The sequence below is a fragment of the Weissella hellenica genome, from assembly GCF_005405545.1.
Taxonomy (GTDB): domain Bacteria; phylum Bacillota; class Bacilli; order Lactobacillales; family Lactobacillaceae; genus Weissella; species Weissella hellenica.
Genome location: NZ_BJEG01000013.1, coordinates 1 through 57,671, shown reverse-complemented (window position 1 = coordinate 57,671; position 57,671 = coordinate 1). Strand labels below are relative to the sequence as shown.

Sequence of the window (57,671 nt, the reverse complement as noted above, 5' to 3'; positions counted from 1 at the left end):
ATACCAGCTGTGATAATCACCATGGTAGTCCTTCTTCCTTCAGGATTATATTTTCTCTAAATACTCATCTAATAAAAAGTACATGAGTGAGCTTATCAGCTGTTAACTATATTAGCCAATATTAGAAATAAATTCAACGGCTTGACAAAATAAAAAGAACGTACCTATCCGCATAAATGCTGATATAAGGGCGTTCTTTTTCAATAAATATTAAAAATAAATATTAATCTTTCTTTTCTGCTAGAGCATCACGGATTTCTTGTAACACAACTAATTCAGTTTCAGGAACAGCTTCTTCTTCAGAATTCTTGCTTGCAATTGCTTGCGCTTTGCGAATCGCTTTTAGAATTAAGAAGACAGCAAAACTAGTTAACAAGAAAGTGATTAGAGTTCCAATGAACGAACCGACTTTAATATTAGCTGCTCCGACATGCCAAACAATATTTGAAAATGAAATTGATCCGGTAATAATACCAATTAATGGCATGATTAGGTCATCAACAACAGATTTAATAACAGTTTGAAAAGCAGCCCCCATAATGAAAGCAACGGCAAGATCCATTACATTACCACGCATGATAAAATCACGGAATTCACCTATAAAATTACGCATAAAAATTTCTCCTTTATTAAACTTGTCTTATATATTGCCATAGCAGGCGCGCTAAGTCAAAAGAACATATAACATATAATAAAAAAATTAATCTAATATGATTAGAAGTAAATCAAAATTTTCTGTTAGAATAAAGACAAGCACGCATATTTAAAGGGGAAAACCAATGACTTATAAAATGTTGGTGTCAGATTTAGATGAAACATTTCTAAATGATGATGGCACAATTCATGAAGAAAATGTACAAACGGTCAAAAGAGCAGTGGCACAGGGCTTTAAATTTGTTCCCAATACAGGACGTTCATTTGAATCCGTGCAAAAAATGTTAAAACAACTTGATTTATATGATCAAGTTGGTGAATATGTCATTTCATTTAATGGTTCGGCAATTGTGGAAAATAAAAATAATCAGATTATTGCGACTCAAGATATGCCGTTTACGATGGCCAAACAAATTTTTAAAGCAGGCTTGATTGATGCATCAGTCGATGTTCATATTTATACTCTTAATAAATTATTTATTTATAATATAAGTGATTCAGATAAACAATATTTAGCGACACGTGGTGTGGCATATGTAGCATTAAAGACGACTGATTTATCATTTTTAAATATGCAACAACCGATTATGAAAGTTATTTTTGAACACCCAGACATTCAAGTTCGTCACAAAATTCATGATGCTGTGGTTGCTAGTGTTGGGATTGATCAAGTTGAAGTAACATATTCTTCTGATCGCTATGTTGAATTTAATCTTAAAGGCGTGGATAAAGGTTCAGCATCACTATTATTAGGCGAAAAGCTCGGTATCACAAAAGATGAAATTATGGCTATCGGTGATAATAATAATGATTTGAAAATGATTAAGGCGGCTGGACTTGGTATTAGCGTTGCAAATGGTATTAATGTTGTAAAAGAAGCAGCCGACATCGTCACAAAACGCACAAATAATGAAGGGGCAATTGCAGAAGTATTAAACCAATTTGTGTTGATCGGTGAACAATAAAATGCGAGTTGTAATTCAAATTGGCGCAAGTATCATTGTTATGGCAGTATTTGTAGGATTTACCTGGTCTGCTAATTTTTTTAATTGGCCAACATGGTTGATTTTCAGTCTGCTTTTGATATTATTTATTTTGGCAACTGGCTCGATGACTCGTTTATCCTTAGCCTTACAAAAGAAAAAGCAGGAGGATAATGATGAAAAAAATTGAAGGATTAAGCACCCTAATAATGGGGGTTATTTGGTTAGTTGTAGGTATAGTTTTAGACTTTATTATCCAAATAGGGAGTACTTATAGTAAACTAGGAGTTGTAAGTTGGTTACGTGTTGATCGCAATAATCCAATTGCTATTATTACAATGGTGGTTGTTGCAGCAATATTGACGTTTATTACGGTGAAAATTTTAGTTTATGCTGTTAGAAAAAAATCACCAAAAACAGGTTTGCATCCATTCCGAGCTGATAAATTAGCGTGGGTGGGGTATGGCTATATTATGATCTTAGGTGCAGGGATGGTTACCTTGCTCTTACAGACACTAATATCACATAAACCAATTACTGCTAGTAATCAAGCAACATTAGAAAGTATGGCCGGAAAAGGTGGTGCAGCATTAATTTTTGTTGTGATACTAGCAGTGTTTGTTGCACCATTAGTCGAGGAATTAATTTTTAGAGGCATTGTCCTTAATTATTTTTTTAAGGCGGGCCCTTGGTGGCTAAATGTCGCTTTGTCTGGTATTTTATTCGGTTACTTTCATGTATTCCAAGATTTTCAATGGTTTGCGTTATTACAGTATTCATTGATGGGAGTTGCGTTGGCAATTGTTTATAAAAAGACTAAGCAAATTCAGTATTCTATGGCTGTACATATGTTAAATAATGCTATTGCAGCAATTAGTTTGATTAACATTGCCTTGAACGCCTAATCAATTAACTTTTAGATGCTCATTTTATAAATGTAATATCATAAATGATAACGGGGGGATTTATTATGACTGAGTACTTACATGAAACATTCGGATCACGTGCAGTGTTGCAAAACATTAGGAATCAAAATTTGCAACGAGAGCTTTTGTTAATGCGTGATGATGCCGATGCACAACGTTACGAACTGTTAGAGAAAACAGAGAGTGAAAAATCAATATTTGCAATGCCAACGACTTATAAAGTGCTTTCAAGTCATGGTCAAACAGATGAATTACGTGGTTGGATGAGTTTTGTTTCAATTACTTTAAACGATTTGGAGCGAGATAACTTCTTACGTCGTTATAATAATGAAACGTTTGCGATTAGTACGGCAGGTTTTATTAGCTCATATGTATTACAGCGCATTGATAATAATCATGAAATTGTGATTTTATCTACATGGCAACTAAAAAAGAACTTTACTGATTGGCGTATGACGGCGAATTTCCCACTTGATCGTTATAAGCATAGCCAATATAATTTACGATCAAAACAATTGAGTTTCGCAGCTTTCTCAAAACAAAATATTTAATGCAATCGTTCACAGATATTTTCTGGTATAATAAAAACAATTAGCAGTTGATATGAGATTAGTATCAGCCGAGTTTGATTGTTGTAAATGACTGCTTGATAACTCTAGTACCCTAATTAAAAGGACACTAGAGTTTTTATTTGGACAAATTATGATAACAAGTTGCACGTTTTTGATAGAATAATAAGTAACGGAGGCATTAGAATGAATAATAAACATCTTGAAAAAAGTTACAATGTCGTATTAGGGATTGGTATGTTAGTACTTGGAATCATTATGTTTGGTTTCTTTTTGAAGGACGTCTGGCAATTAGCACAGTTACTTTGGCAGGTTAATTTAACGGACAATTTTTATAATATAACACGTTTAATTTTAGAAACATTTTTGTTCTTTGAATTTGTCGTTTTGACACAAGAATATTTTTTGAAAAATCATATTTCATTAGAAAATTTTATGTACATTGGTATTACAGCTATGTTGCGTAATTTGTTGGTTTATCATGATGATACGCTTGGTATTCTGATTCAATCAGTTGCAATTGGTTTGATGATTTTAGTCTTAATTGTTTATCGTTGGTCACTTCGTTATCTAGCTGATTTAGAACATCAAGAAGAACGTACTGAATTTATTTTTGCTGAAGAACATCCTAATACAGAATCAATAAAAAATAACCATTCTGTAATTGATACGCCAAATGAAAAAAAATAGTAATTAAATAATATCAGGTGTGGGGGCAAAACATGTTGGACAAACATACCTTACCAATTAGTGATGAGGTTACTAATTATAAAAAATTAACCCCAAAAGAACGAGTTAAAGCGTTACAATTAGCACAGAGTTTAGACGCAAATGATAATAAATCGATCTTGATATATGGGGTAGCAACCCAAAAAAATTTGTTGGATTTCTATCAAAAAATTCTAATGGCTAGTCATACAAAGGATATTCGATATGGGATTAGTGATGCGTTAAATACGCTTAAACCAGTGCTAGACCAGGTTGATTCTAATCAATTAATGCCAATTCAACAAAGCTTTTTGGCTCATGTTTTTAATAATATGCAGACGACGGTTGATGCATTAATAGCGCGGTATCAACAGATAGGTGCAGATGTTTCAGAAATTGTTAATCAGTTAGATGCATGCCAACAGGAATTAATTAATGAAAATAATTGGTTGAATAGTGTATATCAAAAAAATGAATTATTTTCTAAAAGAATAAGTATCTATCAGGCTGGTGCGGCTATGAAATTGACAGATATTGAAAAAAGGGAATTACCAACTGCTATTAAGGTAACGGAAGTTACGCAAATTCAACACCTAGATCAATTTAAGCAATTATTGCTAGCGCGAATTAAAAATTTGTATTTAACAAGTCGTATTATTGCGGATCAATCAATTCAAATTCAGACACTAAAATCAAATAATCAAAATTTAATTGACCAAATTAGTATTGATTTTTATACTGTATTGGCTTCGTGGCAGAACCAATTTATTTTAACGCTTACATTGTTTGGTCAAAAACAAGAAGGTTATAGACATAAAAAAAATGGTTCTTTGCAAGCAACCGAAAATGCAGAAAATGTTAAGCAGCTACAGCAAGTACAACAACATTTGATTGCCATTACGACAGCAGTTACTCTTGACCAAAGAAACAATCATAAAAAAATAGAAGTACTTGAACAAAAAATCCAAAATTTAAATGAACAGTTAAATCAGTTGGTAGACTACGCTATGAATCAGGAGTAAGTTCGGTTTTATAATGAGATTTTTTTAATTTATTACAGGAATTTAACAAAAAAGGGTTACATGTTTGACACAATACCGTTATAATGGAGTCTATAAAGAATAGTCGAATCATTGTAGTGCCGAGAGGAGGCCATTATGGTAACGTTATATACATCACCTAGTTGTACCTCATGCCGAAAGGCCCGTGCCTGGCTAAAAGAAAATGGAATTTCTTATCAAGAACGAAACATATTCAAAGAGCCATTAACACGAGATGAGATTAAAAATATTTTACGAATGACTGAAGACGGAACAGAAGAAATTATTTCAACACGCTCAAAATTGTTTACGAAATTAGACGTTAAATTGGATGATATGTCGCTAAGTATGTTAATCGATCTATTACATGAAGAACCTGCATTATTAAAACGACCATTGATTATGGACGAGAAACGAATGCAAGTTGGTTATAATGAAGATGAAATTCGTCGTTTCTTGCCACATGAAATGCGCCAAGAAGAATTGGCACGCGTTACGGCTTTAGTTGATTTGTAGTAGTAATATATTTATAATATTCGAAAATAATTTAGCATAAAGTTGATGTCATGAAAAGCATCAACTTTTTTTCTAATGTATGCATCTAAAAGACAGATAATTTGGTATAATGTCTTATTGAAAAGTGTTCTCATCTTAGTGAGAAGAAAGGGGTGCCCATTATGGAAATGGAACGAATAAATGATGATACAATCCGAGTTGTGGTCACCAATGATGATTTAGCAGAGCGGAATATTTCGATTGTTGATTTGTTGGGCAACCAAGATAAAATTGAGGAATTCTTTTATAGCATTTTAGAAGAAATTGATATTGAGGGTGATTTTGAAAATAACGAAGCAGTGACTTTCCAAGTTTTACCTAATAAAAATGGATTAGAATTATTCATTTCTAAAAATATTGACGATAAGTCTGTTATGGAAGGTATGCTTAATTCAGTGTTGGGGAAACGTGATATAAGCGATGCTGAAGATGATGTATCTGATGATGTTTTAGACGCATTGCTTGATAATGATGATTCTAAACCACGTAGTACGCAAAAATTAACAAATGAAGAAGCACAAAAAATTAAAACGACACAAAGACAGAATCTGGTTGATTCAGTGGGCTTTTCTGATATAACACTAGATCAAAATTTAGTTTTGCAATTTAATAATTTTGAAAATGTTATCCAATTTTCATTGAATATGGCAAAACAACAATTTGTATTTGGTAGTCAGTTAGTCAAATATCAAGAAAAATTCTTCTATGTTATCAAGATTGATCGTGAGTCTTTAGAATATAATTATACAATGGCAGATTTAAAAGCAATTGCTTATGAGTTTGCACAAATACCTGATATTTCACCCGATGTTTTAATTGAGCACGGTCAATTAATTTTTAAAAATGATGCGATAATGAGTGTTGCAACTTATTTTGGCTAGTAAAATTTATGAAAAATCTCGTAATGCTGACATGATGTTGGTGTTGCGAGTTTTTTATCTTATCTAATTTAAATAAATTTTAGAAAATACTTTTGGACATAATCCCATGTAAACTTTCCTTATTATATGGAGGAGTGACAGATGTTAATTGCTAAAATAATAGAAAATGATCAATTAATCCAGGCAACGCAAGCTAATAATAGTGAAATATATTATTGTCCAGGATGTAAAGCACGGGTACAGTTAAAAAAAGGTAACATTAATATACCTCATTTTGCACACATTAATGAAAGTAATTGTGATGTTAGCGCAGAAGGAGAAACAGTAAACCATTTACAAGGGAAATTGGCATTGTTTGCACTGTTTATACAAAAATATGATGAAGTTAGATTAGAACCATGGCTTAGCCAAATTAAGCAACGACCTGATTTAATAGTTAGGAAGGGGATGAATTGGTTTGTTATTGAATTTCAATGTGCACCAATTTCCCTAGAAAAGGTACAGGCACGAACAAGTGGTTATCGACAATTAAACTATAAAGTGATTTGGATTTTGGGCGAAAATTATCAACGTAAACGGCTACAAGCTAGAACGTTTGCTAAGTTTACTGTAATTTACCAGCAACAACTACAAGTTGCTTTTTGGCAACTAACGAGAGGGCTTTTCTGGCAAGCGTGGTGGCAGCTTGATGGTAAATCAAGGGTGTTAAACCGTCAACTGGTAGATAATCAACCACAACAATTGCTGAAACTACAACAAGCAGTTATACAAGCGAAGCCTGAAATTTGGTCTATTCAAAATGAACTATACAAAATCAAACGATTAGTTATTGGCATACCATGGGAATGTCATCCCCAATACCCATTGCCAGGTGGGCTGAAAGTCGCACAGTGGCAGGTTATTGTACGGGTGTTGCTTACATTAGAAAAACAGCCAAGAACAATGTTGCAATTATTGAAGATTATGACAGAGTTTCCATGGCAACGATTTGAGTGCATATCAGTAAAAAAAGTTCAAAAGTTGTGGCTAAATTATTTATTAGATGATTTGATGTCGCGCGGGTTAATAAAGCGGACAGGTGATACAATTGTGTTAGCTAGAACATTAAAATGGTTTAATACGTATCAAGAAAAATTACAAGTACTATTAAAAATAGATACTACTAATTTTCGCTGATGATATACTAGAAATATGGTAAAATGAACAATATATTAGACTGAAATGAGGGAAAATGATGGCAAAAGAATTACCTTTACGTAATGAGTTACCAGAATCAGCGACTTGGGATTTAACGAAAATTTTTGCAAGTGATACTGATTGGCAAACTGCGTACGATGAATTAAATGAACGACTAGTAAATGCTGATTTTTTTGCCCAAACGGCAGTCAATTCAGGTAAAGACCTTTATAACGCATTACAATATGGTTTAGGTCTTATGCGTGATTTGGAAACGCTGTATGTTTATGCATCTATGAAATCAGATCAAGATACAGCAAATGGACTTTACCAAGGATTAAGTAATAAAGCAGAGTCATTAGCAGCTAAGGTATCAGCTGCAATTTCTTTTTTTGATCCAGCTGTATTATCACTTTCAAAAGATAAGTTAGCAGACTATTTTTCACAAGAAATTCGTTTGCAAGAATATACGCACTATTTTGAAGATATTCTAACGCAAAAGGGACATGTTTTATCAGAGGATCAAGAAAAACTTTTGGCAGCAGCTGGAGATATCTTTGGTGCATCTGAGCGAACATTTGGCATGTTAGATAATGCCGATATTACTTTTGATGCTGTAGAAAATGACGAAGGTGAATTAGAAACTTTATCAGATGGCGTGTATGCACGGTTACTGGAATCGGTTAAACCTGAAGTTAGAAAAAATGCTTTTAAGACCTTTTATGCCTCATATATGGCTTTAGATAATACTTTTGCCTCTTTAATTGGGAACCACGTTAAAGGCCACAATTATTTAGCAACCGTTCATCATTATGATTCGGCTAGACAAGCAGCTTTAGCAGCTAATAATGTGCCAGAGGTTGTGTATGATACGTTGGTTGAAGAAGTAAATAAGGCCTTGCCATTGTTACACCGTTACATGGCTTTGCGTAAACGTTTATTAGGGCTTTCAGAACTACATTCATATGACTTATATACACCAATCCTTGGTGAACCGGATTATGATATTGATTATCCTAGTGCGCAAGCAGAAGCATTAAAGGCCTTGGCACCATTAGGTCAAGATTACCTTGATGTTGTGCAAAAAGCATTTGATAATCGTTGGATTGATGTCATTGAAAATAAAGGTAAGCGTTCTGGTGCCTATTCGGGTGGTGCTTATGATACAAACCCATACATTTTGTTAAACTGGGTCGATAATCTTAATAATTTAAGTACGTTAGTCCATGAGATGGGGCATTCGGTCCATTCATATTTAACACGAGAAAATCAACCTTATCAATATGGGGATTATCCAATTTTCTTAGCTGAAATTGCATCGACGACCAATGAAAACTTATTAACTGATTATTTATTACGGACGGTAGATGATAAAAAGTTAAAGGCCTATATATTAAATCAATACTTAGATGGGGTTAAAGGTACGTTGTTCCGTCAGACGCAATTTGCTGAATTTGAGCAATGGATGCATGAAACTGATGCCCAAGGCACACCATTAACAGCAGACATTTTGAACGAAGCCTATGGTGAATTGAATAAGCATTATTATGGTACAACGCTAACTGCTGATGAAGAAATTGCACATGAATGGGAACGCATCCCACATTTCTATTATAATTATTATGTGTTCCAATATAGTACAGGATTTGCAGCGGCTACTGCATTAGCAGATAAAATTTTACATGAAGGTGATCAGGCTGTTAATGACTACAAAGATTACCTAAAAACAGGCTCATCAGCCTTTCCAATTGATGTGATGAAAAAAGCAGGTGTTGATATGACCAAACCAGATTACTTGCGAGAAACTTTTGCAGTGTTTGAGGAACGCCTAAATGAATTCGAAGCGATAGTTGATGAATTATCATTAGATAAATAAATCTTTTAACGACAGTTGTATATAATAGAGTCACTAATTAAAATATGATAATTGCCAGTTGTGATGTAACACGGTAAAATAAAAATTATACAGAGAACTAGGAGGGAATGAATACATGTCAGGTGGACAAATTGCACTAATAATTTTAGCCGTTGCGGTATTGTTGTTGGTTCTATTTATTGGATTGTTTTTAGTTAAATTGACGCAAACTTTGGGTGTGTTAACAAAGGATGTTGATGTAATTGCTCGCGGGGCTAATGATATATTAGCAAATGTTGACACGTTACTAAGCGATGTTAATGGTAAAGTTGCGACAATTGATCCAGCCTTCCAAGCAATTGCTGATTTAGGTACGTCAGTATCTGATTTAAATGCAGCGACGTCTAATTTAACTAGTAAGGTTAAGGGTTCAGCAAGCTTGAATACGACAAAGGTAGCATCAGCTGTATTTGCAGCTAATACAGCACGTAAGAATCATAAGAAAAATAGAAAAGCAAATAAAACAGCAGAATAGTTGATAAAATAGGAGGATCATATTATGTCAAAAACAAAAGGATTTTTAGCAGGAACGATCTTTGGTGGTTTGGTAGCAGCAGCCGGATACGGTTACTACAAGATGCTAACAATTGAACAACAAGCTGATTTAAAAGCAAAGTTTGATGATACTGTTGCAGATGTACGTGATAAAGTTGTTGACTATAGTTATGCAGCAACTGATGCCGTTGCTTCTGTTCGTGAGAAAGCTGATGATTTTGTCTCAGATAAAAGCTATGCATTTGATACAAAGGTAGCCGATTTAAAAGCTTCAGCTGAAGATAAGTCAACTGAATTACGTGAAAAGGCTGATGATTTAATCGCTTCAGCACAAGAAAAAGCTGCAGACTTACGGAGTCAAGCTAATGATTTAAAGAATCAAGTCAAATCAGATGAGACAGATGCTCCTGAGGAGGATATTGTTTTATCACCAACTGATGATGCTTTAGATTCAGAAACTTTTGAAGAATTAGCAGAAGCATCTGCAGAATCTGAAATCTTAAACCCTAATGTTGGTTTATCACAAACAGGTGTCAAAGGATTATCTGATCTTTCTGAAAAGTAAGGGGTTTTTATTCAAATTAAAAGCGCTAGCCTCAAATTGAGACTAGCGCTTTTATTAAACAAGCTTAATCAATAATACGTAATTCTTTTGATGAGTGTGTATATGAATCAACACCAGTTTCAGTCATAATAACAGAGTCTTCGATACGAATTCCTAGGTCACCGGGAATGTAAATACCAGGTTCAATTGAGAAAGACATACCTGGTTGCAAAATAAGATCATTACCTTGAGCAATCTGAATTGACTCATGAACAGATGATCCGATACCGTGACCTAAACGATGTACGAAGTAGTCACTGTAACCAGCCTTAGTAATAACATCACGAGCAATACCATCTAATTCACCAGCAGTCATACCAGGCTTAGCAGCATTTTGGGCAGTTAATTGGGCTTCTAAGACAACGTTGTAAACGTCACGTTGGTGATCAGATGCTGATTGGAATGCAACTGTACGCGTAGCATCAGAAACATAACCATCGTAAATTGTCCCCAAATCAAATAGGGCTAGATCACCTGACTTTAGTGTATTGTTGCTAGTATCGCCGTGAGGTTCAGCAGCATGTGCACCGAATTGTACTAATGTTTCAAAAGACATGCCGGCAACACCAGCAGATTTCAAATCATATTCTAGCTTTGCCATGACTTGTAGTTCAGAAACACCTGCTTGAAGGGCAGCAAAACCAAATTCAAAGGCACGGTCAGCATCAAGCCCAGCTTTGTGTAATTTAACAATTTCATCAGGAGTCTTAATAAGATGCATTTCTGTCATCAAAGGTGATAAGTTACCAATAAACTTTGCTTCTGGTACTGCTGTTTGAATAAATGAAGCGCGGTTTAACGTTAATTGGTCTTTTTCAACAGCCCACTTTTCAGTATGCTTTGTACGGGTGTGAAGATGCTCGCTGATTAAATTCCAAGGATTTTCTTGGTCTTGGTAACCATACACAGGATATTGCCAGCCAGAGTTCTTTACTGCTTCCACTTCTAAGGCAGGTGCAAAAATAAATGGTTCGTCTTCTGGGAAAACAAACAGTGCCAAGACACGTTCAATTGGATCAGAATTAAAACCAGTTAGGTAGTCAATTGAATGGAAATCTGAGAAGTAGGCAACATCAAGTTGTTGTTCATTAAGCCAATTTTGAATTGACATGAGTTTATCAGTCATTAAAAAATTCTCCTTTAATAATTATATGATTAATTGTACGCTCATTTTTAAAAATTGCCTATCCATCCAGAAAAGTTATGGTACAATTAATCATTGTGTGAAATTATTATTAAATGATGAAAAAAACAGTGAAAACATGTTACAATCACTTTGAGAGCGGTTTCATAATGCACGTAAGTTCTTACTATATACTAGAGTAACTTGATTTAGTAACGAAACTTGAATACATATTTGTATTGATAAGATAAGGAGAATAGTAATGGATAAACAAACAGTTACAATTTATGATGTTGCACGTGAAGCAAGGGTATCGATGGCTACCGTTTCACGAGTAGTTAATGGTAATGCGAATGTTAAGTCAGAAACGAAAGATAAAGTTAAAGCTGTTATTGATCGGTTGGGATACCGTCCAAACGCAGTTGCCCGTGGTTTGGCATCACGTCGTACAACGACCATCGGTGTTGTTATACCAGATGTGACGAATCATTATTTTGCTGAATTAGCCCGTGGAATTGATGATGTTGCAGCAATGTACCATTATCAAATTATTTTGGCAAATTCAGATGAATCAAATGACAAAGAAGTACAAGTAATGGAAAATCTTTTGAGCAAGCAAGTTGATGGTATTATTTTTATGGGTAATTTTGTTAATGATGCCATTCGTGATGAATTTAAAAAAGCAGATGTGCCCGTGGTTTTGGCAGGTTTACTTGATGATCATGAAGCGCAACCATCAGTCAATATTGCTTATCGATCAGCCATGAATGATATAACAACGCGTTTATTAAAGGCGGGTCATAAAGACATTGCCTTTATCACTGGTGATTTAAATCACTTTATGAATAAAGAACATCGTTTATTAGGGTATCAAGATGCGCTAGCAACATATGATATACCATATGATGAGCAATTGGTATTCCAAGGTAACTATGATTACCAATCAGGTTATGAGCTATCTCAAGCAGTTAAGTCATCAAAAGTAACAGCTGCGGTGGTAGCTAATGACGAAATGGCTGCTGGTTTGGTTAATGGTTTGACGGATGCTAATGTGAAAGTACCTGAAGAATTTGAAATCATTACAAGTAATGACTCAAAAGTAACAGTTATAACACGACCACAATTGTCATCAATTACACAACCTATATATGATATTGGTGCGGTAGCAATGCGTATGTTAACAAAATTAATGAATCATGAAGAACCAGCAATTAATAATATTGTTTTGCCACATGGTTATATTGAACGTGATTCAACAAAAAAATCAGTATAAAAAAATATAGACCATAAAAAGTACATAAATTTTATGTACTTTTTTCATGTGGTTGACTTTAAGCATGATAGGGTAAGGCTTTTGGAAGTTAAATGATAAAAAGATTAGAAAAAAGTTGACTTTTATAACCAACAAGGTATTATTGATAATAATTGGTTTTGAGGGTAATTATCTATTTTGTTATATAGCTAAAATAATTACTACTGACCGATTTTTATTTTATTTTGTTGGTCTTATTGTAAATAATAATTGCCTAAGTAAGGCAATTAATAAATTAGTCAATCATGATTAATACGGTCACCTTAGATAGGAGTAGAGTATATGGGGCTATTTTCAAATTTTATGGAGCGTGAGGACGCTTCTACATATATTAGTAAAGATTCAGAAATGCCACGTGTTTTGCACACAAAGGATTTCTTAGCACTAGGTGTTGGGACAATTGTTTCGACGGCTATTTTTACTTTGCCTGGAGTTGTAGCTGCAAAGTATGCCGGCCCCGGCGTAGTCTTTTCATTTTTACTGGCAGCAGTTGTTGCTGGATTTGTGGCATTAGCATATGCTGAGATGGCTTCAACATTACCAGTTGCTGGATCAGCTTATTCATGGATTAATGTACTGTTTGGTGAAGGGTTTGGTTGGATTGCTGGTTGGGCATTGTTAGCTGAGTATATTATTGCTGTTGCGTTTGTTGGATCGGGGTTATCTGCGAATTTTAGAGGACTATTAACACAAGTCAATGTTGAATTGCCGCCTTCACTATCAGGGGCGCTAGACACGCATACCTTGTTTGGCTGGTCACAGGCAGTTAGTGGGCCCAAAGGTGGTGTTATTGATATTGTTGCCTTTATCGCCATTGGTTTGGTTGCTTTGTTACTATCACGTGGCGTGCATGAGGCATCACGTATCGAAGTTATTTTAGTTGTCGTTAAAGTCTTTGCAATTTTGCTGTTTATTTTTGTTGGTTTAACAGCTATTCATCCTGAAAACTATTCACCATTTGTACCAGCATATAATCCAAATGGGGCAACTATGGGTGGCTTCCAAGGGATTTGGGCAGGTGTTTCAGGTATTTTCTTAGCATATATTGGGTTTGACTCAATTGCTTCTAATTCAGCTGAAGCCGTTAATCCACAAAAGACAATGCCACGTGGAATTTTGGGATCATTGTTGATTGCAGTAACTTTATTTATTGGTGTTTCAATTGTTTTGGTTGGAATGTTTAAATATACACAATATGTTGATAATGCTGAGCCAGTTGGTTGGGCATTGCGAGAAGCAGGACATCCAATTGTCGCAGCTGTTACTTCAATTATCGCTGTTGTTGGAATGGTAACAGCCTTGATTGGTATGATGATGGCCGGTTCACGTTTGCTTTACTCATTTGGACGTGATGGGATGCTTCCTAAGTGGTTAGGTAAAGTAACGTCAGACAAAGGGTTACCAAATCGTGGTTTATTGGTTTTGACATTAATTGCGATTATTGTTGGTTCATTCTTCCCATTCTCATTCTTGTCAGAACTAATTTCAGCAGGAACATTGATTGCCTTTATTTTTGTGTCATTGGCAATGTATGCGTTGCATAAACGTGAAGGTAAGGATTTGCCGGAAGCTGGTTTTAAAATGCCTGGTTACCCGGTAACACCAGCTATTGGAGCCCTTTTGTCTGTTTGGGTCTTCTGGGGACTAAGTACAGAAGCTAAAATTTACGCATTAGTGTGGTTTATTGTTGGTATTATTGTCTACTTTGTATACGGTGCAAGACATTCAGTATTGAGAAATAAAACAAACGATTAAGCGTTATTTTTTTGAAGGGGGAACAAAAAATAACTATGGGCAAAAATGATGAAATTTTAAATCAAGAAGAACAAAACTTTGCGGGTGCAGGCCGTGTCTACTATTTTGATATGGTCATTGATTCAGGGAAAGGTGTCATTTTAACTGATGTAGATGGTAATGAATATATTGACTTATTAGCTAGTGCTAGTGCCACTAACACAGGTCATGCCCATCCTACAATTGTTAAGGCAATTCAAGATCAGGCTGAAAATTTAGTCCATTACACCGCAGCGTATTTTGCTACTTCAACAGAAGCAAGGTTAGCAAGTGAGCTAGTTAAATTAGCACCAGGTAACCCAGATGATTGGATGGTTGTCTATGGTAACTCAGGTTCAGATGCCAATGATGCCGTCATCAAGTTTGCTCGGGGTTATACAGGACGCCCAAATGTTGTGTCTTTTGTTGGTGCCTATCATGGTTCAACTTATGGTTCCATTTCGGCCTCAGCAGTTAGTTTAAACATGGGGCGCAAGATTGGGCCGTTGTTACCAGGATTTTATAAGGTGCCTTTTCCGTCACCGGATAAACGTTTAGCAGATGAGAGTGAAGTAGATTTTGTTGAGCGGATGTTTGCGGCATTTAAAGAACCATTCGAAAATTATTTACCAGCTGAAGAAACAGCGGTTATTATGATTGAGCCGATTCAAGGGGATGGTGGTATTATGGCACCACCGCTTGGATATTGGGAAAAGGTCGCCGCCTTTGCTCACGAGCATGGCATTCTATTAGCTGTTGATGAGGTTAATCAAGGTTACGGTCGTACTGGTACATTCTGGTCGTTTGAACACTTTGGCTTAGAACCGGATCTGATCGCCATGGGTAAGTCAATGGCTTCAGGAATGCCACTAAGTGCAGTCTTAGGTCGACGTGAAATCATGCAGAGTCTGGAAGCACCAGCTAATGTTTACACGACAGCTGGCAATGTTGTGAGTGCGGCAGCAGCTTTAGCAACGTTAGACGTTATTAAATCAGAAGACTTAGTTGCACGTTCAGCAAGGTTAGGTGAAGTTGCCCAAAAATTCTTTAATCATGAGAAAGAACAATTTGATTTTATTGGGGATGTGCGCTTGTATGGGCTAAATGGTGGTATTGATATCGTGGATCCCCAAACAGGTTTGGGTGATGAACAAGCAACAAATACAATTATTTATAACTTGTTTAAAAATGGGGTGTTAATGATTTCACTACGTGGCAGTACATTACGTTTTCAACCACCTCTAGTTATTGAGGAAGACGATTTACAACGTGCGTTTACAGTAATGCATCAAGTATTTGCTGATTTTGCTGCAGGTAAGTTGGCAGAACCAAATGGTCGTCATCATATTGGTTGGTAAATGAATTCATATAAAAATAGCAGGTTACCTTTTGATAAATTGGTAATCTGCTATTTTTGTTTATTTGTTAAATTTTACTTCATTATTTCACTTTAAGTGTTTAGCAAAAGTGCGAATATTGTTTTCTAAAAATTGTTCAGACTTAACGAATAACGCTGAATTAGGATAAACAAATGAAGAAACAGCATTACCGAAACAGAGGGTGACAAAACTATCGACTTCAGTGGCAATATCAATTTCGGAACTTATTTCGCCTGCTTGCATCATCTCACGGAATTTATCCATTAATAAGTCGTGAAAATACTGTGGTAACTGATTGATTACCGATTCAATTTCTGGAAATTCTGCTGATTCATGTAGTGAAAGTAGAAAGATTGATTGATGTTGTTTAATGAATTGCTGATAAATACTGGCAGCTTGCACTAAATCTGTTTCAATATCATCATGAAATTCAAAATCATTAGCTGCCTGTTTTACATCAAACAGATAGTTTTGAATTAATGCCTTTAAGATACCAGCTTTATTTTTAAAATGTCTAAAAACGGTGCTTTCATTAACGTTGGCAACTGCAGCAATCTTTTTCGTTGTTGTACCCCGATAACCATATTGGCGAATCAGGTCTGAAAATGCTTTTAAAATTGTTTCTTGAACATGATTGTCGTTTGACACAAGTGTAAGCCTCCGTTAACCTAGTTTATCAAATCTTAACATTGTTTGTCGCTTCTTGAAAGTAACAATAATTAGGTTAATTACTATGATACCAACTATTAGGGCGATAAAGTTATGCCATAACGATGTTGGTGCTGTACCACCATACATAGCATTAAAATCATTTGTAATGCCATAATACATAGGGGTAAAGCTGTGAATTGCCTTGAAGAAAGCATTCATTGTTACTACTGGAATCATACCAGCACCGGCAACAATTTGTAACATTGTTAGGAGAATATTTAATGCGGTTCCAACTTGACCAAGTATTAGTAACATTATTGAATTGAAATTATAAGCGGCAAAGATAGTTAATAGGTGTGATAACCAAAGTTCACCGAAATTACCAGTGCCAATCATTGCTGAAATTGCCCATGAAACAACCCCTGCAATAATGATTGATTCAAATAACATGGTGAGTTCGAGATTGGCAAAAGCTTTAAAACGACCAATTTGCGGAGCGAATTTAGCATAAGTATTGTAGAGAATTAATGCACCAATGAGCGAGCCAAGATAAATTGACAAACTAGCAAAGAATGGGGCTAGTGAGTTATTTAAACCAGTATCAACTTTATTTTGACGTTCAATATTAATATTGATGTTATTTATTAATGGTCGTGCTTGAGATTGTGCTTCGTTTATAATTTTATCTTTTTTATCAATGGCAGTCTGTTGTGCTTTAACCTGCGCTTGCTTAGTTTGTTCTTCAAGTTTTTGTGTCAATGCTGCCTGTTGTTCGGCTGGAGCAGCGCTAATTACTTGCTGTTGCTGACCAATTTTAGCTTTAGCAGTTGTTTGGTCTTGCTTAAGCTGCTGTTGTAAGGATTCTAATTGTGGTTTAGCAATTAATAAAGTCCCTTTTTGCACGCCAATTTGTTGTTGAACGGTGTTACCGATAGTTGTAGCCGTTGATTTCATGGCACTAACGACTGAAGTTTGGTTTGATTCATTAATATAAAAATTCAAATTTGGCTGTTTATTTGCTGAAATATCTGTAGCAAAATTTTTGGGAATATTAATAACTAAGAATGTATCACGAGCATCCAATGCTTTCTTTGCGCTTGAAAGACTGGTTGTTGATTTGATGTGTTTATAGGGTAAAGCTTTTTTAATTTGTTTCGATAACTGATTACTTTTTTGATCTTGATTAACCATTGTAACAGGCAGTTCATCTACATTATTTGGTACAGCACTATAACCTGAATAGTAAATGAAGAAAACAATGATGCCGTATAGTAATCCAACTACTAAGGCTAGGATAGGGCCTTTACTTGAGATAAATTGTTTAAATTTCATTATTGAAACCTCCGCATGATTTTGTTTACGTGGTTATTATACGGCTAACACAAAATGAATGCAAGTACTTGCTTTTTATTAAATCACAAATTTCCTATTAATAGAAAATTTTTGGGTAATTAATAATTTTCGTGACCTAAGTGTTCTAGATAGGTTTTGAATTTTTCACTTTCAGAAATAATGCCAGCATCTTTAGCTTCATACCAGTTAATCTTATCGTTTAAAATTTGTAGATGCTGCTGAATTTCTGCTAACTCTTTTAAGAAGTTGGTCTTAGTTGTTTTTAAGAGTGATAGACGTTGTGGAATTGTTTGGTCACCTTGTTCGCGCAGGGTGATGTATTGTTTTAAATCGGCGATGCTCATTCCCGCACCCTTTAGGTGATTTAAAAAAAAGCAACCAATCAAAGTCATCACTAGTGTAGTAACGATGTCCATTGGCTGAGCGTTGGGGCATGATCAAGTTTTCAGATTCATAATAACGTAAAGTTGATGTCGGAATACCGGTTAATTGACTAAATTCACCAATATTATAGGCCTTTTGAGTAGTTGGCATGACTAAATGCTCCTTATAGTTGACTTTAAGTATTATTATACAGAAAAAATGTATCTAAGTATTATTAAGTGAAATATTTGACTTAAAGTGCACTTTAGGTCTTACAATAAAATTGTTGAATAAATATGGATTAGGGAGGTGCCATTATGGCTAAGAAACAAACGGCGGGACAAGAGCAACTAGGTGAGTTTGCACCACAATTTGCTCATTTAAATGATGATGTTTTATTTGGTGAAGTTTGGGATAAAGAAGATGAATTAAGTGCACATGATCGTTCACTAGTAACAATTGCAGCACTGATTGCAATGGGAAATACTGTGCAATTAGCAACGCACTTAAAAATTGGTAAGACTAATGGTATTACGCAGGAAGAAATTGTAGCCGAGATTACACACCTTGCATTTTATGTTGGTTGGCCTAAAGCATGGTCAGCTTTTAATCGCGCTAAAGAAATTTGGCAATAAATAAGATTATTTAGAATTAAGGAGAAAATAATATGACAAATCAAAAAGTTGAACAACCAGGTGTTTTTCCAACTGGCCCAACCAATGATGCTTTCGCACAGTATTTTATTGGTCAAAGTTACAATCAAACACTGGTTACGCCAGGGGATGATGTGAGTGTACCAGTTGGTAACGTGACCTTTGAACCAGGATGCCGTAATAATTGGCACATTCATCATAATGGTAGTCAAATTTTGTTGGTTACCGGTGGCCAAGGTTGGTATCAAGAAGAGGGAAAGCCTGCACAGCTATTAAATCCTGGTGATGTTGTTATTGCTCATGATGGTGTCAAGCACTGGCATGGGGCAACCAGAGATAGTTGGTTTAGTCATTTGGCGATTACGACTGGTGAGTCAGAATGGCTAGAACCCGTTGCAGACGATGTTTATAATCAATTAGAAAAATAAACGGCAACTATAAAAGGAGGATTAAATGACAGTTTTAGATGAAACATTTACGTTATCAAACGGTGTCAAAATTCCAAAGTTAGGTTTTGGTACGTGGTTAATTGATAATGATAAAGTTGTTGAACCCGTTAAAGTAGCGCTTGATGCTGGTTATCGACACATTGATACAGCGCAAGCATATGGCAATGAAAAGGGCGTAGGTTTGGCACTACGTGAGTCTTCAGTACTACGTGAAGATATTTTTGTGACAACTAAATTAGCGGCTGAAATTAAGTCGTATGATGAAGCTGTTGCTGCTATCGATCAATCACTTGCAGATTTAGGATTAGACTATGTGGATATGATGATTATTCATGCACCACAACCATGGGCTGATTTTAGAAATGGTGAACATTATTTTGAAGGCAACTTAGCAGCATGGCAAGCTTTGGAAGAAGCTTATGATGCCGGTAAAATTAAGGCTATTGGTGTTTCGAATTTCGAACAAGTTGATTTAGATAACATTTTACAGAATGGTCGCATTAAACCAGCCGTTAACCAAATTTTGGCGCACGTATCTAATACACCATTTGATTTAATTAAATATTGCCAGGACAACGACGTATTAGTTGAAGCATACTCACCAGTTGCTCATGGTGAGATTTTGCATAATCCAGAATTACAAAAGATGGCTGATAACTATGGTGTTAGTGTTGCACAATTGTGCTTGCAATATTGCTTGCAGTTGGGGATGCTACCATTGCCAAAGGCAGAAACGCCAAGTCATATTATTAGTAATACTGAATTAGCATTCACAATCAGTGATAATGATATGGTAACTTTAAAGCAGGTTGATCATATTGATAATTACGGGGAGTCAGATTCATTCCCAGTTTATGATAAGACCGATAAATAAAACAGTATCGCAGTAAATTAAAAGCGTAGCGCAATAAATTTTGGCGCTACGCTTTTTGAATTATCGAATATTAAAAATTTAATCATTTTTACCAGGAAAAGGTCGCAATTTATCCTCAGCTTGGATAGTGTGGGTTTTGTAATTGTCTATTTTATAAGACAAACGATCTTTTGCTTGTGATAAAGTATTAATTTTTGCCTGTAATTGTTCCTTTTGCTCGTTTAATAGCTTGATACGAGCAGGAATTAATTGGTCACCCATTTGAAATAGCTTAATATATTCAATTAACGCTTCAATGGAGACACCAGCATCACGCATTTGACGACTAAATTGTAGCCAACGTAAGTCCTCTTCATCAATATCCCGAATACCATTTTCATGCCGTTTGATGGGCGGTATAATTTCGATTCGCTCATAAATAAACACTATCTAATGTATGTTAATATTAACATATGTAAAAAATAACATATATTTTATTGGAGGCTGAAGTGAATATAGTTGTTATCGTTATGACGTTTTTAGGAGTTAATATAGATTTTTTCTTCATGTTGTTGTTTTTACTAAAAAAATATAACGTGGTGGAAGTTTTAGTAGGCTATTTAGCAGGTGTTATACTTTTATTGGTGGGTAGTTATTTGGTTGGTGTAACACTAGGCATGTTTTTACCGGAGTGGCTTTTAGGCTTGTTAGGGATACTACCAATATATATGGCTTTTCATGATAATGATGATGACGGCGGACCTAAATGGCACAAACAACCTATTGTAACGGTCTTATTGACTTACTTATCAGTATGTTCCGGGTGTGTATTAGCAATTTTTTTGCCAATTTTGATTGGTAGAAGTATTCGTGAATTATTATTAACTATCTTGAAGATCGCGGTGCTGACTGTTCTGATTGTTTTTATAATTAAATTATTGCTAACAACTAAAGCTATTGTGAAATTAATGAATCGATATGGCGAGACCTTGATGAAAATTTGCTACATTTTAATTGGCCTATACGTATTTTGGGATAGCGGCTTAATTCATCATATTTTATTATATTTATAAAGGAGCACGGTGTGTGATGGATGATCAACATTTGGCAGAAATGACCAGCATTATGAAACTATTAAGTAATCGTATTAGAATTAATAGGCTGTATTATTTAGAGGATAGGACTTTAAATGTAAAAGAATTAAGTGAAATATTAGGCATTGAGCAATCAGTTGTTTCTCACAATTTGGCTCTATTACGAAATCACCAGCTGGTGACAAGTGAAAGAATTGGTAAATATAATTATTATCAGTTAAATGATCCGCATATTTTGGATGTGATTAATGAAACTTTTGAGCATGCTGATCATGTGTTACGAGGTAAAAAGCATGGTGAATGATTGCCGAAGGAACATGAAAGACTACTCATTAATTTATAGGAGTAAGTATGTCTAAAAAATTGGGATTATTATTGGAATTTCAAGAGAAAGTAAAATTAGTATTCAAATAGCTCACTGGGTTCAAGAAAATTTGTAGAGCAATCTTTTTATTAGTGAATTGATTAATTTGGCTGAAATTGTTTTATCGATGTTTGATGAATCGGTGGTGCTTGCTGAGGGGATGTATCAAAAATAACATACTAAAGTATGGAGCCAATTAGTAAAGCAATATGATGGTTCTATCGTTGTATTTCCACAGTATAATTGGGGCTATTCTGCTGTTGTAAAAAATGCTTTTGACTATCTGTATAAGGAATGACAGAACAAACCCATTAGTTTAATTACTTATGATAATCATGGTGGGACGCAGGCTTTAATAGCTTTTAAATTAGTAGTCAAAGGTTTAAAAATGCAGGAATTGAGTTAATCCAACGCTATCGATTAACAAGACAGATCTTGATGAGAGTGGGCGTTTTAAAGATGTAGATTGCGCTTTAAAGGATGATGCTTATAAAATAAAACTGCTGTCTACAGAGTTAGACCATGTTTTATAAATGATGCTTCTATGCATCATGATTTATGGGGATTTTTAATTTTATGGGTAATAGTTAGACGCAAAAAATAAAAATTTTAAAAGCGTTGTTCGATGATGAGCAGCGCTTTTTGAGTTTAGAAATTAGTCATGTGTTTTTAGATAATCGAAGTATCATATGCCATAAAAAAAGCCATATTATTGACAAGAGAAATTTTTCTTCGACAATAATATGGACGTAACAACTTACAAAAGTTGAATAGGGGTATTTTTACGTTTATAAGGAAATTCTCTAAAACACAATAAGGAGCCAACGGGATTTGAACCCGTGCGCCGGCTCTACACCGGTTCGGCGGATTTCGAGTCCGCTGCATTACCACTCTGCCATAGCTCCATAACATTGAATATTATACCGATATTTAAAAGGGGTTTCAAGTATAAAAAAACTAGGATAATAAATATCCTAGTCATGAATATAGCTCATCAGGGAGTTGAACCCTGGATGCCGGTGTGAAAAACCGGAGTCTTAACCGCTTGACCAATGAGCCATGAAATTAAAATATTTGGTGAAACTAATAGCTCATCAGGGAGTTGAACCCTGGATGCCGGTGTGAAAAACTGGAGTCTTAACCGCTTGACCAATGAGCCATGAAATTAAAATATTTGGTGAAACCAATAGCTCATCAGGGAGTTGAACCCTGGATGCCGGTGTGAAAAACCGGAGTCTTAACCGCTTGACCAATGAGCCATAAAATTGTAAAACATTCGTTTCAACAACGTTTAATAATATACCAGATGAATTGAAATGATGCAATACTTAGTTTACAAAAAAATTTAAAAGGTTTGCCATTCACGTAGAATATCGCTAAAATTACGATTGTGAATAATGCTTAAATTTCAGTTAACCAAAGTGGTAAACTTAGCATATTGTGATTTTGAATATTAAGGAGAACAGTGGATGTTTTCAGAAAAAAATATTGTATTAATTGTCAGTGGTGGCATTGCCGCCTATAAAGCAGCAACATTTGCACGCTTATTAATTAAAGAAAAAGCGCATGTTAAAGTTGTGATGACAAAATCAGCAACAGAGTTTATCACGCCTAAGACGATGGCAGTTTTGACTAATGAACCCGTTTTAACAGACTTATTTGCAGATCCAACAGATGCAAAAATTGATCATATTTCTGTGGCTGATTGGGCAGATTATATTTTTGTTGTGCCTGCAACTGCTAATATAATCGCTAAAATAGCAAACGGGATTGCAGATGATGCTGCCAGCACGGTGTTAGCAGCTAGGCATACGCCGTTGATTATTGCACCAGCGATGAATGAAAATATGTATCGCCAAAAAGCTGTTCAAAAGAACTTACAAAATATTGTGGCAGATGGAGATATTGTGATTCAACCAGCTGAAGGTCTTTTGGCTGAAGGCTACTCGGGACAAGGTAGATTACCAGAACCAGCGGACATTTTAGCTTATAGCGAGTTGGTATTACATCAAAAGCAAGGCAGGCTACAAAATAAACATGTTGTGATATCAGCAGGTGGGACAGTTGAGCCAATTGATCCAGTTAGATATATTTCAAATCGTTCGTCGGGGAAGATGGGGTACGCACTAGCTAAGGCAGCTGCTGAACAAGGCGCACAGGTTACTTTGGTTTCAGCAACGACAACCTTATCAGATCCAATTGGTGTTAAAACCATTCATATTCAATCAGCACAAGATTTGTCCGATCAAATGATGGCCGCACTTCCCGCAGCTGATATCATGATTATGGCAGCTGCCGTGTCTGATTATCGAATAAGTGAACCGGCTGTAAATAAGTTAAAAAAACAAACATCAGGTCAATTAACGTTGACCTTAGTAGAAAATCCTGATATTTTAGCTCAGTTGGGTGCTATGAAAAAAGAGCAATATTTGGTTGGTTTCGCTGCAGAAACACAAAACCTTTTAGAGTATGCACAAACAAAATTAGTGAAGAAAAATGCAGATATGTTGGTTGCTAATGATGTTTCTAAACAGCAAGTTGGCTTTGGTTATGATACCAATCAAGTTACTATTTTGACTAAAAATCAGGAACCGCAAGTGCTACCATTACAAGATAAATTGTCAGTGGCACGAAAAATTATGCAAAAAATTAGTGAAGTAATTAATTAATAAATGGCAGGTAATAAAAATGACAGTTATTGGAATTGATAAAATGAGCTTTTTCTCACCACAGCAATATATTGATATGGTTGAATTAGCTAATGCACGTGGGGAAGAACCCGATAAATACCTCATTGGAATTGGTCAGACGCAACAAGCTGTCATCCCACCAACACAAGATGTTGTGACGATGGCAGCTAATGCTGCTGATGAGATGTTGACTGCTTCAGATCGTAAAACAATCACCATGATTTTGTTTGCAACTGAGTCGGGAATTGATAATTCCAAATCAGGTGCTGTCTATTTGCAACGTCTGTTAGGCATTAATCCATACGCACGTACAATTGAATTAAAACAGGCTTGTTATGCTGGCACATTTGCTTTAATGCAAGCTCGCGATTATGTGACGTTACATCCGACCGAAAAGGTATTGGTAATTGCTTCAGATATTGCACGTTATGGTTTGAATACAAGTGGCGAAGTAACACAAGGTGGTGGTGCAGTTGCGATGTTAGTATCAGCTAATCCGGCGATTGCTCAGATTAATCAAGATAGTCAATATTTATCACGCGACGTGATGGATTTTTGGCGTCCAGTATATGCTGATACTGCTCGCGTTGATGGTAAATATTCAGCTAATATTTATCAAGATTTTTTTAAAGCCATTTGGATGCGTTATAAGCAAAAAACAGGACTAGATATTACCCACTTTCAAGCGTTTGCTTTTCACTTACCATTTACTAAAATGGGTTTAAAGGCTTTACGTGATGTTTTACCAGAAGCAAGTGAGGCGCAACAAGCTAACTTGATGAGAGAATTTGAGGCGAGCCGAGTTTATAATAAACGGATTGGTAATTTATATACGGGCTCATTGTACTTAAGTTTATATTCGTTATTAGCTAATTCGGCAACTTTAAAAGCTGGTGATCACGTGGGGATGTTCTCATATGGGTCAGGAGCTGAAGGTGAATTTTATTCATTAACATTGCGTCCTCATTTTAAAGCCGGGTTGATTAATGGCCAGCTAGAGGAATTATTATCTAATCGAGAGCAACTTACAATTGCAGAATATGAAGAAATTTTTGATAGTCAATTAAATGGACTAACAGATCGTCAATTAGATACGCAACAAGACACAGCAAAATTTGTTTTGAGCGGTTTGGAAAATGAACAACGTCAGTATATTTGTCATTAAAAGTAGGCAAAAACTCGCTTTAAGTTCTTAAATCATTCAAAATTAAATGATTTTATGATTGATTGTTCGGTATTTATTGGTTAAAATGAAATATACTAATAATATATAACGAGGATGAATTTATGAAACGCGTATACTTAGCTGGACCATTTTTTGACGATGAACAAATTGATCGTATTGAAAGATTAGAAAAAGCATTAACTGATAACAAAACAGTTGCTGATTTTTTTAGTCCGCGTACCGAAGTGCACGATGAATTTGAATTTGGTTCAAAAGAATGGGCAGCAGCTATCTATAAGGGTGACAAAGAACATTTAGATCCTGCAGAAGTAGTTGTTGCTGTAATTGACTATGACAACGATTATGTTGATCCAGGGACGGCTTGGGAAATTGGTTATTCAGAAGCAATGAATAAGCCAGTGATTTTAGTGAAAGAAAAAGAAGGTGCGATTAATTTGATGATTTCAGCACCAGCACATGCCGTTGTGACTGACGTGGCAGATATTGCAAATTATGACTTTGATAAATTGCCTGCTAACGAATGGACAGGGAAGACTTTCTAAAAAATAAATTTGATGAAAATAGTTGTTAGATACTTAGCAACTATTTTTTATTGTATTAATATCGCTATTTTTTATAAAAAAGGGTAAAATTGTGGTCAGATAATCAAAATATGAGGTTCCGATTGTGAAAAAAATCATACAATTAATAAAACAATGGTTAATAAAATTTTGGGCACCTTTAGCGATTGTCATCATCATGTTGAGCACGGCTATTTCGTTGACGGTTATTATGCTACATAAACAACAAATAACCGTACAAATTCCAAATTTAACCTTGAGAAAGCAATATGGGCTTAATGGATTACCAATATCTGTTTTAAAAAAAGGTGAACACCTACAAATTATTGAAAAAAAAGAAGGTTGGTATCAAGTTCGGCGTGATGATGAATCCACTGGATGGGTTGCAGGTTGGCTACTAAAAAGGAAAACGCCGTTGAAAAAAGTTACCCCGTTATCTGAGGCAACGGTTGTTTTGGATCCAGGACATGGTGGTTCAGACGTAGGTTCGTTATCAAGTACTGGTAAATATGAAAAGACCTATACGTTACAATTAGCTAAGCGTGTTAAAAAAGAGTTAGCTAAATCTGGTACTCGGGTAATTATGACGCGTAGTACAGATAAATTAGTTTATTTAGCAAATATTCCTAAAGTTGCTGAAAACAAGCATGCCGATTTATTTGTGTCGTTCCATTTTGATTCGGCACCTTCAAAAAATCAAGCAACTGGTTATACAACGTATTACTATCATCAAAACAACGGCTCGTATGCTCTAGCTAAAAGTGTGAATACAGCGATGGATTTGCCATTAACAAATAAAGGCGTTGAATTTGGTGACTTCTTAGTTATTCGGCAAAATACGGTGCCAGCGATTTTGTTGGAAAGTGGTTATATGAATAATAAAAAAGATTTTAATTACATTAAATCAAAAAAATACCAAGCAAAAGTTGCTAAAGCCGTGCCAGTTGGGTTACAAAATTATCTAACGCAGCAAGTTACTGTTGGACAATAAATGTTTACTTGACGGTATTTTATAACTATAAGATAATGAAGTATAATATTTAAAATGAAGCCAATGAGAAAGAAAACTCAATTAGCACAAATCAAGCGAGCGGAGTAAGGTGTAAGTCCGTATTGTAAAGATTGAGGGGACACTTTTAAGGTCACATAATTGTGCGTTGAACCACGTTACGGTTTTTAGCCAAACACAAGGTGGTACCGTGCTTTTTGATGAGCACCCTTGACGATAGTGATTCATTATCGTTGGGGGTGCTCCTTTATTTTTAGAAAATGATGGGAGAAAAACAATGGCAAAACAATTATTCCAAAAGCCCAAAGGGACTGCTGATTTATTACCGGGAGATTCTATTAAGTGGCATTATGTTGAAGAAACAGCGCGTTTGTTATTTAGTGATTATCAGTACGCAGAAGTACGAACACCAATTTTTGAAAACTTTGATATTTTTGCACGTTCAGCTGGTGATACATCAGATGTGGTGACAAAAGAAATGTATGATTTCAAAGATAAAGGTGATCGGCATATTGCGTTACGTCCAGAAGGAACAGCTGGAGTAGTGCGGGCTTTTGTTGAAAATAAATTATATGGTCCGGAACATGTTAAGCCATATAAACTCTTTTATATTGGCCCAATGTTTCGTTATGAACGACCACAAGCAGGTCGCATGCGTCAGTTTCACCAAATCGGTGTTGAAGCATTAGGATCAGAATCACCAGCATTAGATGCTGAAGTGATTGCAATGGCTGTTGATTTTTTCCAGACACTTGGTATTGCGAATTTAAAAGTTAAAGTAAATTCGCTAGGTGACCAAGAATCTCGTGAAAACTATCGCCAGGCTTTGATTAACTTTTTGCAACCACATTTTGATGAATTATCACATGATTCACAAGAACGTTTAGAAAAAAATCCACTGCGTGTGCTTGATTCAAAAGATGTTAAGGATCAAGAAATTGTAGCTGATGCCCCATCAATTTTAGATTACCTAACTGACGATGCACAGCAGCACTGGCAAAAAGTACAACAATATTTAGATGCATTAGGCATCGATTATGAAGTAGATGCAACGGTTGTTCGAGGCTTAGATTATTATAACCACACAATTTTTGAAGTGATGACACAAGCTAAAGCATTAGGCCACGGTTGGTCAACCATCACAGGTGGTGGTCGCTATAATGGTCTTGTTTCACAATTTGGTGGTCCTGAAATGGCAGGGGTTGGTTTTGGGATTGGTTTGGAACGATTGATGCTGCTACTAGAATCAGAAAATTCGCCGTTACCAACCGCTAATAATTTGGATGTTTATGTCGCTAATCAAGGCGATAATACAGATGTTACGGCAATGCAGATGGTACAAGCAATTCGTTCATTTGGTTATAGTGCTGATCGTGATTATGAAGATCGTAAATTAAAGGCACAATTTAAAACGGCTAATCGTCTAAATGCGCGCTATATGATTACAATTGGTGAACGCGAATTGGCTGAACAAAGTGCGAACATTAAAAACATGACTACTGGTAAAGAGCTTACTGTAAAACTGGTTGAATTATATACTAATTTGCCAGATTATGTGACAGATGCGGAAGAGAACGAGGAACAATAATTATGAAGCGAACAAATTATGCAGGCTTAATTGATGAGAATTATTTAGAACAAACTGTAACCTTACAAGGTTGGGTCCAAAAGCGTCGTGATTTAGGTGGCTTAATTTTCGTTGATTTACGTGATCGTGAAGGGCTTGTCCAATTAGCATTTTCTAATGAATTTAATGAAGCTGCCTTGCAGGTTGCTGAAAATATGCGTACGGAATACGTTGTTGAAGTTGTTGGAACTGTCAAATCACGTGGTGAGGGGGCTGTTAACAATAATTTGCGTTCCGGCAAAATCGAAGTACAAGTTACTGATGCTAAAATTTTATCAGAATCAAAGACAACGCCTTTCTATATTGAAGATGATATTAATGTTTCAGATGAATTACGCTTGAAGTATCGTTATCTAGATTTACGTCGTCCAGAAATGCAACGTAATTTGCGTATTCGTTCAAAGATTACAGCAGCAACTCATGAATTTTTGGATGAAAATGGCTTTATTGATATTGAAACCCCTTATTTGGCAAAGTCAACACCAGAAGGTGCTCGTGATTATTTGGTGCCTTCACGTGTCTATCCTGGATCATTCTATGCATTGCCACAATCACCACAATTGTTTAAGCAATTGTTAATGGGTGCTGGCTTTGATCGCTATTATCAAGTTGCACGTGCTTTCCGTGATGAAGACCTACGTGGCGATCGTCAACCAGAATTTACACAACTTGATGTTGAAATGTCATTTATGAACCAAGATGAAATTATGGCTTTGGTTGGTGAATGGGTGGCTGCAATTATGAAGAAGACGGTTGATTACGACTTAGATGCTGACAATATTCCAGTTATCGAATATGCTGATGCAATGCGTCGTTTTGGAACTGATAAACCAGATATGCGTTTTGGCATGGAACTACAAGATTTATCATCATTAATGGCTAATTCAGAATTTGGTGTCTTTGCTAATGCAGTAGCAGCTGGTGGTGAAGTGAAGGCAATGGTTGTGCCAGGTGGAGCAGACCACTATTCACGTAAAGATATTGATAAAATGGCACAGTATGTGACACGTTTTGGTGCTAAGGGATTAGCTTGGTTGAAGGTTAGTGAAGATGGTATTACTGGACCAGTTACCAAGTTCTTAAAGGCTAAGGAGCAAGAGTTACTGCAAGCAACTGGTGCTAATGCTGGTGACTTGTTGTTATTTGCTGCTGACAACGCCAGTGTTGTTGCCGCTACCTTGGATGCTTTGCGTCGTCGTACAGCACAAGAATTGGATTTGATTGACCAAAGCAAGTGGGCCTTTGCATGGGTTATAAATTGGCCATTGTTTGATTATCAACCAGAAGAAAATCGTTGGATTGCAGCACACCATCCATTTACGATGCCAAATGAAGAAGATTTGCCATTGTTAGAAACAACTGATGGCGCTCATCAAGCGCATGCACAATCATATGATTTGGTTTTGAATGGTTATGAATTGGGTTCTGGGTCAATTCGTATTCACCAAATGGCGGTTCAAGAAAAGATGCTATCTGCACTTGGATTTACAAAAGAAGCAGCACATGAAGCATTTGGCTTCTTGTTAGAAGGAATGGAATATGGATTCCCACCAATGGGTGGTATTGCTTTGGGACTTGATCGTCTAGCAATGTTGTTGGCTGGTCAAAATAATATTCGTGAAGTGATTGCATTCCCAAAGAATTCAAAGGCAACTGAGCCAATGACACAAGCACCAACGCCCGTAGCTGAGGCGCAAGTTGTTGGTGATTTGAAGTTAACGGCACCAGTATATGCAGATGTTACGGCACCAAATATGGCTGAAGAATAAAAAATCATTTATAAATTGTCTTGCGTTTAATATGCAGGGCAATTTTTTGCTGAGATTATTCAACATAGTTTTGATATATTGATTAACCATGATAAAATCATATGCGACTTTATTAGATTGTATGACGAAAGAAAAGGAACAATGGACCAGTTAAAACAGTATCTAGATCATCATAAATATTCGACACGTATTGGAAGTGCGATGGTTTATGCATTGGCGTCAGCGATTGCGTTAAACTTTTTTTGGACACCCGGACATATCTATTCATCAGGTTTTACAGGTTTAGCACAATTATTAAATACTTTAATGCGGCGAGTATTTGACGTAAGTATTCCTGTTGGTGCTTGGCTAGTTATATTGAATTTACCGCTATTTGTGTTAGCATATCGCAAAATAGGTAAACGCTTTGCCTTTTTTACAGGTTTAGCTATTTTGCTAGCAGCGTTAGCTATGAATTGGATTAAGCAACCAGCACAATTATGGACAGAAGATCCGCTAGCAATGGCGATTTTTGGTGGTGCAGTGAACGGATTTGGGACAGGATTTGCGTTACGTAATGGATTATCAACTGGTGGGCTAGATATAATTGGTATTTTGATTCGACGTAGGACAGGTGCTAAAATGGGTGCCGTTAATTTGACGTTTAACTTTTTTATATTGATTGCATCAGGTATCATGTTTGGTGTACAGTATGCGTTGTTTACTGGAATTGGTTTGGTAGTAAATGCTCGTGTTATTGATTTGGTATATACAAGACAACAAAAAATGCAAGTGATGATTGTGACTGAAAATGCAGAGCAAGTCATTGCAGAAATTCAAGATGAATTGCATCGGGGCATTACAATTGTCCATCATGCTGAGGGTGGTTATAATCACCATAATAAGGAAATTTTATTTACGGTTATCTCAATGTATGAACAATTTGAGTTACATGAGGCTATCTTTAAAGCAGATCCAACCGCTTGGGCATCACTTTGGAAGGTTGATCGAATATTTGGTGGTTTTTACGAACCAAAATTGTAGTGAGAATTTGAAAGAAAGCATTGACAATAACGCTATTTTTGATAAGATAGTAAAGAACAAAGTGTGCGACGTATATTAAATATAAGTTGAAATCTTCACACGTGAAGGGAGGGTAAACATTATGGCAAAGACTGTTGTTCGTAAGAATGAGTCTCTTGATGATGCTCTCCGTCGCTTTAAGCGTGGTGTATCAAAGGACGGTACTCTACAAGAATACCGTAAGCGTGAATACTACATTAAGCCATCAGTACAACGTAAGTTGAAGGCTGAGGCCGCACGTAAGCGTAAGAACAAGAAGGGTCGGTAAAACGATCTATGCCGGGCTATCCTAGTTGATAGTCCGGTTTTGTTGTATAATAAAGAAAAACATTAGGAGTTAAGACATGGGATTATTAGTACAATTAACAGATGATATGAAAACAGCAATGAAAGCTAAGGACAAAGAGACCTTAAGCGTTATTCGTATGGTGAAATCAGCTTTGTCAAATGAGCAAATTAAACTCGGTCATGACTTAACTGCTGAAGATGAAATGACAGTTTTATCGCGTGAAATGAAACAACGAGTTGAAGAAATGACATCTTATCAAGAAGCTGGTCGTGATGATTTGGTAACAGGTATTCAAAACCAAATTGATGTGTTGGAAAAGTATATGCCAGAACAACTATCAGAAGCTGAAGTTGAAAAGATTGTTCAAGAAACGATTGCACAAGTCGGGGCTACCAGCAAAGCAGACATGGGTAAAGTTATGGGTGCACTAATGCCAAAGGTTAAAGGAAAAGCTGATGGTAAGATGGTTAGCCAAAAGGTGCAAACTTTACTATAATTTAGTAAAGCGGGGGATAACCTCGATACATAGATGATTAGCTTATGTATAATAAAATAGGCAATCAAATATTTTGAAATGTGAGGAATGTAGCGGTTGACAGTTCAAGTTGAAGAGAATTACCATTTTGAAAATGCAGAACAAGAAATTGGTTTAGTTGGTCCACAGGATAGTCATTTAAATTTAATCGAAGAAGGCTTAGCCGTTAGTTTATCAGTCTTAGGTACGCAATTAACGATCAAAGGCGATGCAGAACAAGTATCGCAAGCCAAGGCAGTCATTAGTGCATTAACTTCTTTGATAAAACGTGGTGTTAAAATTAGTCCGGCCGATATTATTTCTGCGGTTAATATGGCTAAGCGTGGGACGATTGAATATTTTGAAGATATGTATACTGAGACTTTGTTGCGCGATGCCAAAGGTCATCCAGTGCGAGTAAAAAATTATGGTCAACGACGCTACATTCATGCAATTAGACAAAATGATGTGACGTTTGGGATTGGACCAGCCGGTACTGGTAAGACTTATTTGGCAGTCGTTATGGCGATAGCAGCGCTTAAACGTGGTGATGTTGAACGCATCATTATTACGCGTCCAGCCGTTGAAGCTGGCGAAAGTCTTGGCTTCTTACCAGGAGATCTAAAAGAAAAAGTCGATCCATACTTACGACCAATTTATGATGCACTGTATGCTATTTTAGGTAAAGAACATACAGAACGTTTAATGGATCGTGAAACCATTGAAATTACACCACTAGCGTATATGCGTGGGCGAACCCTGGATAATGCATTTATTATTTTGGATGAGGCACAAAATACCACGCCTCAACAAATGAAAATGTTTTTAACTCGACTTGGTTTTGGCTCGAAGATGTTAGTGAATGGAGATGTTTCTCAAATTGATTTACCATCCCATACACAATCTGGACTAATTCAATCACAACACATATTAAAAGATATTAATCATATTACATTTATTAACTTCAGCGCAGATGATGTTGTGCGTCATCCAGTCGTTGGGGCGATTATTAATGCTTACGATTCATATACCGAAACAAAGAAAGAGACAATTGAAAAGGATTAAACATGGACTTAGCAATAATTGATCAATCACAACCAGGAGTGCCTGAAGAACAAATCAAATTAGTAAATGATGTTTTAAACTATGCAGGTCAATACATCTCCTTACCTGACAACACGGAAATGTCAGTAACATTTGTTAATAACGACGAAATTCAGCGTTATAATCGGGAGTATCGTGGCTTGGATAAGCCAACAGACGTCATTTCATTTGCAATTGAAGATGATGGTGATGACTTACCATTATTGATGGATGAAGATATGAGTGATGAAATTGCGAAAAATATTGGTGATATCATTGTTTCAGTTGATAAAATTCGTGAGCAAGCTGAATACCTAGAACATTCGTACGAACGTGAATTAGGATTTTTAGTTGTACATGGTTTTTTACATTTAAATGGTTACGATCATATGTTGAGTGAAGCAGACGAAAAAGTGATGTTTGATTTACAACGAGAAATATTAGATAATTATGGACTCAAACGATAATAAAAAAAACAATAATCAAAAGCAAGTCGAAAAAAATTCGCACTTTTTACAAGCGTTTGGCCATTCTATAGCTGGAATTGGTGAGCTATTAGTACGTGAACGTAACATGCATTTTCATATTTTTGCTGCTTGTATTGTTTTGATTGTTGGTATATATGTAGATTTAGGGAGATCAGATTGGCTTTGGATTTCAGTTGCTGTTTTTACGGTTATTAGTGCTGAATTTTTAAATACAATTGTTGAGGCAATTGTTGATTTAATTGTCGGTGAAAATTATCATCCCCTAGCTAAAGTTGCCAAGGATGTGGCTTCTGGTGGTGTGTTAGCTGCTGCTGTTTTTGCAGTTGTTATTGGTGTATTAATTTTTCAGCCATACTTATTGCCTAATCTACAAATGGTTTTTAGATAAAATAAAAGAAATAGAGAGAATATTGATGAGCGAACAAGAATTTAAGTCTGGCTTTATTGCGTTAGTTGGTCGTCCTAATGTGGGGAAGTCAACGCTTTTGAATAAAATGATTGGTGAAAAAATAGCCATCATGTCACCTAAAGCACAAACAACTCGTAATAAAATCCAAGGTATTTATACAACTAATGAAGGTCAGATGGTGTTTATGGATACCCCGGGAATCCATAAACCTCACAATTCATTAGGTGATTTTATGGTGAAAACAGCCATGTCAGCTTTACGTGAAGCTGACATGGTATGGATGCTAGTTAACGCTGATCAAAAACGTGGTGTGGGTGATGACTTCATTATTCATCGACTAAAGGAATCAAATACACCTGTTTATTTAATTATTAACAAAGTAGACTTGATTAACCGTGCAGAAGTACTAGACCAAATAGCTGATTATAATACGCAAATGGATTTTGCTGAAATATTCCCAGTATCTGCATTAACAGGCGAAGGTGTACCTGAATTGTTGCAGTTTACAATGGATCATATGTCGGCTGGTCCACAATATTATCCTGCAGATCAAATTACAGACCACCCAGAACGCTTTATTATGAGTGAATTGATTCGTGAAAAGGTGCTTGAATTAACACGCCAAGAAGTGCCTCATTCTGTTGCAGTTGTTATTGATAAAATTGAAAGAGAAGATGAAGAACATTTACACGTTCAGGCAACTATTGTTGTTGAACGTTCGAGTCAAAAAAATATTGTCATTGGTAAGCAAGGATCAATGATTAAACAAATTGGTATTCGTGCACGTAAGGATATCGAACGCTTGTTAGGTGATAAAATTTTCCTTGAAACTTGGGTTAAAGTGGAGGATCGTTGGCGTGATAAGCCACAGGCGCTCCAATCATATGGCTACAAAGAAGATTCAGATATTTAATGAAAAAAGAGGCTGTCGGGTCTCTTTTTTAGTAGGTGAATGCAATGACAGAAATTTTTGATGCAATTGTGATGTATCAACGTGATCATAAAGAAAAAGATTTGATGGTTAAAATGTTAACACGACAAGCAGGCAAGCGAATGTTTTATGTTCGTTATGGTAAAAGTAAACGATATCAATTTGCTGCGGAAATGCAGCCTTTAAGTATGGCGACATTTGAGGGTGTGATTAATACTAGTGGATTGAGTTTTATTAACGATGTTAAAGAGACCAAGCCAACATCATTTTTAATGACAGATATTGTTTTAAATGCCTATATGACCTATATTATTGGTTTGATTGATGCAGCGTTTGTTGATAATCAACCACTTGTTAAATGGTATGATTTAGTGGCTGAAGCAATGCAAAAATTACAAAAAGGATTAGACCCACAGGGCATTGCTAATTATTTTGAATTACAATTATTACCTGTATTTGGAATTCAACCAACATGGGGAGAGTGTGTTGTGTGCGGTCGTCGTGATTTACCATTAGATTTTTCTGAAAAATTGAATGGAACACTATGCCAGCAACATTGGGAGGTTGATCCCTATCGGATGCATATTGATAATCGGGCTGTTCGTATTTTATCTAAATTAGCTGAAATTGATTTGCATTTGCTTGGCTCACTGAATTTGCAAGATAAGACAAAACAAGAAATGACCCGATTAATGGATAAATTATATGATGACCAGGTGGGTATACATTTACGTGCCAAATCGTTTATTCAACAATTAGATAGCTGGCAAAATCGAATGATAAATCGTAAACCAGAATCAGGGGAAGATAAGTCTTGAAATATCCTTATTGACAAGTGGATAAGGCGTGCTAAACTTATAAATTGTAAAGCTTAAAAATACTAATGAAGGAATTAATTAATAATTAGCACAGCAAACCATTGTTAATGTGAGAATGGTCTAATTATTGTTAAGGGGCATCATTAGCTAATAAATTAAATGAAAAAAGCTGCTAGTAGTGATACTAGAAGTAGGGTGGAACCGCGATATTATCGTCCCTACATTAACCGTTTTAGTATGGTTGATGTAGGGCTTTTTTGTGGTTTTGCTTGTACAAAAGAAAGGAAATTGTCATAATGAGCGCAAAGATGAGTGTGCAAGATATTATTTTGACGTTGCAAAAGTTTTGGGCTGATCAAGGAGCCATGTTGATGGAGGCCTATGATACGGAAAAGGGTGCAGGAACGATGAGTCCGTACACTTTTTTGCGTGCTAATGGACCAGAGCCATGGCATGCTGCCTATGTTGAACCATCACGTCGTCCAGCTGATGGTCGTTATGGGGACAATCCTAATCGTTTGTACCAACATCATCAATTTCAAGTTGTTATGAAGCCATCCCCTGATAATATTCAAGAATTATATCTAGATTCATTAAAGGCGTTAGGAATAGACCCGCTAGCCCATGATATTCGTTTCGTCGAAGATAATTGGGAAAACCCATCAATGGGTGCTGCTGGTATTGGTTGGGAAATCTGGCTTGATGGTATGGAAGTTACCCAATTCACTTATTTCCAACAAGTTGGTGGTATTCAAGTAGATGCTGTTACATCTGAAATCACGTATGGTTTGGAACGCTTGGCATCATATATCCAAGACGTACCAACAGTTTATGATTTGGAATGGGGAAATGGTGTCTTGTATGGTGATATCTTTAAAGAACCTGAATATGAGCACTCTGTTTACTCATTTGAAAAGTCAGATTCAGAGATGTTGCTACGTCACTTTAATGAATATGAAGCTGAAGCTAAGAAATTATTGGCTGATGGCTTAGTACATCCAGCTTATGATTACATTTTGAAATCATCACATACTTTTAACTTGTTGGATGCACGTGGTACGGTATCAGTTACTGAGCGTGCTAAGTATCTTTCACGTATTCGTAATATGGCGCGTTCAGTTGCACGTGCATTTATTGATGAACGTAAGAAACTGGGATTCCCTTTGTTGAAGGATGAAGCATTGCGGGCAAAGTATTCGCCAGCTGATGAGGAGGAAAACTAACATGGCAAACTTTTTATTAGAAATTGGTTTGGAAGAAATGCCTGCACAATTGGTAACACCAGCGATTAACCAATTGGTTGAACGCGCAGCAGATTTTATGAAAGACAATCGTCTACAATATGGTGCAATTAAGCCATTTTCAACTCCTCGTCGTTTGGCAGTTTTGATTTCGGACGTTGCAGATAAGGCCGATGACTTAACGAAAGAAGTTAAAGGACCTGCTAAAAAAGCTGCTTTTGACAAAGAAGGTAACTACTCACGTGCAGCCCAAGGATTTGCTCGTGGTCAAGGTTTAACAACCGATGATATTACCTTTAAAGAATTTAAGGGTAACGAATACATCTTTGTGACAAAATTTGAGGCTGGTAAACCAGCTGCTGAAGTATTGGCTGGTATGAAGGATGTTATGACTAGCATGACATTTACCACAACTATGAAGTGGTCACGCCATACTTTTGAGTATATTCGTCCAATTCGTTGGATTGTTGCTTTGTTGGATGATGTGGTTGTGCCATTTGAAGTTCTTGATGTTAAAACAGGTCGTCAAACTCGTGGTCACCGTTTCTTAGGTCAATCAGTAGATGTTGCGAATGCAACTGATTACGTTGATGACTTAGCTAAGGCATATGTCCAAGCATCTGCTGATGAACGTAAGGCAAATATTGTGTCACAAATTGACGCATTGGCTAGTGAGAATGGTTGGCGTGTTGAAAAAGATGATGACTTATTAGAAGAAGTTAATAACATTGTTGAATATCCAACAGCTTTTGTGGGTAAATTTGATCCTGAATATCTAGAATTGCCTGACGAAGTTTTGATTACTTCAATGCGTGAGCACCAACGTTTCTTCCACGTTGTGGATGAGAACGGTTCTTTGTTGCCATACTTTGTTTCAGTTCGAAATGGAAACGCTGAGCACTTGGATAACGTCATTGCAGGTAATGAAAAGGTGCTAGTTGCACGTTTGGAAGATGCAAAGTTCTTCTATCATGAAGATCAAAAGCATGACATCGCCTTTTACAATGATAAGTTAAATGTTGTGTCATTCCACGCTAAGTTGGGTTCTGTTGCTAGTCATACACAACGAGTTAAGGCCTTAGCTGCAATTATTGGTCACTGTGTTGCATTAACTGATGCACAACAACAATTAGCCCGTGCTGCTGAAATTTATAAGTTTGACTTGATGACGGGGATGGTTGGTGAATTCGACGAATTGCAAGGTGTTATGGGAGAAAAGTATGCGCTTATCTTCGGTGAAGAAGCACCTGTCGCACAAGCTATTCGTGAGCACTACATGCCAATTTCAGCAGATGGTGAACTACCGGCATCACAATTAGGTAAAGTTTTGGCACTAGCTGATAAATTAGATAGCCTATTAACATTCTTTGCTGGTGACATGATGCCTTCTGGATCAAATGACCCTTATGCATTACGTCGTGCCGCTTCTGGTGTCGTTAACATTTTGCATGATAATGAATGGGACCTACCAATTGATGCAATTTTGACTGATTTAATCAGTGAAATTAATGCTGAAGAGAGTCATTTTGGATTGCCTGAAGATGTTGCGGCTAACTTAGGTAATGTTGTCAATGATGTTGTTTCATTCCTGACAGACCGTGTTGTTAAGGCTTTGCAGTCACAAAAGGTTCGCTATGACATTATTAATGCTGTAACGACTGGTGAATTGACTGATACGACACAAATGTTTAAATCAGCGGTAGCTTTGTCAGCACACATTGATGATGATAACTTCCGTGAGGGTGTTGAATCATTGACGCGTGTTATGCGTTTGACAACTAAGAATCCAACTGATGCTGCTGTAGATTCAGCACTATTTGAAAATGCTGCTGAAAGTCAATTGTACGCTGAGGCTTCATTATTAGAAGGCGCTGAATTTACAACTGATGAATTGCTAAAGGCATTATTAGGATTACAACCAGCTATTGCAGCTTACTTTGATGAGACGATGGTTATGGTTGATGATGAAGCCGTTAAGCAAAATCGCTTGGCAAGTTTGCAAAGTGTTTCAAATCAAGCTAACAAAGTGGCTAACTTTATGGCCTTGGATGTTAAATCAAACTAAGCAATACGTTGTTTGATTACATAGAGCGTGGGTGAAAGATGATTTTAAGCCATTTGTAACACATGATTTAGCAGTGTTAAGATAAGCGTTTTGCTAATTATAGCGATGTTAAATGAATGGTATTATATAAAATTTTTTAGAACTCATTTTAAAGATAAGTTGGGACACAAGAAGATGTCCCAACTTTTTTAGTTAAAAATGTATTCATTATGAGGATTCAAACGACTTTTGTTGTGCACTCTTTTTTGTATAATCATATGCATTTAATTGTATCTTTAAATTATGTTATAATATTAACAATTTAAAATGAATGATATTCAAGAAAGTGGGCAAATCAATGGCATTAGAACATATTTTATTTGGAACGTATACAAAGCGTGTTTCAAAAGGGATTTATGCGGCAGATTTTGATACGCAAGCAGGAACGCTTGCTAACACAAAATTAGTTGCAGAAATTGGTTCACCAACTTATTTAACAATAAGCAAAGCAAATAAACTTTATGCAGTTGATAAAAATAATGGACAGGGTGGTATCGCAGTGTATGATTATACTGACGGTCAAGCTACCCTACAACAAGAAGTATTAACTGACGGTGCATCACCCGCATATGTTGCCGTTGATGAAGAACGTCAATTAGTTTACACAGGAAATTATCATAAAGGAACACTGGATGTTTATACGATTGATGAAAAAGGGAATCTTGTTTTAGCTGATACTTATCAATCACAAGGGGATGGACCTCGTCCAGAACAAGAACATACACATGTTCACTTTAGTAATTTAACGCCTGATAATCGGATTGTTGTCGTTGATTTAGGTGCTGATAAAGTATTAACATTTGATGTTTCAGATCAAGGTAAGCTAACATTAAAGGCTACTTATACGACTGAAGCCGGGTTTGGTCCTCGCCATATTCGCTTTAGTCCAGATGGTCATTACGCCTATCTATTAGGGGAGTTATCATCAAAGCTATCAGTATTAAAGTATAACGAAGATGGTTCATTTACATTATTACAAACAGTTGCCATGATTCCAGAAGATTGGGATGCACATAATGGTGGTGCTGCTATTTATCTATCAAAAGATGGTCGCTTTATTTATACATCAAATCGCGGTCATAATTCAATTGCCGTATTCGCTGTTAAAGATAATGGTGCTGCTGTTGAACATATACAATGGATTTCAACAGAAGGCGACTTTCCACGTGATTTTGCTTTGAATCAAGAAGAAAATTACTTGATTGTGGCTAATCAAAATACTGATAATGTTTCAGTCTATTCACGTGATAGTGAGTCAGGAAAGTTAGCACTTGTTCAAAAAGATTTTGCAGTACCTGAAGCAATTCGTGTATTGTTTGTTGATTAATAATGATGAAAAAGTGGCAGTTACAAACGATTAGCACTCCAGTTGCATGCACACAACTGGAGTGTTTTTTATAACGTATGTCCTAAAGGAGCAGAATATGGAAAAGGAACCTAAAGAACAATCAAGTTTCCAACGATGGTTTTTGGATAATAAAATTGTGTCAGTTATGTTGGTTATTTTATTGTTCTTAATTATTGTATTTATGCTAAATAAGGTTGCATTCCTTTTTAAGCCAATTGCACAATTTTTTAGTGCCGTAGGGGTACCGATTGTGATAGCGGGTGTTTTTTACTTTTTACTTAATCCGATGGTAGATTGGGCGGAGCGCCGATTCAATCTTTCAAGAATAGTTATTATTACTATTCAATTTATTGTCTTAGCTTTATTGATTATCTGGGGATTGGCTGTTTTTATTCCATGGATTAGTGGCCAAATTATGGAACTGATTAATCAATGGCCAGTCTATTGGCACAAAATTGTCCGGATTGTCGATCAGGTTACAACTGATCGTAAATTTGATAATGTAAACAAATGGTTTAATAATACGAATGATGAAATATCTAGTTGGTTAAAAGATTATTCAGCCGAATATGCTAAAAAAGGTCTACATGGTGTAACCTCAGTACTGGGCACTGTGACGTCAGTGGTAATTGCAATTATTACATTTCCATTTGTCCTCTTTTATTTATTGAAAGACGGGCACCAAATGCCTAAATATATTGCAAAATTTTTACCAGTTAAAACACGTCAGTCATTTTTAACAACTTTAAAGGAAATTAGTCGGCAAATTTCAAATTATATTCGTGGTCAAATTTCAGTTGCATTTGCAGTGATGGTTATGTTTGCGATTGGATACACGATTATTGGATTACCATATGGTTGGTTAATTGCCATTATTGCAGGAATACTAAATATTATTCCATTTTTGGGATCGTTTTTATCAATGGTACCGCCTATTGTAGTGGGAATATTTATTTCACCAATGATGTTAGTGTCGGTATTGATTGTCTTTATGATTGAGCAAACATTAGAAGGACGAATTATTTCACCAAAGTTATTAGGATCATCATTGAAGATTCATCCAGTGACAGTATTGCTAGTATTGTTATCAGCAGGTAATATTTTTGGTATCTTAGGTGTTATCTTTGGTGTACCTGGTTACGCTATTATGAAGGTTTTGATTTCACGATTTTACAGTTGGTGGCGGGCTACTTCTAATTTATTTGAAGAAAAGTCCGATTCACTTTAAAACATTATAAATTTTAACAAGTATAGCGCAAGTGACCTGTTGTCCGTGCTATACTTGTTTTTGTATGCATTAATCACGTATAGGTTAAAATGGCCTAAGAAGAGGAGAATTTATTTTATGAGTACGAATCACATTGTTTTATTTGAACCACTAATGCCAGCTAACACCGGTAACATTGCTAGAACGGCTACAGGTACAAATACAAAATTAGATCTAATCGAGCCATTGGGGTTTAAATTAGATGATAAGCACGTCAAGCGTGCAGGATTAGATTATTGGGACAATGTTGATATTAAAGTTCACAAGAACTTGCCGGCCTTTATGGCAACCTTAAAGGAAACGGATGAATTGTTTTTAATTTCAAAATTTGCCAAGCAAGCATATCATCAAGCAGATTATACCAACCCAGATCATGATTATTACTTCCTATTTGGTAAGGAAACAACGGGCTTACCAGAACCATTTATGAAAGCTCATCCTGATCAAGCTTTGCGTATTCCACAAAATGATGAACATATTCGTTCATTGAATCTATCGAATACGGCTTCAATTATTATTTATGAAGCCTTGCGTCAACAAAATTTTCCAGATCTTGATTTAACACATGAATACGATTACGATAAACTAAAATAGTATTAATTTATCGTTAATATTTAAGAAAGGAGGCCCATATGGCATATAAAAAAACAACTGCCAGGAAAAAAACAACCACAAAACGACGTCCAACGAAAACCACGGCTCGCAAAAAAAAGCAGAGCAACGATACATTGGCGTGGTTTATACAACGATTACCGCAATTTTCAGGATTAATTGCCGTTGTTTTATCAATTTTAGCGATTGTTAAAGTTGGATTAGTTGGTAAGTTAGTGGCTAATCTAGTGCGCTTAATTGTTGGTGGCTCATATCAATTTTTGTTAGTTATCTTATTAATTCCATTTCTAGTTGTAATGGCATATGGTACCTGGCCACCTCGAATTAAAGGATATCACTATATTGGCTTCATGGTATTTTATATCGGAATTATTTTAATGGGTTCTATTTTGTTATTTAACAAAATGAATTTGCATAGTGAGTATGTAACGACTATTCAATCCTTGATTAACCAAGATTTAAATAATCATGCTGTAACAACGCCAGTTGGGGGCGGTGTCATAGGTGCAATCTTGTACCAATATACTTACTTGGCAATGGGCAACTTTGGTTCATGGCTTATTGCGATTGTTTTTCTACTGGTTGGTTTGGTTGTCATGTTTAAACTACCTTTGCGCAGTGTTTTTGATAATTTCTTTACGTTAGCAGAAGGTGCCGGCGATTTGGTCCAAACACAAGCAACAAATGCTCATGAAAAAATGACCGAATCAATTAATACTTTCCGTAGTAATCAAAAAGAGCGCCAACAAGAGGCGATGAAGGATTTCTTTAGTGAGGATCCATTTGGTGATGGTCAAAAAAAGACCAAATCCCCAACTATCGAAGCCACGTCTTCTGGCAAGGTTGATTTTAAAGCAAAACCAACATTATCTGATAAACAACAAGATGAGCAAGAAGCTTCGGCAACAAAATTTGATTTTGTGTTGCCAGAAATTGTGGCACCGCAGTCGCAATCAGAAGATCAAGCCACAATGGCTGTAGACCCAAATTTGCTGAATGCAAAAGAATCATCATGGCAACAACCACCAGTGCAATCACAAGCTGATGAGGATGTACCGTTCGATACGGTATCACCGAAAAGTTCTGATTCTAAACGTGTTATTCAATCAGCAGATCGAGTTGAACCAGTTGTTTATGGTCAAGATTTACCAGAAGAGGATTTTATACCAGAACAAGAGTTCATGGCTAAGTCGAATTTGGCATCAACACAACAGGAGTCAACATCATCGAGTCATTCGCATATTGATATGTTGTATGAGCCAACAGCTGATGTTGACGCTAGTGGCTTAGGGACGGTAATTGATGATAAAGACTATCGGTTACCAACAACCGATCTGTTACAACATATTGGCTCAACTGATCAGTCTAAAGAACGCGATGCGTTAAGTGAAAAAGCACGTATTCTTCATGAAACATTACAAAGCTTTAAAATAAATGCAACGGTTGAGAAGGTGGTCTTAGGACCAACTGTAACCCAATATGAAATTAAGCCAGCTGTTGGGGTGAAAGTTTCAAAAATTCAAAACTTAGCTGATGATTTAGCACTAGCTTTAGCAGCAAAATCCTTACGTATAGAAGCACCCATTCCTGGTAAAAATGTCGTTGGAATTGAAGTTGCTAATGATCAGCAAGCGACCGTTGGCTTCCGTGATATGGTTGAAGAAGCAGGTATTGATACAGATAAACCATTAGTGGTACCAATCGGACGTGGTGTGACGAGTGGGGTGGTTAAAGTTGACTTGACGAAGATGCCACACTTGTTAATTGCTGGTTCAACCGGTTCTGGAAAATCAGTAGCCATCAATGGTATCTTAGCATCACTTTTGTTGCAAGCTAAGCCATCACAAGTTCGGCTAATGTTAGTGGATCCAAAGAAAGTTGAGTTATCAGTCTATAACGATATCCCGCATCTAATCACACCAGTTGTTTCTGATCCAAAGAAAGCAGCATTAGGTTTGAAAAAAGTTGTGGCTGAAATGGATCGACGCTTTAAACTATTAGCCCAAGAAGGTGTACGTAACATTGATGGGTACAATCGCTTAGTGACAAAACGTGATGAAGCGACAAAAGGAATTGTTAGTCAAAAAATGCCTTATTTGGTTGTTATTATTGATGAGTTAGCTGATTTAATGATGACTTCATCAGTATCTGGTGATGTGGAGAATGCGATTGTGCGAATTGCGCAACTAGGTCGTGCTGCTGGTATTCATATGATTGTTGCAACGCAACGACCATCTGTTGATATTATAACTGGTTTGATTAAAGCTAATGTACCATCACGTATGGCGTTTGCAGTTTCTTCAGGGGTTGATTCACGTACTATTCTGGATGGTAACGGTGCTGAAAAGCTACTTGGACGTGGTGATATGTTGTTTGCACCAATTGGTTCAAATGGGCCGCAACGTGTTCAAGGAGCCTTTATTTCAGATGAAGATGTTGAGTCTTTGACTGACTTTATTAAACAACAGGGTAGTGCACAATACGATGAATCAATGACCGTATCTGATGCTGAAGTTCAAGCATTAGAAGGCGGTCATAGTTCAGGTGATGATGATCTTGATGAAAAATGGGATGACGTTTTAGAATTCATTCTTCGTGCTGATGGTGCATCGACATCGTCAATTCAGCGTCACTTTGGTATGGGTTATAATCGTGCAGGACGAATCATTGATTCGTTAGAAGATCGTGGCTTAATTGGGCCGGCAAATGGTTCTAAGCCACGTGAATTAAAATTTACTGCTGAAATGATGGATCGTTTTAAACGAAATGGCCATTAATTATTGGACTATGCATTAAAGATTTAATATTTTGTAAAATAATTAAAAGCTGTTAGGTTACTATATGAATAGTGACGTAACGGCTTTTTTTAAGTTAAACTTTCCGTTAAATTTAATTTGTGATATTACTTTCATAAGTATGATATTCTATTAATGTTAACTGCCAATGTAATATAGGAGTTTTTATATGATTGAATTAAAAAATTTAACCAAACAGTTTGGTGACAAACTAGCGGTTGATGATATGAACATGCAACTAAAGCCGGGTCATGTTGTTGGTCTAATTGGGCAAAATGGTGCTGGTAAGACAACGACTTTTCGTATGATGCTAGATTTCATTCAACCAACCAAGGGCACAATCAGTTGGGATGGTCATCCCATTATGAATGAAGATAGGCAAAATATCGGCTTTTTACCAGAAGAACGGGGCTTATACCAAAAAGTATCAGTAGAACAGCAGGTGGTTTATTTTGCCGAATTGCATGGTATGAAAAAATCTGATGCCAAACAACAGTTAAATTTATGGATGAAAAAATTAGATGTTGTTGGTAAAGTTTCTGATAAAGTGCAAAGTTTATCAAAGGGTAATGCACAAAAAGTGCAATTAATTGCAACTGTGATTACAGAGCCTTCATTGTTAATTTTAGATGAACCTTTTACGGGATTAGATCCAGTAAATACGCAATTAATGATGAATGAAATTTTACGACTTAAACAAAATGGTGCCCATATTATTTTTAGTTCGCATAATATGAGTGGTGTTGAAAAATTATCTGATGAACTGTTAATGTTAAAACATGGTAAAACAGTACTAAGTGGGGAACTGAATACGATACGCGAATCATTTGGTCGTAGCGAGATTTATCTGGAATCTTCAGTTACGGATGAACAATTGTTAGCAATCCCTGGTGTATTAGATATTCAATCGGAAGGTGTTGGCCGACATCTTAAATTAGGTGATCCGAATGCTGGTAAGGAAGTCTTTTCGGTAGTGGCTAAGGATGGATATGTACCGGTATTTTCACAGCAACCACCAACCTTAGATGAAATTTTCCGTCGTGAAGTAACAGGGGGAAATGTTTATGAGTAAACGACAATTATATTTAGTAGCGCATCAAACATATCTGAATCGTTTTAAGACGTTTGGCTTTTGGTCGGTTGTTTTAGCACCGTTGCTAATTGTTTTGGCAATTGTTGGTATTACATTGATTATGGATGCAACGCAAAGTCATAAGCAACCAACTGTTGCGGTTGTTGCTAACCAGCCCTTAAATCGTTATTTAAAACAAAATAAAGCAGTGGCAGCAACGTTTAAAAATGTTGATTCATTAGCAACCGCAAAACAGGATTTAAAGCAAGATAGAATTGATGGCTATTTAACATCAACGCCAACGAGTTATGCGTTAAGGATGTCAGTTGATGCTGAAAATTTGTCAGAGACAACTTTACAAACGACAATTGATCAGTATCATATGCTTAGTCAGGCTGATAAATTACATTTGACGCCAAATCAACTTAATAGTTTGGTTTCAAAACCAGATTTTCAAACCAGTATTTATAGTAAAAGTGGTAAGTCATCACAAGGCGGTCAGGCAACAGATCAAGCTAATCAGATGTTATCAGCCGCGCTAGGAATTTTTATTTTTATCTTTCTAACTGCTTATGTTGGGATGATTTCACAAGAAATTGCTAACGAGAAATCATCACGTATCATGGAAATTTTGCTGGCAGTGACCTCGCCGGGGATCCAATTCTTTGGTAAATTATTAGGGATAGCCGGGTTAGCAATTACGCACGGTTTAATTTATCTTGTGGTAGTTGGGGTAACGGCAATTTTCTTTGGTGATAATCAATTCGTCAAGCTGATTAAAGGTCTCTTAACGGGTGTAGATACAGAATTTGCAATTATGACGGGACTTTTGGCACTTGTTGGTATCTTTTTGTACATGATTTTAACAGCAATTGTTTCAGCAATGGTAAATGACCTGAGCCAGGTGCAACAAGCAGTTTCACCAATAACGTATATTGCGATGATTGGTTATATTTTGACGTTTGTTTTGAATGGTCAACCTAATAATGCGTTTATTAATGCTTTGTCATATGTCCCATTTATTTCGCAAACCCTGATGCCTGCACGTTTAGGATTGCAATATGCAAACATGTCAGATGCATTTATCGCATTAGCGTTAGAGATAATTGTCTTAATTTTCTTAGCACGTTATGGACTACGTGTGTATAAGCGTAATGTTTTAACTTATAATGATGGTAATATTACTAAAGCAGCATTGCTTAGTTTAAAAGGACTTTTCTCGAAAAAATCATAATGGTTATATAAATTAACAACCCTGTACTATTGAGAAAATAGTATGGGGTTGTTATGATTAAATAAGTAAATAAAAACTAAAAACCACCATTTAATTATGGTGGTTTTAATATCGTTATCTTTAATTTTCTTCGTGATCGTTCTTACTAAGAAAACGATCTTTGTCCTTGTCATTCAAGTCAGGGATGTCGAATAGTTCGTCAACCTGACGAGTTAGTTCATCGTTTCTTTTTGTTTGTAGTGGCATGAAAGAGAACCTCCTAATTAATAAATTAGACTTATTATAGCATGTTTGCTTAATAATTGGTTAAATGCCTGGTAGTGATATAATATAAAAAATTGTCAGCTAAATCATAAAGGAAGGCGACTAGATGACAACAAAACATATTGAACAAAAGTTAATGTTATTACCCGATTTGCCAGGTTCATATCAAATGAAAGATAAAAATGGCAAAATTATCTACGTGGGTAAAGCTAAAAATTTAAAAAACAGAGTCCGTTCGTATTTTAAAAGTGACCATACTGGTAAAACAGCTCAGTTAGTAGAAAATATTGCTGATTTTGATTTTATTGTGACTAGTTCAGAAAAGGAATCGTTACTTTTAGAAATTACGTTGATTCAAAAATATCAACCTTACTATAATATTCGTTTGAAGCGGGGGACTGGTTATCCATATATTAAAATTACCAATGAACGTGATCCACAAATTTTACTAGCTAATGAGGTAACGAAAGATGGTGCTCATTATTTTGGCCCATATCCCAATGTGTATGCAGCACAAGAAACACTTCATTTCTTACAAAAAGTGTATCCTTTACGCCGGTGTAATGGCTATCAAGGACGACCTTGTTTATACGCAAATATTGGGCAATGTCTAGGTGCCTGTTATAAAGAAGTCCCTGCAGCTGAATATACTGAGCAGATTAAAAAGATCAAACGCTTTTTAGATGGTGATACGAAAGAAGTTCGTAAGATGTTGCAAAATAAGATGGCGACAGCTGCCGCTGACATGGCGTATGAGCGGGCGGCCGATTTACGTGATCAAATAAAATTTATTGAGGCAACGGTAGAAAAGCAACAGATTATATCGCGTGATGGGACACCACGCGACATCTTTAACTTTTATATGGACAGAGGTTGGTTGTCGGTACAAATTTTCTTTATTAGACAATCACGCTTATTGAAGCGAGAAAAGCGTTTGTTTGCTATTATTGATTCACCAGAAGAAGAGTTAGCCCAGTTTATTTTACAATTTTATAATCGTCGTAATTCTGTGTTGCCAAAGGAAATTCTTGTTCCTAAAGGTGTTGATACACAGTCGATAGCGGCTGTATTGAATACGCCTGTTAGAACGCCTCAACGTGGTGAAAAGCGGGCATTATTGGAATTGGCTGGTAAAAATGCCAAAATTGTTTTAGATGAAAAGTTTCGTTTATTAGCAATGAATGAATCAAAAACAACGGGCGCAATGCAAGAAATTGCGAATGCATTAGGGATTGAAAAAATCAATGTGATTGAAGCATTTGATCATTCTCATTTACAAGGTGCAGATATGGTTTCAGCTATGGTGGTTTTTGAAGATGGTGTCCCAAACAAGAATAAGTACCGTAAATATAAAAATAAAAATGTCTTGCATGCAGATGAACGAGCTGAAACAATGGAAGTGATCCGGCGACGTTACACGCGGCTATTAAAAGAACATAGCACGTTGCCAGATTTGATTCTTATGGATGGTGGTGTGATTCAATTGAATGCAGCTAAAGAAGTGATTGAAGATGAGCTGGGGTTGTCGATTCCAGTGGCGGCAATGGTTAAGAATGAAAAGCACAAGACTGCTGATTTGTTAAAAGAAGAAGGTGCAGACCATGTACATCTTGATCCAAATTCACAAGGTTTTTATTTATTACAGCGTATTCAAGATGAAGTACATCGTTTTGTGATTACTTTTCATCGCCAATTGCACTCTAAAAGTTCACTTGGTTCAAGGTTAGATGAAATTGCAGGTGTAGGACCTAAAACACGACGTAAATTGTTGACTAATTTTGGGTCAATGAATAAAATGGCGCAAGCATCAATTAGTGAGTTACAAAAACTGAGTATATCTGAAAAAGTAGCTAATAATATCAAAATTTCCTTAACGGCAACACAACATCATGCTGACTAATGGTGGTCAAATATGAGAAAGTGCTGTAAAATGAAATGCGACAGTTTACAGTTGGCTAAGGAAGCTAAAAAAGAAAGTGAGGTCATAAACGATGGCGTTTGTCGACCAAGTAAAGATTTTTGTTAAAGCAGGAAAAGGTGGCGATGGAGCAGTCTCTTTCCGTCATGAGAAATATATTAATATGGGTGGCCCTTTTGGTGGCGATGGTGGTAACGGTGGTTCAGTAATCATGGAAGTTGATGAAGGATTACGTACTTTGATGGACTTTCGCTATAAGCGTCAATTCAAAGCAAAAGTAGGTGGCAATGGTGCTACCAAGGCTATGACTGGACGCTCAGCAGAGGATTTGATCATTCGCGTACCACAAGGAACAACGATTACCAATAGCGAAACTGGTGAAATTATTGGTGATTTAACTGAAAAAAATCAACGTCTAGTTATTGCGCAAGGTGGTCGTGGCGGTCGTGGTAATATCCGCTTTGCTTCTTCTAAGAATCCAGCGCCCGAAATTGCTGAAAATGGAGAGCCAGGTGAAGAACTTGATATCGCCTTAGAGTTGAAAGTTTTAGCGGATGTTGGATTAGTTGGTTTCCCATCTGTAGGGAAGTCAACGTTGCTGTCAGTTGTGACGGCGGCTAAGCCGAAAGTTGCAGCTTATCATTTTACGACCTTAGTTCCTAATTTGGGAATGGTTCGTTTAGAAGACGGTCGTGATTTTGTAATGGCAGATTTGCCGGGGTTAATTGAAGGGGCATCTGAAGGAGTTGGCTTAGGAATTCAGTTTTTACGTCATGTGGAACGTACGCGTGTTATTTTGCATATGATTGATATGTCTGGTGTTGATCCTGAGCAAGATCCATATGATAACTATCTAAAGATTAATCAAGAGCTAGCTGCATATGATCCGGCCCTATTAGAACGTCCCCAAATTATTGTACCAACTAAGATGGATATGCCAGATGCACAAACCGCTTTGGCCATGTTTAAAGATCAGTTGCAAAACGATGAAAATATACCCGATAATATTGAAATTATGCCAATTTCTTCATTGTCACGTGAAGGTCTAGAACCATTGTTACGTCGAACAGCTAATTTGTTAGATGAAACACCAATATTCTTGCCTAAGGGTATGGTTGAAGATGATGCAGATCAAGCTAACTATGAATTTGAAGAACGTGAGCAACCATTTGAACTAAGTCGTGATGAAGATGGTGTTTGGGTGCTATCTGGAAATGAAATTGAACGTTTGTTTAAACGTACAAATACAAATTATACCGAATCATTGATGCGTTTTGCCCGTCAAATCCGATTTATGGGTGTTGATGAAGCGTTGCACGCAGCCGGCGCAAAAAATGGTGATACGGTGCAAATTGTGGACTTCCAGTTTGAATACGAAGATTAGTAGCGGTTTTTAATTTTAGAAGATGCTTGTTTTCGACCATTGTTCGAAAATGGGCGTTTTTTATTTTATTAGATGTTGAAAGGAGTAATTATGGCAGGAAATCAAGTTGAGCATGTTAGCGAGTTAGGAAAGTATATTACGATTGCTAATCAACAGGTTACGTGGGAGCGAACAATTAAAAAATCACGGTTTATTGTAAGCATGACTCGGGTTTCTAATGAAGAAGAAGCAAAAGAATTTATTGAGTCAATTAATGTAAAACATCGTAAAGCAACACATAATGTTTGGGCATACATGTTAGGAAATCGTAATGAAGTCCAACGGTATTCTGATAATGGTGAGCCGGCAGGAACTGCGGGCGTACCAATGTTGGAAGTGTTGAAAAATAATGCAATTCGGGATATAGCTGTCGTGGTTACGCGTTATTTTGGGGGTATTAAATTAGGGGCAGGTGGTCTGGTTCGTGCGTATGCTGGGACAGTTGTTGGTGGTGTTGAAGATTGTGGATTAATTGAGCGGATTCAACGTCATGAAGTTAGTTTAAAAGTTTCGTATAGTCAATATGAATCATTGGCTTATTGGCTAAAGAAACACGATCATGAAATTTTAGATACAGACTATACAGCTGATGTGATAATTAAAGTGGCAATAGCTGATGATGATATGATGACATTTAAAGCGGCCGTTATTGATGAATTGGCTGGTCAAGTCGAAATCGTTGTTGGTGGTATAGATTGGTTTGAGGTACCATATCCACAGCGAGTTAGTGCTAAAACAGAAACATTAAAATAGACTTTAAGTCTTTTTTACATTAGACGGGGTATAATTAAAGTGATTTAATGAACAAAAAGTATTGGAAGAAAAAATGAAAAAAGATATTCTAAGGGTGCACTTAGTCGTTTTAAGTTTGCTTTTAGTCATTTGGCTTGTGCCAACCAACTATAATTTTCTGATTTGGAATTTATTTTTGGCATTAGTACCTTTCGACTTGGCTTTAATTATTAGGTACTTAAGCGGTAAAAAAGGGCAGTTATTATTGAAGTTAGGACTAACGGTGGTATGGTTAGCGTTTTTCCCTAATGCGATGTATATGGTGACTGACTTTAGTCACTTATCTTCAATTGGTACGGGACTAATGACCGAAACACAATTTTTTAATTATGCAATTTTAGCAGTTGGTGTTTTAATGGGATTGCTATTTGGCTTGTCATCAGCCCATATCATTGGCCGAGTTTATGGTGGTGTACTATCATCAACATGGACGGTTGTATTGTCATTTGTGTCTGCCTATGGTATTTATTTGGGAAGATTTTTACGAATTAATTCATGGGAATTAATTAGTGCACCACATAAAGTACTGACTTTATTTCTAACATCCTTATCATCACATAGCTTAGTATTTGTTATATCATTTGGATCACTACAGTTTGCGTTGTTAGTGTTGTATCATATGATGAGACGTATAAATACTGATTAAAAAAGTCTGTCATTGATTTAATCTCATGTAAGGTGAGATTAATTAATGACAGACTTTTATAGTTTATAAATTAAGATTTTTATCATGCTTTAATGACTTCGTACGATAGAAGAATAAGCAAGCGTTAACCAAGATTAACAGTGCACTGGCAATAAAAATTCCGTTATAGTCAAAAAACATTGCAACAACAGTGCCCATGATTGGACCGAAGACGGATCCTAATGATTGAAATGATTGATTATAAGCAAAAATGCGAGAAGTAACCTGAGTTGGTGTTGTTTTGGTCAATAATGTTTGAACAGCAGGTAGCATCGTAGCATCAGAAATACCAATCATAAATCTTAAAATAACTAATTGCCAAATGGCTGTCACAAAACCAGTTGGTAACATGAAAATAAATGCTAAGCTAAATCCCATTAACATAATGCGATGTGTGCCAATTCGATCGCCTAATTGTCCAAAACGAGGTGCTGCAAGCATCGTAGCAATTCCAGGCATTGCAGCTATAATCCCAGCCCACAGTGTTGTGCTGCCAGAGCCATTATTAAGCTCACGGACAAACAATGCAATAATAGGGCTAATTGATTGATTAACTATTTGGATGATAAAAGTTGTTGTAAACAAACCAATGGTCAATTTAGGATAGGATAATTGGGAAAAAATTTCTTTACGAGAAGGTGATTTACCTTTTGGAATGGGAATAAATTCTTCTTTGACCAAAGTGATAACTAGTAAAAATACTAATAGAAAAATAATACCAGTAATAATAAAAGCTATCCGGTAATTAACAAGTGAGGCGAGGACACCACCAATAAATGGGCCTAATAACTGCCCACCAGTAACACCAGTCACAAGTGTTCCTAACGCATAACCTGATTTTTCTTTAGGTGTTTGGGTTGCAATCATCGCATTAGCGTTAGAAATGAATCCGCCGCATAAACCTTGAAGTGCCCTTAAAAAAATAAGTTGCCAAATATTTTGGACAGCCCCCATTAAGAAAAAGACAATTGCCATACCTAATGAAGCACGGATTAACATTAGTTTGCGACCACGACTATCGGCTAATTTTCCCCAAAATGGTGAAATGATTGCTGTCATTAAAAAGGTAATGGAGAAGGTTATGCCGCTATAAAAAGTTAGTTGATTTTTTGTAAAATTTCCTAATGTATCAACGTACAAAGATAGAAAAGGCATTACTTCACTGAAACCAACACCTGTCATAAAGACACCAAACCAAAGGATAAAGATATTACTTTGCCAAGTTGGTAATTGTGACAATTTTTCTTTCAACATACAGGTCTCCTAATTTAAAATGTTTTTCTTACTTAACTATTTATTTTACGCGTTTTGACAGTTTCCTGCACGATTAGTGCCTTTTAATAATTGGTCACAACAAAAGCGAGCTAATTAATAATTAGCTCGCTTTTGCTATAGGTTTAATAAGAGATATGTTAATTGAGTGTTTACTATCGTAAATAACTCTTCGCTTTATGAGGGAGCGAAACGACTTAGCAATAGTGTGTATGGCAGCTACTGCTTAACTTAAGTCGATAAGTATATCGTAACCAATAGATATGAAAAAAACATGAATTTTATGGTAACAAATTTTGGTTATCGTGAAATGCGAATCGCTAATTGTCAATTAGCATACGCTGCTTTTCTGCTATAATGAAAATAACGATTTATTGGAATGGGAGAAAAAAATGTACGAATATTTAAAGGGGCTGATCACAGAAATCTCTCCGAATTATATTGTGATTGATATACAGGGAATTGGTTATCGAATTTTAGTTGCTAATCCATATGCATTTTCTTTGGATAGTAAAATGACAGTCTATGTTGAACAAATCATTCGTGAAAATGAACATACTTTGTATGGATTTTTGAACAAGCAAGAAAAAAACTTATTCCAAAAGTTATTAAATGTTTCTGGTATTGGCCCTAAATCAGCATTAGCTATTTTGGCTAATAATGACCATACAGGGTTGATTAATGCGATTCAACAAAGTGATGTTGGATTTTTAACAAAGTTTCCTGGTATTGGTAAAAAAACAGCGCAACAAATTGTATTGGACTTACAAAATAAATTATCGGATTTGGTGTTAGCAAATGATGAAATGGCACCTGTTGTACCGGCGGTTAGTTCAAATAGTCAATTAGCGGATGCGCTTTTGGCTTTGGAAGCGTTAGGTTATGCTAAAAAGGATATTAACCGTGTTGAAAAAGCATTACGTAAACTGGATGAACAAACAACGGCTAAATATGTTAGTGCTGGGTTGAAACTATTACAGTAAGGAGATGTTATTAGATGGCAGAAGATTTTATACATGACATGTCCACTGATGATGGTGAAGAAACGGTTGAGCAAACTTTACGGCCCAATACCTTACAACAATATATTGGGCAAGCTGATTTAAAGCAAAGATTACAGGTTTATATTGAAGCAGCGCAACAGCGTTCAGAACCATTAGATCATACATTGTTATATGGACCACCTGGATTAGGGAAAACGACGTTAGCAATGGTTGTTGCCAATGAAATGGGTGTGGGTCTAAGGACAACTTCTGGTCCCGCTATTGAAAAATCTGGTGACCTATTGGCTTTGTTAAATGAATTAACGCCAGGGGATGTTTTGTTTATTGATGAAATTCATCGGTTGCCAAAACAAGTTGAAGAGATGTTATATTCGGCTATGGAAGATTTTTATGTTGATATTATTGCAGGTGAAGGTCCTACGGCACACCCAATTCATTTTCCACTACCACCGTTTACCCTCATAGGGGCTACAACTCGTGCTGGTATGTTGTCACAACCATTACGTGACCGATTTGGGATTGTAGAACATATGGCATATTACACACACGATGAATTATCACAAATTATTAAGCGTTCATCAGATGTTTTTAATATCGAAATTTCTGGTGAGGGTGCGTTTGAATTAGCACGACGCTCACGAGGGACACCGCGTATCGCTAATCGTCTGTTGAGACGAGTTCGTGATTTTTCAACGGTTAAAGGTCAAAAGGTTATTAATGATGAGATGGTCAATTTTTCTTTACAATTATTGAAAATCGATAGCATGGGACTGGATGAGGTTGATCATAAAATTTTGCAAACAATGATTACCTTTTATCAAGGGGGGCCAGTTGGTGTAAATACGATTGCTGCTAACATTGGAGAAGAAGTTGATACAATTGAATCAGTATATGAACCGTACTTATTACAAATTGGCTTTTTACAGCGAACACCGCGTGGGCGGGTTGTGACATTGGCAGCGTATCAACATTTAAATCTACCGGTGCCTGATACTAAACAATAACAAGGGGATTAACGATATATGGCAGAAAACTTTACAAGTTTAAGTGATTTTGATTATGAATTACCGCAAGAACTAATTGCACAGACACCATTAAAGAGGCGAGATGGTTCACGTCTATTAGAAATGAATGCTGATACAGGGGTCCTTCATGACCGTCATTTTTACGATATTATTGATTATTTAAATCCTGGTGATGCTCTTGTTATGAATAATTCACGGGTTTTACCGGCTCGTTTGTATGGTGAACGTCCGGAGACTGGTGGGCATGTTGAAGTGCTTTTACTTCGGCAAGACCAAGATGATGTTTGGGAAACATTGGTCAAGCCAGCTAAAAAATACGTAGTCGGACAAAAAATCACTTTTGGTGATGGTCGTTTGACAGCAGAAGTGATTTCGGAATTAGAACATGGTGGTCGAATGATTAAGTTCCATTATGAGGGTATTTTTTTAGAGATTTTAGAAGAGTTAGGTGAAATGCCTTTACCTCCTTATATTAAGGAAAAGTTGGAAGATCAAGAACGGTATCAAACTGTTTATTCAAAGGTGAATGGCTCGGCTGCTGCACCAACTGCAGGGTTGCATTGGACGCCTGAATTATTGCAAAAAGTAGCTGATAAGGGCATTAAGTTAGTTGAATTAACATTACATGTGGGCCTTGGTACTTTTAGGCCAGTTGAAGAAGACAATATTGACGATCATAAAATGCACTCAGAGTTCTATCAACTAAGTCAAGAAGCAGCGCAAACGTTAAATCAGGTTAAAGCAAATGGGGGTCGCATTGTTGCCACTGGAACAACTTCCATTCGTACGTTAGAAACAATTGGGGCTAAATTTGATGGTGAGTTAAAAGCTGATTCAGGTTGGACGGAAATATTCATTAAACCTGGCTTTCAATGGCGTGTTGTTGATGCATTTATTACTAATTTCCATTTGCCTAAATCAACTTTAGTGATGCTGGTAGCTGCTTTTACTGGTCGGGATAATATTTTAAATGCTTATGAACATGCTGTTAAAGAACAATATCGCTTCTTTAGCTTTGGGGATGCTATGTTTATTCATCATTAGCAAGTAGTTTAATATTTATTTGATAAAAGTGTTGACTTTGTCTTAAACAATGTGTATTATAAATATTGTTGTTGACGTACGAAACACTTTGCGGATGTAGTACAATGGCTAGTGCTCCAGCCTTCCAAGCTGGGAATGCGGGTTCGATTCCCGTCGTCCGCTTTGCATTATTTATTTAATGTACAAGTTGATCATTGAAAACTGAATATCGTTTCGATAGAACAAATGTGTAGGGTCTTCAAGCATTAAGCTTGAAACAAAAA

Annotated in this window: 57 protein-coding genes, 5 tRNA genes and 2 pseudogenes (1 of these 64 running past the window's edge); 51 read left to right on the top strand and 13 right to left on the bottom strand. The window is 36.2% G+C overall.

Annotated features, from left to right (window positions below):
• On the bottom strand, positions 1-23 hold the 5' portion of the coding sequence (locus FFM61_RS07320) for a deoxynucleoside kinase (protein ID WP_074427789.1). The gene continues 613 nt to the left of window position 1, outside the view; the window shows 23 of its 636 coding nt (coding positions 1-23); its start codon is at positions 21-23; its stop codon lies off the left edge, out of view.
• Positions 24-223: 200 nt separating this feature from the next.
• Positions 224-613, bottom strand: coding sequence for a large conductance mechanosensitive channel protein MscL (gene mscL, locus FFM61_RS07315; protein WP_074427790.1), 390 nt, complete (start codon positions 611-613; stop codon positions 224-226).
• A 166-nt stretch (positions 614-779) separates the two neighbouring features.
• Between mscL and FFM61_RS07310 the strand changes: the two genes are divergently transcribed.
• The 12 genes from FFM61_RS07310 (at position 780) to FFM61_RS07255 (ending at position 10,467) form a co-directional block, all read left to right on the top strand.
• Complete coding sequence (locus FFM61_RS07310) at positions 780-1,619, top strand: Cof-type HAD-IIB family hydrolase (protein WP_074427791.1); 840 nt, start codon at positions 780-782, stop codon at positions 1,617-1,619.
• A 1-nt stretch (position 1,620) separates the two neighbouring features.
• On the top strand, positions 1,621-1,827 hold the full coding sequence (locus FFM61_RS07305) for a hypothetical protein (protein WP_074427792.1): 207 nt from the start codon (positions 1,621-1,623) through the stop codon (positions 1,825-1,827).
• The gene (locus FFM61_RS07300) at positions 1,814-2,542 is read left to right on the top strand and encodes a CPBP family intramembrane glutamic endopeptidase (protein ID WP_074427793.1); all 729 of its coding nucleotides are present in this window, start codon (positions 1,814-1,816) and stop codon (positions 2,540-2,542) included. Before FFM61_RS07305 ends, FFM61_RS07300 begins: the two co-directional genes overlap by 14 nt.
• A 65-nt stretch (positions 2,543-2,607) precedes the next feature.
• On the top strand, positions 2,608-3,114 hold the full coding sequence (locus tag FFM61_RS07295; RefSeq protein ID WP_074427794.1) for a hypothetical protein: 507 nt from the start codon (positions 2,608-2,610) through the stop codon (positions 3,112-3,114).
• 204 nt (positions 3,115-3,318) lie between these two features.
• Positions 3,319-3,822: a phosphate-starvation-inducible PsiE family protein gene (locus FFM61_RS07290; protein ID WP_074427795.1), complete on the top strand. Its 504-nt coding sequence runs from the start codon at positions 3,319-3,321 to the stop codon at positions 3,820-3,822.
• 32 nt (positions 3,823-3,854) lie between these two features.
• Positions 3,855-4,862, top strand: coding sequence for a toxic anion resistance protein (locus FFM61_RS07285; RefSeq protein WP_074427796.1), 1,008 nt, complete (start codon positions 3,855-3,857; stop codon positions 4,860-4,862).
• A 135-nt stretch (positions 4,863-4,997) separates the two neighbouring features.
• Entirely contained in the window at positions 4,998-5,396 is a 399-nt protein-coding gene (spx, locus tag FFM61_RS07280; protein ID WP_074427797.1) for a transcriptional regulator Spx, read from the top strand.
• 161 nt (positions 5,397-5,557) lie between these two features.
• Positions 5,558-6,316, top strand: a complete 759-nt coding sequence (locus FFM61_RS07275) for an adaptor protein MecA (protein ID WP_074427798.1) — start codon at positions 5,558-5,560, stop codon at positions 6,314-6,316.
• 141 nt (positions 6,317-6,457) lie between these two features.
• On the top strand, positions 6,458-7,492 hold the full coding sequence (locus FFM61_RS07270) for a competence protein CoiA (protein ID WP_074427799.1): 1,035 nt from the start codon (positions 6,458-6,460) through the stop codon (positions 7,490-7,492).
• Between the two features lie 58 nt (positions 7,493-7,550).
• Positions 7,551-9,368 carry an oligoendopeptidase F gene (pepF, locus tag FFM61_RS07265; protein WP_074427800.1) on the top strand — a complete coding sequence of 606 codons (1,818 nt, stop codon included), beginning with the start codon at positions 7,551-7,553 and terminating at the stop codon, positions 9,366-9,368.
• A 115-nt stretch (positions 9,369-9,483) separates the two neighbouring features.
• Positions 9,484-9,882 carry a DUF948 domain-containing protein gene (locus FFM61_RS07260; RefSeq protein ID WP_074427801.1) on the top strand — a complete coding sequence of 133 codons (399 nt, stop codon included), beginning with the start codon at positions 9,484-9,486 and terminating at the stop codon, positions 9,880-9,882.
• Positions 9,883-9,906: 24 nt separating this feature from the next.
• Positions 9,907-10,467 carry a prolipoprotein diacylglyceryl transferase gene (locus tag FFM61_RS07255; RefSeq protein ID WP_074427802.1) on the top strand — a complete coding sequence of 187 codons (561 nt, stop codon included), beginning with the start codon at positions 9,907-9,909 and terminating at the stop codon, positions 10,465-10,467.
• Between the two features lie 64 nt (positions 10,468-10,531).
• Here FFM61_RS07255 and FFM61_RS07250 read toward each other — a convergent pair whose 3' ends face one another.
• Complete coding sequence (locus tag FFM61_RS07250; protein WP_074427803.1) at positions 10,532-11,632, bottom strand: M24 family metallopeptidase; 1,101 nt, start codon at positions 11,630-11,632, stop codon at positions 10,532-10,534.
• 259 nt (positions 11,633-11,891) lie between these two features.
• Here FFM61_RS07250 and ccpA point away from each other — a divergent pair, with 259 nt between their 5' ends.
• The 3 genes from ccpA (at position 11,892) to FFM61_RS07235 (ending at position 16,072) form a co-directional block, all read left to right on the top strand.
• Positions 11,892-12,902, top strand: a complete 1,011-nt coding sequence (gene ccpA / locus FFM61_RS07245; protein ID WP_074427804.1) for a catabolite control protein A — start codon at positions 11,892-11,894, stop codon at positions 12,900-12,902.
• A 321-nt stretch (positions 12,903-13,223) separates the two neighbouring features.
• Positions 13,224-14,696, top strand: coding sequence for an APC family permease (locus tag FFM61_RS07240; protein ID WP_074427805.1), 1,473 nt, complete (start codon positions 13,224-13,226; stop codon positions 14,694-14,696).
• 35 nt (positions 14,697-14,731) lie between these two features.
• Positions 14,732-16,072 carry an aspartate aminotransferase family protein gene (locus FFM61_RS07235; RefSeq protein WP_074427806.1) on the top strand — a complete coding sequence of 447 codons (1,341 nt, stop codon included), beginning with the start codon at positions 14,732-14,734 and terminating at the stop codon, positions 16,070-16,072.
• A gap of 87 nt (positions 16,073-16,159) precedes the next feature.
• Here FFM61_RS07235 and FFM61_RS07230 read toward each other — a convergent pair whose 3' ends face one another.
• The 3 genes and pseudogenes from FFM61_RS07230 to FFM61_RS07220 form a co-directional block, all read right to left on the bottom strand.
• Positions 16,160-16,741, bottom strand: coding sequence for a TetR/AcrR family transcriptional regulator (locus tag FFM61_RS07230; RefSeq protein WP_074427807.1), 582 nt, complete (start codon positions 16,739-16,741; stop codon positions 16,160-16,162).
• 15 nt (positions 16,742-16,756) lie between these two features.
• Complete coding sequence (locus FFM61_RS07225) at positions 16,757-18,076, bottom strand: ABC transporter permease (protein WP_074427808.1); 1,320 nt, start codon at positions 18,074-18,076, stop codon at positions 16,757-16,759.
• A gap of 119 nt (positions 18,077-18,195) precedes the next feature.
• Positions 18,196-18,631 (bottom strand): annotated as a pseudogene (locus FFM61_RS07220) (MerR family transcriptional regulator).
• 146 nt (positions 18,632-18,777) lie between these two features.
• Between FFM61_RS07220 and FFM61_RS07215 the strand changes: the two are divergent.
• Genes FFM61_RS07215 through FFM61_RS07205 form a run of 3 tightly spaced genes read left to right on the top strand, consistent with a single transcriptional unit; the run spans position 18,778 to position 20,436 of the window.
• The gene (locus FFM61_RS07215; protein ID WP_074427809.1) at positions 18,778-19,095 is read left to right on the top strand and encodes a carboxymuconolactone decarboxylase family protein; all 318 of its coding nucleotides are present in this window, start codon (positions 18,778-18,780) and stop codon (positions 19,093-19,095) included.
• Between the two features lie 32 nt (positions 19,096-19,127).
• Positions 19,128-19,541: a cupin domain-containing protein gene (locus FFM61_RS07210; protein ID WP_074427810.1), complete on the top strand. Its 414-nt coding sequence runs from the start codon at positions 19,128-19,130 to the stop codon at positions 19,539-19,541.
• 25 nt (positions 19,542-19,566) lie between these two features.
• Complete coding sequence (locus FFM61_RS07205; RefSeq protein WP_074427811.1) at positions 19,567-20,436, top strand: aldo/keto reductase; 870 nt, start codon at positions 19,567-19,569, stop codon at positions 20,434-20,436.
• Positions 20,437-20,514: 78 nt separating this feature from the next.
• Here the strand turns inward: FFM61_RS07205 and FFM61_RS07200 are convergent, their stop codons facing one another.
• Positions 20,515-20,862: a MerR family transcriptional regulator gene (locus FFM61_RS07200; RefSeq protein WP_240005991.1), complete on the bottom strand. Its 348-nt coding sequence runs from the start codon at positions 20,860-20,862 to the stop codon at positions 20,515-20,517.
• A 62-nt stretch (positions 20,863-20,924) separates the two neighbouring features.
• Between FFM61_RS07200 and FFM61_RS07195 the strand changes: the two genes are divergently transcribed.
• From FFM61_RS07195 to FFM61_RS09265, 3 genes and pseudogenes are all read left to right on the top strand, one after another.
• Positions 20,925-21,488: a cadmium resistance transporter gene (locus FFM61_RS07195; protein ID WP_074427813.1), complete on the top strand. Its 564-nt coding sequence runs from the start codon at positions 20,925-20,927 to the stop codon at positions 21,486-21,488.
• A 16-nt stretch (positions 21,489-21,504) separates the two neighbouring features.
• Positions 21,505-21,813, top strand: a complete 309-nt coding sequence (locus tag FFM61_RS07190; protein WP_074427814.1) for an ArsR/SmtB family transcription factor — start codon at positions 21,505-21,507, stop codon at positions 21,811-21,813.
• Positions 21,814-22,063: 250 nt separating this feature from the next.
• Positions 22,064-22,171: pseudogene (locus tag FFM61_RS09265) on the top strand (NADPH-dependent FMN reductase); the annotation flags it as partial.
• A 518-nt stretch (positions 22,172-22,689) separates the two neighbouring features.
• On the opposite strand, the gene FFM61_RS07180 reads toward FFM61_RS09265, so the two are convergent.
• The 4 genes from FFM61_RS07180 to FFM61_RS07165 form a co-directional block, all read right to left on the bottom strand.
• Positions 22,690-22,778 (bottom strand) — tRNA-Ser (locus FFM61_RS07180).
• Between the two features lie 82 nt (positions 22,779-22,860).
• Positions 22,861-22,932: transfer RNA gene (locus FFM61_RS07175), tRNA-Glu, on the bottom strand.
• Positions 22,933-22,960: 28 nt separating this feature from the next.
• Positions 22,961-23,032 (bottom strand) — tRNA-Glu (locus tag FFM61_RS07170).
• A gap of 28 nt (positions 23,033-23,060) precedes the next feature.
• A tRNA-Glu gene (locus FFM61_RS07165) sits at positions 23,061-23,132 on the bottom strand.
• A 210-nt stretch (positions 23,133-23,342) separates the two neighbouring features.
• On the opposite strand from FFM61_RS07165, the gene coaBC reads away from it, so the two are divergent.
• The 22 genes from coaBC (at position 23,343) to FFM61_RS07055 (ending at position 47,981) form a co-directional block, all read left to right on the top strand.
• Positions 23,343-24,542, top strand: a complete 1,200-nt coding sequence (coaBC, locus tag FFM61_RS07160; protein WP_074427815.1) for a bifunctional phosphopantothenoylcysteine decarboxylase/phosphopantothenate--cysteine ligase CoaBC — start codon at positions 23,343-23,345, stop codon at positions 24,540-24,542.
• A gap of 19 nt (positions 24,543-24,561) precedes the next feature.
• On the top strand, positions 24,562-25,728 hold the full coding sequence (locus FFM61_RS07155) for a hydroxymethylglutaryl-CoA synthase (protein WP_074427816.1): 1,167 nt from the start codon (positions 24,562-24,564) through the stop codon (positions 25,726-25,728).
• A 122-nt stretch (positions 25,729-25,850) separates the two neighbouring features.
• Complete coding sequence (locus tag FFM61_RS07150) at positions 25,851-26,291, top strand: nucleoside 2-deoxyribosyltransferase (protein ID WP_074427817.1); 441 nt, start codon at positions 25,851-25,853, stop codon at positions 26,289-26,291.
• Positions 26,292-26,415: 124 nt separating this feature from the next.
• Entirely contained in the window at positions 26,416-27,300 is an 885-nt protein-coding gene (locus FFM61_RS07145; protein ID WP_174855264.1) for an N-acetylmuramoyl-L-alanine amidase family protein, read from the top strand.
• 295 nt (positions 27,301-27,595) lie between these two features.
• Positions 27,596-28,906, top strand: coding sequence for a histidine--tRNA ligase (gene hisS / locus FFM61_RS07140; protein ID WP_074427819.1), 1,311 nt, complete (start codon positions 27,596-27,598; stop codon positions 28,904-28,906).
• Positions 28,907-28,908: 2 nt separating this feature from the next.
• Positions 28,909-30,714: an aspartate--tRNA ligase gene (gene aspS, locus FFM61_RS07135; RefSeq protein WP_074427820.1), complete on the top strand. Its 1,806-nt coding sequence runs from the start codon at positions 28,909-28,911 to the stop codon at positions 30,712-30,714.
• 141 nt (positions 30,715-30,855) lie between these two features.
• Positions 30,856-31,737 carry a YitT family protein gene (locus FFM61_RS07130; RefSeq protein WP_074427821.1) on the top strand — a complete coding sequence of 294 codons (882 nt, stop codon included), beginning with the start codon at positions 30,856-30,858 and terminating at the stop codon, positions 31,735-31,737.
• 121 nt (positions 31,738-31,858) lie between these two features.
• The gene (rpsU, locus tag FFM61_RS07125; RefSeq protein ID WP_042493485.1) at positions 31,859-32,044 is read left to right on the top strand and encodes a 30S ribosomal protein S21; all 186 of its coding nucleotides are present in this window, start codon (positions 31,859-31,861) and stop codon (positions 32,042-32,044) included.
• A 76-nt stretch (positions 32,045-32,120) separates the two neighbouring features.
• On the top strand, positions 32,121-32,561 hold the full coding sequence (locus FFM61_RS07120; protein ID WP_074427822.1) for a GatB/YqeY domain-containing protein: 441 nt from the start codon (positions 32,121-32,123) through the stop codon (positions 32,559-32,561).
• Between the two features lie 96 nt (positions 32,562-32,657).
• The gene (locus tag FFM61_RS07115) at positions 32,658-33,644 is read left to right on the top strand and encodes a PhoH family protein (RefSeq protein WP_074427823.1); all 987 of its coding nucleotides are present in this window, start codon (positions 32,658-32,660) and stop codon (positions 33,642-33,644) included.
• A gap of 2 nt (positions 33,645-33,646) precedes the next feature.
• A complete protein-coding gene (ybeY, locus tag FFM61_RS07110; protein WP_074427824.1) occupies positions 33,647-34,129 on the top strand; it encodes an rRNA maturation RNase YbeY in 483 nt (160 codons plus the stop codon).
• Positions 34,113-34,538, top strand: coding sequence for a diacylglycerol kinase family protein (locus tag FFM61_RS07105; protein WP_083194519.1), 426 nt, complete (start codon positions 34,113-34,115; stop codon positions 34,536-34,538). Before ybeY ends, FFM61_RS07105 begins: the two co-directional genes overlap by 17 nt.
• Before the next feature lie 25 nt (positions 34,539-34,563).
• A complete protein-coding gene (gene era / locus FFM61_RS07100; protein WP_074427826.1) occupies positions 34,564-35,472 on the top strand; it encodes a GTPase Era in 909 nt (302 codons plus the stop codon).
• A gap of 44 nt (positions 35,473-35,516) precedes the next feature.
• Positions 35,517-36,308: a DNA repair protein RecO gene (recO, locus tag FFM61_RS07095; RefSeq protein ID WP_074427827.1), complete on the top strand. Its 792-nt coding sequence runs from the start codon at positions 35,517-35,519 to the stop codon at positions 36,306-36,308.
• Positions 36,309-36,604: 296 nt separating this feature from the next.
• The gene (gene glyQ, locus FFM61_RS07090; RefSeq protein ID WP_074427828.1) at positions 36,605-37,531 is read left to right on the top strand and encodes a glycine--tRNA ligase subunit alpha; all 927 of its coding nucleotides are present in this window, start codon (positions 36,605-36,607) and stop codon (positions 37,529-37,531) included.
• A 1-nt stretch (position 37,532) separates the two neighbouring features.
• Entirely contained in the window at positions 37,533-39,614 is a 2,082-nt protein-coding gene (glyS, locus tag FFM61_RS07085; protein WP_074427829.1) for a glycine--tRNA ligase subunit beta, read from the top strand.
• 337 nt (positions 39,615-39,951) lie between these two features.
• Positions 39,952-40,980, top strand: a complete 1,029-nt coding sequence (locus FFM61_RS07080) for a lactonase family protein (protein ID WP_074427830.1) — start codon at positions 39,952-39,954, stop codon at positions 40,978-40,980.
• A 97-nt stretch (positions 40,981-41,077) separates the two neighbouring features.
• A complete protein-coding gene (locus tag FFM61_RS07075) occupies positions 41,078-42,229 on the top strand; it encodes an AI-2E family transporter (RefSeq protein WP_074427831.1) in 1,152 nt (383 codons plus the stop codon).
• Between the two features lie 117 nt (positions 42,230-42,346).
• Complete coding sequence (locus tag FFM61_RS07070) at positions 42,347-42,862, top strand: tRNA (cytidine(34)-2'-O)-methyltransferase (protein ID WP_074427832.1); 516 nt, start codon at positions 42,347-42,349, stop codon at positions 42,860-42,862.
• A gap of 38 nt (positions 42,863-42,900) precedes the next feature.
• The gene (locus tag FFM61_RS07065) at positions 42,901-45,657 is read left to right on the top strand and encodes an FtsK/SpoIIIE family DNA translocase (RefSeq protein WP_074427833.1); all 2,757 of its coding nucleotides are present in this window, start codon (positions 42,901-42,903) and stop codon (positions 45,655-45,657) included.
• Positions 45,658-45,844: 187 nt separating this feature from the next.
• Complete coding sequence (locus FFM61_RS07060; RefSeq protein ID WP_074427834.1) at positions 45,845-46,747, top strand: ABC transporter ATP-binding protein; 903 nt, start codon at positions 45,845-45,847, stop codon at positions 46,745-46,747.
• Positions 46,740-47,981: an ABC transporter permease gene (locus FFM61_RS07055; RefSeq protein ID WP_083194521.1), complete on the top strand. Its 1,242-nt coding sequence runs from the start codon at positions 46,740-46,742 to the stop codon at positions 47,979-47,981. The genes FFM61_RS07060 and FFM61_RS07055 overlap by 8 nt, the downstream gene beginning before the upstream one ends.
• A 120-nt stretch (positions 47,982-48,101) precedes the next feature.
• On the opposite strand, the gene FFM61_RS09200 is transcribed toward FFM61_RS07055, so the two are convergent.
• The gene (locus FFM61_RS09200) at positions 48,102-48,227 is read right to left on the bottom strand and encodes a hypothetical protein (protein ID WP_255313619.1); all 126 of its coding nucleotides are present in this window, start codon (positions 48,225-48,227) and stop codon (positions 48,102-48,104) included.
• Between the two features lie 124 nt (positions 48,228-48,351).
• On the opposite strand from FFM61_RS09200, the gene uvrC reads away from it, so the two are divergent.
• The 4 genes from uvrC to FFM61_RS07035 all read left to right on the top strand — a co-directional run bounded on the left by uvrC (position 48,352) and on the right by FFM61_RS07035 (position 53,024).
• Positions 48,352-50,145: an excinuclease ABC subunit UvrC gene (gene uvrC, locus FFM61_RS07050; RefSeq protein ID WP_074427836.1), complete on the top strand. Its 1,794-nt coding sequence runs from the start codon at positions 48,352-48,354 to the stop codon at positions 50,143-50,145.
• A 91-nt stretch (positions 50,146-50,236) separates the two neighbouring features.
• Positions 50,237-51,547, top strand: a complete 1,311-nt coding sequence (gene obgE / locus FFM61_RS07045) for a GTPase ObgE (RefSeq protein WP_074427837.1) — start codon at positions 50,237-50,239, stop codon at positions 51,545-51,547.
• Positions 51,548-51,637: 90 nt separating this feature from the next.
• On the top strand, positions 51,638-52,339 hold the full coding sequence (locus FFM61_RS07040) for a YigZ family protein (protein ID WP_074427838.1): 702 nt from the start codon (positions 51,638-51,640) through the stop codon (positions 52,337-52,339).
• A gap of 73 nt (positions 52,340-52,412) precedes the next feature.
• Positions 52,413-53,024 (top strand): DUF1361 domain-containing protein, encoded by a 612-nt coding sequence (locus FFM61_RS07035; RefSeq protein ID WP_074427839.1) that lies wholly within the window; start codon positions 52,413-52,415, stop codon positions 53,022-53,024.
• Between the two features lie 63 nt (positions 53,025-53,087).
• Here FFM61_RS07035 and FFM61_RS07030 read toward each other — a convergent pair whose 3' ends face one another.
• Positions 53,088-54,317: a multidrug efflux MFS transporter gene (locus FFM61_RS07030; RefSeq protein ID WP_074427840.1), complete on the bottom strand. Its 1,230-nt coding sequence runs from the start codon at positions 54,315-54,317 to the stop codon at positions 53,088-53,090.
• Positions 54,318-54,727: 410 nt separating this feature from the next.
• On the opposite strand from FFM61_RS07030, the gene ruvA reads away from it, so the two are divergent.
• From ruvA to FFM61_RS07010, 4 genes are all read left to right on the top strand, one after another.
• Positions 54,728-55,318, top strand: a complete 591-nt coding sequence (gene ruvA, locus FFM61_RS07025; protein WP_074427841.1) for a Holliday junction branch migration protein RuvA — start codon at positions 54,728-54,730, stop codon at positions 55,316-55,318.
• A gap of 14 nt (positions 55,319-55,332) precedes the next feature.
• Positions 55,333-56,343: a Holliday junction branch migration DNA helicase RuvB gene (gene ruvB, locus FFM61_RS07020; protein ID WP_074427842.1), complete on the top strand. Its 1,011-nt coding sequence runs from the start codon at positions 55,333-55,335 to the stop codon at positions 56,341-56,343.
• Between the two features lie 18 nt (positions 56,344-56,361).
• A complete protein-coding gene (gene queA, locus FFM61_RS07015) occupies positions 56,362-57,408 on the top strand; it encodes a tRNA preQ1(34) S-adenosylmethionine ribosyltransferase-isomerase QueA (RefSeq protein ID WP_074427843.1) in 1,047 nt (348 codons plus the stop codon).
• Between the two features lie 90 nt (positions 57,409-57,498).
• A tRNA-Gly gene (locus FFM61_RS07010) sits at positions 57,499-57,570 on the top strand.
• Positions 57,571-57,671: the final 101 nt, after the last annotated feature.

Excerpts from the sequence above, each read along its gene's own strand:
- FFM61_RS07295 (WP_074427794.1), top strand. The coding sequence starts at position 2,608 with ATGACTGAGTACTTACATGAAACATTCGGATCACGTGCAGTGTTGCAA.
- FFM61_RS07205 (WP_074427811.1), top strand. The coding sequence starts at position 19,567 with ATGACAGTTTTAGATGAAACATTTACGTTATCAAACGGTGTCAAAATT.
- glyS (WP_074427829.1), top strand. The coding sequence starts at position 37,533 with ATGGCAAACTTTTTATTAGAAATTGGTTTGGAAGAAATGCCTGCACAA.
- FFM61_RS07300 (WP_074427793.1), top strand. The coding sequence starts at position 1,814 with ATGAAAAAAATTGAAGGATTAAGCACCCTAATAATGGGGGTTATTTGG.
- FFM61_RS07260 (WP_074427801.1), top strand. The coding sequence starts at position 9,484 with ATGTCAGGTGGACAAATTGCACTAATAATTTTAGCCGTTGCGGTATTG.
- obgE (WP_074427837.1), top strand. The coding sequence starts at position 50,237 with ATGGCGTTTGTCGACCAAGTAAAGATTTTTGTTAAAGCAGGAAAAGGT.
- FFM61_RS07075 (WP_074427831.1), top strand. The coding sequence starts at position 41,078 with ATGGAAAAGGAACCTAAAGAACAATCAAGTTTCCAACGATGGTTTTTG.
- FFM61_RS09200 (WP_255313619.1), bottom strand. The coding sequence starts at position 48,227 with ATGCCACTACAAACAAAAAGAAACGATGAACTAACTCGTCAGGTTGAC.
- era (WP_074427826.1), top strand. The coding sequence starts at position 34,564 with ATGAGCGAACAAGAATTTAAGTCTGGCTTTATTGCGTTAGTTGGTCGT.
- FFM61_RS07035 (WP_074427839.1), top strand. The coding sequence starts at position 52,413 with ATGAAAAAAGATATTCTAAGGGTGCACTTAGTCGTTTTAAGTTTGCTT.
- rpsU (WP_042493485.1), top strand. The coding sequence starts at position 31,859 with ATGGCAAAGACTGTTGTTCGTAAGAATGAGTCTCTTGATGATGCTCTC.
- uvrC (WP_074427836.1), top strand. The coding sequence starts at position 48,352 with ATGACAACAAAACATATTGAACAAAAGTTAATGTTATTACCCGATTTG.
- FFM61_RS07130 (WP_074427821.1), top strand. The coding sequence starts at position 30,856 with ATGGACCAGTTAAAACAGTATCTAGATCATCATAAATATTCGACACGT.
- FFM61_RS07305 (WP_074427792.1), top strand. The coding sequence starts at position 1,621 with ATGCGAGTTGTAATTCAAATTGGCGCAAGTATCATTGTTATGGCAGTA.
- ruvB (WP_074427842.1), top strand. The coding sequence starts at position 55,333 with ATGGCAGAAGATTTTATACATGACATGTCCACTGATGATGGTGAAGAA.
- glyQ (WP_074427828.1), top strand. The coding sequence starts at position 36,605 with ATGAGCGCAAAGATGAGTGTGCAAGATATTATTTTGACGTTGCAAAAG.
- FFM61_RS07060 (WP_074427834.1), top strand. The coding sequence starts at position 45,845 with ATGATTGAATTAAAAAATTTAACCAAACAGTTTGGTGACAAACTAGCG.
- FFM61_RS07210 (WP_074427810.1), top strand. The coding sequence starts at position 19,128 with ATGACAAATCAAAAAGTTGAACAACCAGGTGTTTTTCCAACTGGCCCA.
- FFM61_RS07240 (WP_074427805.1), top strand. The coding sequence starts at position 13,224 with ATGGGGCTATTTTCAAATTTTATGGAGCGTGAGGACGCTTCTACATAT.
- FFM61_RS07285 (WP_074427796.1), top strand. The coding sequence starts at position 3,855 with ATGTTGGACAAACATACCTTACCAATTAGTGATGAGGTTACTAATTAT.
- queA (WP_074427843.1), top strand. The coding sequence starts at position 56,362 with ATGGCAGAAAACTTTACAAGTTTAAGTGATTTTGATTATGAATTACCG.
- FFM61_RS07070 (WP_074427832.1), top strand. The coding sequence starts at position 42,347 with ATGAGTACGAATCACATTGTTTTATTTGAACCACTAATGCCAGCTAAC.
- spx (WP_074427797.1), top strand. The coding sequence starts at position 4,998 with ATGGTAACGTTATATACATCACCTAGTTGTACCTCATGCCGAAAGGCC.
- FFM61_RS07120 (WP_074427822.1), top strand. The coding sequence starts at position 32,121 with ATGGGATTATTAGTACAATTAACAGATGATATGAAAACAGCAATGAAA.
- mscL (WP_074427790.1), bottom strand. The coding sequence starts at position 613 with ATGCGTAATTTTATAGGTGAATTCCGTGATTTTATCATGCGTGGTAAT.
- FFM61_RS07250 (WP_074427803.1), bottom strand. The coding sequence starts at position 11,632 with ATGACTGATAAACTCATGTCAATTCAAAATTGGCTTAATGAACAACAA.
- ccpA (WP_074427804.1), top strand. The coding sequence starts at position 11,892 with ATGGATAAACAAACAGTTACAATTTATGATGTTGCACGTGAAGCAAGG.
- hisS (WP_074427819.1), top strand. The coding sequence starts at position 27,596 with ATGGCAAAACAATTATTCCAAAAGCCCAAAGGGACTGCTGATTTATTA.
- FFM61_RS07290 (WP_074427795.1), top strand. The coding sequence starts at position 3,319 with ATGAATAATAAACATCTTGAAAAAAGTTACAATGTCGTATTAGGGATT.
- FFM61_RS07190 (WP_074427814.1), top strand. The coding sequence starts at position 21,505 with ATGGATGATCAACATTTGGCAGAAATGACCAGCATTATGAAACTATTA.
- FFM61_RS07225 (WP_074427808.1), bottom strand. The coding sequence starts at position 18,076 with ATGAAATTTAAACAATTTATCTCAAGTAAAGGCCCTATCCTAGCCTTA.
- pepF (WP_074427800.1), top strand. The coding sequence starts at position 7,551 with ATGGCAAAAGAATTACCTTTACGTAATGAGTTACCAGAATCAGCGACT.
- coaBC (WP_074427815.1), top strand. The coding sequence starts at position 23,343 with ATGTTTTCAGAAAAAAATATTGTATTAATTGTCAGTGGTGGCATTGCC.
- FFM61_RS07215 (WP_074427809.1), top strand. The coding sequence starts at position 18,778 with ATGGCTAAGAAACAAACGGCGGGACAAGAGCAACTAGGTGAGTTTGCA.
- FFM61_RS07310 (WP_074427791.1), top strand. The coding sequence starts at position 780 with ATGACTTATAAAATGTTGGTGTCAGATTTAGATGAAACATTTCTAAAT.
- FFM61_RS07055 (WP_083194521.1), top strand. The coding sequence starts at position 46,740 with ATGAGTAAACGACAATTATATTTAGTAGCGCATCAAACATATCTGAAT.
- FFM61_RS07105 (WP_083194519.1), top strand. The coding sequence starts at position 34,113 with ATGGACTCAAACGATAATAAAAAAAACAATAATCAAAAGCAAGTCGAA.
- recO (WP_074427827.1), top strand. The coding sequence starts at position 35,517 with ATGACAGAAATTTTTGATGCAATTGTGATGTATCAACGTGATCATAAA.
- ybeY (WP_074427824.1), top strand. The coding sequence starts at position 33,647 with ATGGACTTAGCAATAATTGATCAATCACAACCAGGAGTGCCTGAAGAA.
- FFM61_RS07155 (WP_074427816.1), top strand. The coding sequence starts at position 24,562 with ATGACAGTTATTGGAATTGATAAAATGAGCTTTTTCTCACCACAGCAA.
- FFM61_RS07270 (WP_074427799.1), top strand. The coding sequence starts at position 6,458 with ATGTTAATTGCTAAAATAATAGAAAATGATCAATTAATCCAGGCAACG.
- aspS (WP_074427820.1), top strand. The coding sequence starts at position 28,909 with ATGAAGCGAACAAATTATGCAGGCTTAATTGATGAGAATTATTTAGAA.
- FFM61_RS07030 (WP_074427840.1), bottom strand. The coding sequence starts at position 54,317 with ATGTTGAAAGAAAAATTGTCACAATTACCAACTTGGCAAAGTAATATC.
- FFM61_RS07065 (WP_074427833.1), top strand. The coding sequence starts at position 42,901 with ATGGCATATAAAAAAACAACTGCCAGGAAAAAAACAACCACAAAACGA.
- FFM61_RS07255 (WP_074427802.1), top strand. The coding sequence starts at position 9,907 with ATGTCAAAAACAAAAGGATTTTTAGCAGGAACGATCTTTGGTGGTTTG.
- ruvA (WP_074427841.1), top strand. The coding sequence starts at position 54,728 with ATGTACGAATATTTAAAGGGGCTGATCACAGAAATCTCTCCGAATTAT.
- FFM61_RS07275 (WP_074427798.1), top strand. The coding sequence starts at position 5,558 with ATGGAAATGGAACGAATAAATGATGATACAATCCGAGTTGTGGTCACC.
- FFM61_RS07080 (WP_074427830.1), top strand. The coding sequence starts at position 39,952 with ATGGCATTAGAACATATTTTATTTGGAACGTATACAAAGCGTGTTTCA.
- FFM61_RS07040 (WP_074427838.1), top strand. The coding sequence starts at position 51,638 with ATGGCAGGAAATCAAGTTGAGCATGTTAGCGAGTTAGGAAAGTATATT.
- FFM61_RS07150 (WP_074427817.1), top strand. The coding sequence starts at position 25,851 with ATGAAACGCGTATACTTAGCTGGACCATTTTTTGACGATGAACAAATT.
- FFM61_RS07235 (WP_074427806.1), top strand. The coding sequence starts at position 14,732 with ATGGGCAAAAATGATGAAATTTTAAATCAAGAAGAACAAAACTTTGCG.